Below are 56,981 nucleotides of genomic sequence, written 5' to 3'. Positions count from 1 at the left end.
CACTGCGCCAAGGTTCGACATGCCCAATCCGCGCATAGTTTCGATTGCGCGGCCATGGGCCAGCAATACATGATGCATCGCGCGCGCGGTTGCCCGGATGTCGCGCAAGCCGGGGGCATGTTGGCCTTCGAAATGGCTCAGCCAGCTTACACACCAAGGCTCGTTGACAGGTGCGACGCTGAACATCCGATCGCCTATGCGGCCCATGATGATCTCGGTGAAGTCTGCAAACCAATTCGCGATATCCCGGTTTCGCCAACCGCCCAGATCGGCGAGCGGTGACGGGAGTTCCCAGTGATACAGCGTTGCGCAGGGTTTGATGCCGCGTTCAAGCAGCGCATCGGTCAGGCGATCATAGAAATCCAAGCCTTGCTGATTGATCGGTCCGCGCCCTTCGGGCAGCACGCGCGCCCAACTGGTTGAAAAACGGTAACAGTCGAAGCCTGCGCCCCGGATCAGATCCAGATCCTGTTCGAACCGGTTATAGTGATCGCAGGCCAAATCTCCGTTTTCCGCATTGGCGACGTTACCTGGAGTTGCGGCGAAACTGTCCCAATGGGTCTTGCCTGCGCCCCCATTGGCGTGTCCCTCGATCTGATAGGCCGACGTCGCCACGCCAAACTGAAAATCTGGCGGGAAATCTGCGCGTTTGTACTTCATATCACATCCTTTGTGGGGCTGGCCCCGTCGAGCTGCCGACGACAAGTTCAGCCTCCAGCAAGCGCGTTTTGGGTGGGTCATCCGGAGCGTTGATCCGCTCGATCAGCATTTCGGCAGCCACCTCGCCCGCGTGTCTGACCGACGAGCGCGTTGCGGTGAAAATTGGAACATCCATACCATTGCGCATGTATGACAACTCGTCATCATGAGCGATCACCGAGATATCGCGCCCCATTTTCAGGCCGCTTTCTTCCAGTGCGCGCCGGACTCCAACCGCAGAGATAATCGAAGAGGCCAAAATTGCTGTTGGCGGGTCGTCGAGCTTCAGCATGTCGCAGGCTGTCTGATGCCCATAAATCTCGGTCATCTCAGCGCTGCGCAGTAGGTTTGGATCAGGCGCGATCCCGGCTTCTTTGAGCGCCGACAGATAGCCGTTCCTCCGCCGACGAGCGAAATCCATTTCCTCGAGCCCGTTGATCAAGGCGATGCGCCGATGGCCCAGATCGATCAAAAACCGAGTAGCGCGTTCGAATGAACGCTGGTTGTTCACATCGATCCAATCATAGGGCTCTTTGGCGTAGGTCGACCGGCCATGAACAATGAAGGGCACGCCGAGGCGCGATAATACCGAGATGCGCGGCTCTCGTACCTTGGGGCCTTGCAGGACCACGCCGTCTACGACGCCCCGATTGAACAGGCTGCGATAGGATTCTTCAATTGATGTGTCCGGCGCGTGCGTGAACATCATGTCATAATTGTTCGCCGCATAGGTTTTGGCTGCGCCTGCCACAAAATCTCCGAAAATCGGATTGACCATTTCGTGCCGGGACGAGGTGGGAATCACATGGCCGATGACCATAGACCGCCCTGTCGCCAGCCCCTTGGCGCGGCTGTTGGGGCGGTAACCATGCTTGTTCGCAGCAGCCTGAACCCGGATGCGCGTCCCTTCGCTGACCTCCGGGTAACCGTTCAGCGCGCGGCTGACGGTTGTTTGTGAAAGGCCGAGGATCTCAGAGAGTTGCTTTAGGTTCATTTTACTCAAAGCGCCTTCAAATTGATGCCCATTTGTTTTGTTGTGAAAACCTAGCTCAGTCAACATGTTTCGAGAGAATGTCTTAGAATGGCAGTTTTTTAGGTGTTAGTAGGCGAGATATTGACAGGGTCTGAATGTTAGCGGATAAAGTACGGCATCCAAAGCGCTTTGAAAACGAATCTCGTTTGCGCCGAAAATATTGGGAGGAGAACTCATGAGACACGCACTTTATTCGGGTGCGGCGGCGATCGCTCTGCTGGCCGGGTCGGTACAAGCACAAGATTTGGTCTTCGCGCCGGGCGAGGGGCCGTTCAACTGGGACAGCTACAATGCCTGGGCCGAAAGCGCCCCGGATCTGAGCGGTCAGACGGTCACGATTTTTGGTCCGTGGCTGACCCCGGAAGACGGTTACTTCAACAACATGATTGCCTATTTCGAAGAGGCGACTGGCGCAGATGTGATCTATACCGGTTCCGACAGTTTCGAGCAGCAGATCGTTATCGATGCCGAGGCAGGATCAGCCCCCAATATCGCGGTCTTCCCGCAGCCAGGACTGGCGGCGATCATGGCATCCAAAGGGCAGCTGACACCGCTGGGTGAAGATATGGCGGCCTGGGTTGGTGACAATTATGCGGCTGGCGATTCCTGGGTTGATCTTGGCACTTACAAAGACGCCGACGGCAATGACCAGATGTATGGCTTCTTCTACAATGTGAACGTCAAGTCTCTGGTCTGGTATAACCCGGAAAACTTCGAGGATGCCGGATACGAAGTGCCGACGAGCATGGAAGAACTGAAGGCCCTGACCGAGCAGATCGTCGCCGATGGCGAAACCCCGTGGTGCATTGGCCTGGGATCGGGTGCCGCCACCGGTTGGCCCGCGACCGACTGGGTTGAAGACATGATGCTGCGGACTCAGCCGCCCGAGGTTTACGACCAGTGGGTGACAAACGAGATTCCGTTTGATGATCCGCGCGTTATCGCCGCAATCGAAGAGTTTGGCTGGTTCGCGCGTGATGACGCCAAGGTCTCGGGTGGGTCAGATGCTGTCGCCTCGACTGACTTCCGCGACAGCCCCAAAGGCATGTTCTCATCGCCGCCCCAGTGCTACATGCACCGTCAGGCGTCCTTTGTTCCGGCCTTCTTCCCCGAAGATGTCGAGTTCGGCCTGGATGCAGATTTCTTTTACATGCCGTCTTTCGCAGACAAGGACTTGGGTAACCCGGTTCTGGGTGGCGGTACTCTGATGGCGGTAAGCAATCCATCGGATGCGACCAGCGCGTTCATGGAGTTCCTCAAGCAACCGATTGCACATGAAGTCATGATGGCACAAACCGGATTCCTGACTCCGCATAAGGGCGTGAACACCGAAGCCTATAAGGATGATACTCTGCGCGGTCTGGGTGACATTCTACTGGGCGCGACCACCTTCCGCTTCGACGGCTCGGACCTAATGCCGGGCGCCGTGGGTGCGGGTACGTTCTGGACCGGCATGGTTGACTATACTGGCGGGAAATCCGCCGAAGAAGTCACCGGCGAAATCCAGTCATCTTGGGACGCAATCAAGTAATCCGCTGAACCTTCGGGCAACCTTTCAATCAGGTTGCCCGAAACCCTAGCAAGGGAGAGGACGCCATGAATCCGGCAATTCAGGGCCTGCTGACAATCGTAATCGGTGTGTCGGGATGCGTGGGCTATTTCTACCTGTCCAACCAATTTCTGGATAAAGTCCTGTTCCCTGCGCGTGGACCGAACGCGGGTCGCAATATCAACCGCGCGAATATGATCCGGCCCTGGCTGTTTCTGCTTCCCGCGATCCTCGCCCTTGGGGTCTATCTTGCCTATCCGGTGTTTGAGACGCTGCGCCTATCGCTGACTGATCGGGTCGCCGGTGGTGGATATGAATGGGCGGGTTTTGACAACTATACCCAGATGGTAGCCGAGCCGAAATTCTGGGAGGCAATGCGCAACAACATGCTTTGGCTGATTGTTGTACCTGCCATGTCCACCGCATTTGGCCTGCTCGTGGCGCAGCTGACGGATCGCATCCGCTGGGGTAACGTCGCCAAGTCGCTGATCTTTATGCCGATGGCGATTTCTTTCGTTGGCGCCTCGGTAATCTGGAAACTGGTCTATGATGCACGTCCGGCCGATCAGGATCAGATCGGCGTCCTGAACGCGATCTACATCTTCTTTGGTGGAACCGAAACGCACACCTGGTTGACCCTGCCTTTCTGGAACAATTTCTTCCTGATGATCGTGCTGGTCTGGATACAAACCGGCTTTGCCATGGTCATTCTGTCCGCCGCGCTGCGCGGCATCCCGGAAGAGACCATCGAGGCCGCCATTCTGGACGGGGCCAATCCGTTCCAGATTTTCTTCAAGATCAAAGTGCCGCAGATCAAAACCACGATCATGGTGGTCTGGACCACCATCACCATCGTGGTCCTCAAGGTCTTTGACATCGTTTTTGCGATGACCAACGGCCAGTGGGAGACCCAGGTTCTGGCCAATTACATGTACGACAAGATGTTCCGCGCCAATGACTGGGGCGTGGGATCGGCATCCGCCATGGTGATCATGTTGCTGGTGACGCCGATCCTGATCTGGAACGTGCGCAATGCGCGCAAAGAAATGCAGTAGGAGGACGGGGTTATGAGCGATATTGCAGGAACCCGCCCAGCCCTAAGATGGGTCGTTCACGCCTCGGTTGTGCTGCTTGTGGTGCTTTGGGTTTTCCCAACACTCGGTTTGTTGATCTCGTCATTCAGAACGGCGGACCAGATTTCCAGCAGCGGCTGGTGGCGGGCGCTCTTCCCGTCGGAACAGAACCTGACTCTGCGCGCGGCTGCGCCGGAAACGCAGGTTCTGCAGGATGGTCTCTATGTGATCGAAGGCAATATCTTCGATGGTGATCGGGCCTCGGACATTTCGCGATGGGGTGTGAATTCCCGTGCGATTGATGCCTTTGCTCCGGGCGAAACGGCTGAGCTTCGTCGTGGCGGGACGATCACGGTTCAGGCCAACGGTGACTATCGGATGGAAAACGCCGAAGAGTTTTCGGGCAAGCGCGGCCCTCGCGTGTTTGTGACGACTACTCTGCCGCCTGAATTCACCTTGGAAAACTATGCCCATGTTCTGTTCAACGAAAGCAGTTCCGACAGTATGGGCAAGGCGTTCTTCAATACCCTGACGGTGACGATCCCGGCGACGATTATCCCGATTCTTGTCGCAGCATTTGCGGCTTACGCGCTGGCATGGATGGATTTCCCGGGGCGTGCCCTGCTGATCGCTGCGGTGGTTGGCCTATTGGTGGTGCCATTGCAGCTGGCGCTGATCCCGTTGCTGAAACTGCATCTCAATATCGGGATCGGCAAAGGATACCTGGGGGTCTGGATGGCCCATACCGGGTTCGGGATGCCATTGGCGATCTACCTATTGCGTAACTACATGGCCGGGCTGCCTCGTGACCTGATTGAGAACGCCCGGGTAGATGGCGCAACCGAGTTTCAGATTTTTACTAAACTGATCCTGCCGCTTAGCTTTCCGGCACTGGCATCCTTTGCGATCTTCCAGTTCCTTTGGACATGGAACGATCTGCTGGTTGCCAAAGTCTTCCTGATCGATGCCAGCGGTCAGACAACGGTAATGACCAACCGTATCGTCGAGCTGCTGGGTACGCGGGGCGGTAACTGGGAAATCTTGGCCACGGCGGCGTTTGTCTCAATCGCGGTGCCGTTGGCAGTCTTCTTTGCAATGCAGAAATATCTGGTTCGCGGCTTGCTGGCCGGTTCCGTAAAATAAGGGCGTGTGATGAACGTGCAGACCAACGCGACAGCATTCGAAAAAACCAAGTCGGCGTCAGATTGGTGGCGGGGCGGGGTGATCTATCAGATCTATCCGCGCAGCTTTCAGGACAGCAACGGCGACGGGATCGGAGATCTGAAGGGCATCACCCAGCGGCTTGGCTATATCGCCTCGCTGGGGGTTGATGCGATCTGGATTTCGCCGTTCTTCAAATCTCCGATGAAGGATTTCGGTTATGACGTCAGCGACTACCGCGATGTCGATCCGATGTTCGGTACTATGGCGGACTTCAAAGAGTTGCTAGATGAGGCCCATGCACACGGGCTGAAGGTGATGATCGATCTTGTGTTATCCCACACCTCAGATCAGCATCCGTGGTTTGGTGAAAGCCGCACCAGCCGAGATAATCCGAAATCCGATTGGTATGTCTGGGCCGATCCCAAGCCTGACGGGACACCTCCGAATAACTGGTTATCGATTTTTGGTGGTTCGGCTTGGCAGTGGGATGCGCGGCGTTTGCAGTATTATCTGCACAACTTCCTGACTTCGCAGCCAGATTTGAACTTCCATTGCAAGGATGTCCAGGATGCCCTGCTGGATGTGGCGCGCTTCTGGCTGGAAATGGGGGTCGACGGCTTCCGTCTGGACACCATCAATTTCTATTTCCACGACGCCCAGCTACGTGACAATCCTGGCCTGCCGATGGATCAGAGGAACTCATCAATTGCGCCGATGGTGAACCCGTATAACCATCAGGATCACCTCTATTCCAAAAGTCAGCCCGAGAATATCGCCTTCCTGGAAAGGCTGCGCGCCCTGACTGACGAATACGAGGGCCGCGCCTGTCTGGGTGAGGTCGGCGACGCGCAGCGCGGGCTTGAGATTATGGGCGAATACACCAGCGGCGATAAACGGATGCACATGTGTTATGCTTTCGAGTTCCTCGAAAAGCGGGCTTTGACTGCAGCTTACGCAAAGCAGGTTTTTGACCAGCTTGAGGACAAGGCGGGTGATGCATGGCCATGCTGGGCCTTCTCAAACCACGACGTGCAACGCCATGCTTCGCGTTGGGGTTTGGACGATGCAGCTGTCCGGCAGCACGCCGTTCTCATGATGTGCCTGCGTGGCTCAGCCTGTCTTTATCAGGGTGAGGAACTGGGCCTGCCCGAGGCAGATGTTGCGTTCGAAGATTTGCAAGACCCCTATGGCATTGAATTCTGGCCTGAATTCAAAGGTCGCGATGGCTGCCGTACTCCGATGGTCTGGACCGCACAGGACGAACAATCCGGGTTCAGCACGAGCCGTCCCTGGTTGCCAGTCAGCGCTGCGCAGGCCGAGCGGGCGGTGGATCGGTTGGAGAAAGATCCAGCGTCGATGCTGCACCACTACCGCCATGCGATTGCATTGCGTCATGCGCACTCAGCGCTGATGTCCGGCGCGCAGACAGGGATGTCACAAATCGGTTCGGTATTGACCTTCACCCGAGAGGATGAAGCCGAGCAGGTCTTCTGCGCCTTCAATCTGGGTGACTGTCCGGTTGGCGTGACCCTGCCAGAAGGTGACTGGCAAGTGATCGGGGAGGAGTTGGGCGGCGTTCGCGGGGAAAGCAACGTGACGCTGGATGCCGCTCAATTCTGTCTATTGGCTCGGGAAAAGAGGTAAACCATGTCGGAACTCAAGCTTACGGATGTGGCCAAATCCTATGGTCCTGTCGATGTTCTGAAACATATCGATCTCGAGATCGAGCAAGGCGAACTGATTGTCTTTGTCGGTCCGTCAGGTTGCGGAAAATCCACTTTGCTGAGGATGATCGCGGGCCTTGAAAAGATCACTGGCGGTACGCTTGAGATCGAAGGGCAGGTGGTGAACGATGTGCCACCTGCGCAACGCGGCATCGCGATGGTGTTCCAGTCCTATGCGCTTTACCCGCATATGACGGTGCGCGAAAACATGGCCTTCGCGCTCAAGATCGCGAAGATGCCGAGCGCTGAGGTTGATGCCGCCGTGGAGCGCGCGGCCCAGATTCTACAGCTTGAACCCCTGCTGGATCGCCTGCCCAAGGCATTGTCTGGTGGACAACGCCAGCGCGTTGCCATCGGTCGTGCCATCGTGCGCGACCCCAAAGTATATTTGTTCGACGAGCCGCTTTCGAACCTCGACGCTGCCCTGCGCGTGGCGACGCGGATCGAGATTGCACGCCTGAAAGAGGCGATGCCCGACAGCACGATGATTTACGTCACCCACGATCAGGTCGAGGCGATGACACTCGCCAGCCGCATTGTGGTTTTGGCCAATAAGGGAGTTGCGCAGGTTGGCACGCCGCTGGAACTCTATGAGACGCCAGATAACGAGTTTGTCGCGCAGTTCATCGGCTCACCAGCAATGAACCTGCTGCCCGGGACTATTACCGCGACAGGAGAGACAACAACCGTCACGCTGGATGATGGCGGCGTGGCAATCTCATCGATCCCGACGGATGCCGCTGACGAAGGCAAAAAGGTCAATATCGGTGTCCGGCCTGAGGACTTAAACATCACTGATGGAACACCAATTTATTCCGGCTTGGTGGATTTCACCGAAGCTTTGGGTGAGGTCACGCTGCTTTACTTTGCAGTCCCGGATGGACGGGAAGCCATGATTGCAAAACTACCTGGTGTTCAGCGCAATCTGCGAGGAAAAACCGTCTCGGTCACGGCGGCACCCGAAAAGGTGCATCTGTTCCACAACGGCCAGTCGATGAGGCGCTAGTCGAGCTTCGCAAGGAAGGTAGAAACTTTTTCCAGCCCTTCGCGAATGATCGACGGAGTATTGGCGTAACCGATTCGAACACAGCCTTCGAGACCCAAGGCAGAGCCCGGCGTGAACATTACGCCGGTTTCCCGCAGCAGTTTCACACAGAACTCGCGCGAGGGCATGTCGACATCGTAATGCAAAAGTGCAGTTGTTCCTGCTTTGGGTTTGACCCAGCTGATTTTGGGCTCGCTTTCGACCCATTCTTCCAGCATGGCGAGGTTGCCGCGCGTAATGGCGTGGCTGCGCGCCAGAACCTTGTCGTGGTTTTCCAGCGCAAGCGCGGCGAAATGGTCGTCGATCATGCCGACCGAGATCGTGTCATAGTCCCGATGGATCGAAACCGCTTCGATCAGTTCTGGGTTGGCCGCAATCCAACCCAGTCGCAGCCCTGCCAGCGAAAACGCCTTGGACATGCCCGCGGTTGAAATGCCTTTCTCATAAAGATCTGCAACCGCATCCGTCATGCCCGAACCTTCTTGCCCGGTACCGCGATAGACTTCATCACACAGCAACCATGCTTCAGCGGAGCGTGCGATTTCGACGATCTCAAGCAGGAACGCGCGATCCATCACCGCACCGGTTGGGTTGTTGGGGTTGTTGATGGCAATCAGTTTGGTGCCCGGAGTTACGGCGGCGCGCAGCTCCTCAAGATCGGGCAAATAAGCGTTCTCGGCCCGTAAATGGATCTGCGTCACCTCCGCGCCGATGCTGGCCGGGATGGAATAGTGTTGCTGATAGGTGGGCACGACGGCCACCACCTTGTCGCCGCGCTTGACCAGCGTTTTGTGGACCAGCATGTTGGCACCGATCGTGCCATGGGTGACGATGACATTCTCACGCTTTTGCTGGTCATATAGGTTACAAATCGCATCGCGCAGCCGGTCCGAGCCCCGGATCGCGCCATAGGTCATCTTCATCCCAAGCAATTCAGACAGATCATCCGAGTTTTTGCCGGAAAGCTTCAAAAGCTCGGCGATACTCAGGCTCTCGACGCAAGTCTCTGCAAGGTTATAGGCGCAGCGGGTTTCCCATTCATCCATCCAAATTTCGACGCCAAAGGGTTCGATCTTCATCGCGCTATCCTGTTCGACTAAGCCATCGCGCATCGTTCCCATGGCGAAGCGGCAAGGTCAACCTCGGCAGATGACCGTCATCGAACTTGCACAAGAGGCGTGTATCGTTACCGGTAGATCGCCACAGGATCACCCAACGCATCTTCATCTGGGTGAACGCCAAGGCCGGGTGTTTCGGGAAGATGCAGGTGGCCGTCCACGTTTCTCGGCCCACGCCCACCGGCGATATCGACGGTGATCATGTCCTGACAGGCCCAGACAGCATGACAATTCGCATCCGGAATTGTCGCCGCCAGATGCAGCGCTTCGGTATCCGCCAGCACAGAACCACCGGTTGCCATTACAAACATGTCAATCCCATGCGCCAGCGCGACATCGCGCATTCGGGCCGCTTTGGTAAGCCCGCCGACCCGATTGAGCTTGATGCCGAATATTTCGGCAATGCCATCGCGGGCTATGCGCGTCGCGTCCTGAAGGGTAACAAGGCTTTCATCAACCGAAACAGGCGAAGCATGTTTGCCTGAGATCGCGGCAATGTCATCCAGTGTTTCGCAAGGCTGTTCGATCATGACATTGAGGTCTTCGACCGCACTCATCACGCGTAATGCTTGCTGCCGCGACCAGCCGCGATTGACGTCATAGAGGACGATGTCTTCGGGATTGCGCAGGCTTTCCATGTCACGGATTCGGGCGATATCACGGGCCACATCGCCGCCGATTTTGACGGAATGGGCGATATAGCCGCGCTGCCGGTATCGTTCGATGACGGCGCGGGTTTCTTCGATTGTCTTGGCTCCTACGGAGGATGCGATTGGGCGCGGCGTACGCGACCCTCCCCCCATCAGATCAGCAATCGGAAGACCAGCAACCTGACCGGCTATGTCCCAGCACGCCATGTCAATCGGGCTTTTGGCGTAGAAATGTCCGGGTAGGGCCTGATCCATCGCGCGTTCAACATCCAGAACTCGCCGCGGGTCGAGGCCAAGAACAAACGGTGCCATCGTCTCGATCCCGGCCCGTATGCCGGGGCCGTGGGCGGGTACATAGGTATGCCCCCAAGGCGTGCCTTCGCCCCAACCAACAAGCCCTTTGTCGGTTTCAATCTTGACCAGCGTCGCATCCAGCTCCTCAAACTTCAATCGCCCGCCTGACAGCCAGTATGGATGCTCCAATGGCAGGTCGATTTGAAAGACAGAAATCCCGGTAATTTTCATTTTGGTTTCACCTCGACGCAGTATGTCATGCGGCATCCATCCGAGGCAGTTCATCCATTCCATCGCCCCGCCACAAGACAAAGGTCAGGATTGAATGATCGCTTGTCGTCATGGCGTGGCTTTGCCAACTTTCATGCTGGCGGGTCTGGCCCGGTCCGACAAGCTGTGCATTCCCTTCAACCTTAAAACAGGCTTTTCCAGCGAGCGTCAGGTATAGCTCTTCAGCCTGATGGCTGTGCCAGTCATACTGCAGACCTGCGCCCCAATAGGCGACATAACCGCGTAATTGGGTCGAATGGAAATGCCCGCTGGGTCCGAACAGTTCGTAATACCCGTATCGAGACAAGAAATCCGCACCGACTTCGGATTCGGAATAGGTCAGTTTCCAGTGCGCTTGCTCAGCAGTTGCTGCAATAGCCGTAACCAATGCCTGTGTTTCGGGCGTACCGTTCAGACCAAATTTGCTGACAAGCCGGGTTGCCGGAATCTGTGCGGGCTGTAAGTCCGTTCTGGATAAATCTGTTGGCCAACCCCCAAAACCCGCCAAATCCGGGTGGTTCTGATGCAATCGCCTGGCGGCCATTAAAACATCATCCAACGTCATGGGATCACCACGATGTTTCCGGTGTGTTTCTTCGCGATGAAGGCGGTTTGTGCCTCATGCAATTGGCTTAGAGGGTAGGTTGCGGCCAGGGCCGGTTTTACTTCGCCCGCTTCGATATAACGTACAAGATTTTGCATTACTTCGGGGTCGATGACGGTCGAGCCTGTAAAGGTCAGATCGCGCAAGTAGAACGTCCGCAAATCGAACTCGACCATAGGGCCCGCGATGGCGCCCGAGCAGGTATAGCGTCCGCCGCGTTCAAGAATGCTGATAAGCTGCGGCCAGTATGACCCGCCCACCACGTCGGCAACGACCGTGATCTTTTCGTCTCCCAACGATTTGCGCAAATCATCGGGGGCGCGGGACAGGATGACATCTGGACCCAACAGGGCCACGTCGTCGTGCTTAGCCTCCGACGCCATCGCGATGACCCGCGCATTTCGGCGCTTGGCCAGTTGAACCAGAGCGCCACCGACGCCGCCAGATGCGCCCGGAACAAGAACAGTGTCAGCCGCGGTGACCTTGGCGCGGGTCAGCATGCCTTCGGCGGTTGAGTAGGAACAGGAGAAGGTTGCCAGCTCAGCATCCGAAAGTGTTGATTGGATGGCTATCGCATTGACAGCCGGGATCGTTGTGTATTCGGCAAAGCCGCCATCTCGCTCTGATCCGAAGTAGCCGGTTTTGTCCTTGTTTACCGGATCGGTCGGATCGCGCAACCAGCAATCGGTTATCACACGCTCGCCCAAGCGGTTTGGATCCACGCCGTCTCCAACTCCAACGATCTGCCCACAGACATCCGCCCCTTGAATGCGCGGAAAGGCCAGTGGCGCTCCGCCCCAGGTTGGGTCATCAGTGCCGACCTCTTCAAACGCGCCACCGGTGGTCGCATCGCTGACGGTTTTAGAATACCAGCCGGACCTAGTGTTTACGTCGGTATTGTTCAGGCCACAGGCACCGACCTTGATCAGAACTTCGCCCGGTTTGGGAGTAGGACACGGCCAGTTTTCGTGCCAGACCATCTGATCAAGATCACCGTGCCCCATGGTGACCATCGCCTTCATTGTCTCGGATTGGGCCATGCGGCAAACTCCGTCGATGCATTTACGGTGACCTCAATCAAGCGCGGGAGTGAACTGAAAGACATCGGTCCGCCCCCCCCTGAGTCGATTTGGTCTCGACACCGTATGCAAACAAAAATACCATCGTCAATCATGAATGGGACAGATGTATCAAATTTAGTTTTGGAACGGCTGGCGGAAGAACTGTCTCAGTTGACACCCGAGGCACGCAAGGCTGCGACCTATGTGCTTGAGAACCCGCGCGACGTGGGCGTATCGACTGTACGCGAAATTGCTGAAGCCGCCAATGTGAAACCCAATACCATTGTCCGAATGGCGCGGCAGGTGGGGTTCGAAGGCTACGAAGATTTCCGGGTTCCCTTCCGCGAGGCGATCCGGCGCGGGCAGGCCGATTTCCCGGAACGCGCGCGTTGGCTGCAGGATATTCGTAAGTCCGGCAATATGGGCGGGCTTTATGCGGATATGGTTCAGGACGCCCTGCGCAATGTCGAGGAGACGTTTGCCAATATCTCGTCCGAACAGCTGAAAGCCGCCGCTGAAGATATCTGGAATTCGCGTAACGTGTTCGTGCTGGGCGTTGGCGTGAACAATTCGAATGCGCGAAACTTTGTTTATCTGGCCTCGACGGGCATGGTGCAGTTTCATGCTATCCCGCGCGCTGGATCAAATCCGATTGACGATCTGGCATGGGCGGACAAACGCGATGTGCTAATTGCGATGACCTGCAAACCTTATCGGAATGAAGTGGTCGAGGCGGTGCAAGTTGCCCGAGAGCAGGGCATGACGGTGGTCGGTCTTTCTGACAGCCCAGCCAGCCCTGTTCTGCGCAATGCACAACACGGGTTCGTCATCTCGGCGGATACGCCGCAATTCTTCCCGTCATCAGTAAGTACTATCGCATTGCTCGAAACGCTTTTGTCGTTCGTCATTGCAGTGGCCAGCGACGAGATCGTCGAAAGAGTGGCGACCTTTCACAAGCGTCGCCATCAGCTAGGCCTATATCACGCGGAAGAGCCCTGATTGGATCAGGCCAATCCGCATTGGCCTTTCAGCCACGCACTAGGTGACCACCATCCACATCCAGCACAGCGCCCGTGAGATAGCCATTTGTCATTGCCATTATCACGGCTTGGGCGATGTCCTCTGCCTCACCAATACGTCCGACGGGCAGGCTGTTACCAACCTGAGCGAACATGGCCTCGCGAGCCTCATTGGACATTGCCGCGTAAGCCTCGGTCGCAACCATTCCTGGGCTAATGCAGTTCACGCGCACACGACCTGATAGCTCCAATGCCAACCCCTTGGACAGGGCTTCGACCGCCGCGTTCACGGCCCCAAGACCCGTTGCACCGGCAGAGGGTCGGCGGCTGAGGACGCCAGAAAAGAAGGTGATGGAGCCGCCTTCAGTCAAGACAGGCAAGACTTCACGAGCCGCCACATAGGGCCCGATAAATTTAGCCTCGAACATCGCGCGCAGGTCAGTGGTTGGCAATTCGGCGAAGGCCCCACGCGCTGCGCTTGAGGCAGAGATGACCAGATGATCTACTTTTTCAAGGCCGCTGGCCCAGGACTTCATGCCAGTTTCGTTGGTGGTATCGACCGGTGCGATCTGAACTCCGCCTCCGATGTCTGCCGCTGCTGCCTCCAGCGTGGCGAGACTCCGGCTGGCGATGGTAACTTTCGCACCGAGCGCCACCGCCAGCTTTGCGGTGGCCTTACCCATGCCGCTGCTGCCGCCAATGATAACAACGTGTTTGCCGATGAGGGCCGTTTCGAAAACCGAGTTCATTGCTTTGGTTCCTTGCATGTCGTGTCTGTTAAATGAGTCAATCGATGCTGAGCACCAACTTGCCGGTGGTTTCGCCCGCCTCTAGGCGGCGATGCGCTTCCGTAGCCTTGGCGATTGGGTATGTGGTGATCTGAGGACGCAGAATGCCAGTTTCCAACAGCTTGAATACCTTGGTCATGTCCGCGCCGAATGCAGTTGGTCGGTTGGAAAAATACGTGTAAATATCGCTGACCCGCACTGAGACAGATTTCTGGAATTGTTTCGCCAGATCCTCGGCAAAATCGCCAGCTGGCGGCCCGGCAAGGAATCCGAAGAGCACAGCCGTTCCAAGGGGAGCCAGCGCATCAAGGTCTGATTTCAAGGAGTCACCGGAAACCGGATTCAACGTCAGATCAACACCGCGCCCACTTGTGATCTCTGGCACCAGCGTGGCCACGTCCTGAGTACGATAGTCGATGACAAAATCTGCTCCTTGCGCCTGGGCGTATCCGACCTTTTCAGTGCTGACCGAAGCGATCACAGTCATGCCCAGATGCTTGGCGATGTGGAGGGCCATCGTGCCCACTCCGCCTGCAGCCGCATGCACCAGTACGGATCTTCCGGCCGCCGCACCGCCCAGATTGACCAGCATGTGATAGGCCGTCATTGCGTTTACAGGGATTGCTGCTGCGGTTTCAAAGGCGATGGTATCGGCAATTTTGGTTACATAAGGTGCACTTATTACGGAATGCGTACCATAGCCGCCCGCACCAATCGGGCCCATCCATGCGACGCGATCACCCACGGCGAAACCAACGGCATCTTTGCCCGTCGCTTCGACGATTCCGGCACCTTCAACGCCGGGTACATGGGGCAGGACTGGCATCATGCCCTCTGGCATTTCGCCACGGCGAATAATCGTATCGATAAAATTCACCGCCCCGGCATGATTACGGATCAGGATTTCTCTGGCACCGGGGTGTGAGACAGCTTGGTCAACGCTTCGCAGAACTTCGGGCCCGCCAGTTTGGGTGATTTCTATCGCATACGGCATCATGCATCTCCTATTGTTTCGCAGAAGATAGCGGTGACGCAATTTCGTGATAATAGTTGAATTTAGAAAGCATTATCTCATAAATAGAATTATGATCTACAACGACCTTGGCCTGTTTACTGTTGTCGCCCACCACCTCAGCTTTTCCAAAGCTGCAGATCGGCTGGGTATTCCGCTTAGCAGGATTAGCCGCAGGATTGCCAAGTTAGAGGATCATCTGGGCGCTAAGCTATTCGAGCGCACGACAAGGCAGGTGCGCCTGACCGAAGAGGGGCGCCGTCTTCTGGATCGTTGCCAGGATCCGATTGAAGCGCTTCAGCGTGTTGCGGGTTTTACCGATGACACGCGGCACCACACGATCCGCATTACGGCCCCACCCTTGGCAGCTCGTACAACGATTGGGCCAAAGCTGGTGGATTTCGCCGAACAAAATCCTCAGGTCCAGCTTGAACTGACGACGACTAACATCATGCTGGATTTTTTCGCGGACAATATCGACCTCGCCTTTCGGGTCGGTCCGCTTGCGGACTCCGGTCTTGTTGCCAAGCGGTTATGGTCAGTTCCATATTGTTTTTGCGCAGGGCAGGGCTTCATTCGAGAGCACGGGCTTTCGGGTCCTTTAACGCGACCGAAGTTCCAGACTCTTCCTGCGCTGATGGCGGGTCAACCTTGGGTACTGGAAACGGGAGAGACGGTGAATCCAGCCCACATAGCCCATAATATTGGCGACCTTGATGTCATAGCACAGGCCGCTCGTCGTAATCTGGGGATAGCGATGTTGCCGAAGGATATGGTGGAGGGCGATCTGCGACGACTGGAAGTTGAGAATACTGTCCCGCTGACTCGAGACATGTATGCGGTTTATCCCAGCCGTCGCCTGTTGCCCGAGCGTGTCAGGAAACTGATCGATTTCATGGCGCCGAGATAAATCCTACCAATCAATTTGCACCCCATCCCGAAAGAAACCACCTGTTGGACCGTTCACGGGGAGTGTTGCAGCCCACACGACGCCCTTGGCCCCTTCGGACACCGGGCGACCACCCCCGCCCATGTCAGTGGCGACCCAGCCGGGGCACACTGCGTTGACAAGGATGCCTTCGGGTTTCAAATCAGCCGCAGTCTTGATGGTCAGTGCATTGAGCGCCGTTTTCGAGATGCCATATCCAGGAGTGCTGGATGACATGCCTGTCAGCGCTCCTGAGCCGGAAGACACGTTTACAATCCGGGCATCATGACCATTTTGAAGCAAAGGAACGGCCGAAATGGTTGTTGCCCAGGCTCCGAAGAAGTTGGTCTCGAAAGCACGGCGCACGCGCACCAGGTCGGCGCTGAGCGCGTGCTGATCCGTGTCGTAGTCAACGCCTGCATTGTTTACCAGTATGTCGAGATATCCGTATTCGGAGTTGATCTTATCAAAGGCAGCGTTGACCGAGCTCTGATCGGACACGTCCAGTTGCAAGGCCTTAGCTCCATGCCCAATCTCTTCGGCCGTGGCTTGTCCTTTTTGCGGGTCGCGCGATGCTACCAAAACAAATAATCCATGATCGCGGGCCAGTTGTAGGGCGACTTCTTTGCCGATGCCTCGATTGGCTCCGGTCACAAGTGCGATACGTTGTTCGGTCATGAGGTTTCCTTTGAATTTTCGTCAGTTAACCGAAAGCAAAGCCTAATAGTGAGATTGCCAACATCGCTCTGGCAAGGCAACCGGCGCGCAACGATTCGGCGTTAACTGATGTCAGTTGGCCCCGGCCCCGCGTTCACCGGCGAGGGCGACGAGACCACGGTCGCCGGTTTCCCAAAGAGCGGTCATTGTCATCGCTGTTACAACCCAGCGGTCACCTGTTTTTTCCAGCACATAGTCATAACGGCCGCCCAAAACCCATAGGCCATCGTCAAGACGGTGGGTGGCGGTGAAATCAGCCTGCGCTGTCGCGGCGATTTCTGAAACTGAGGTGATTGCGTGGTTGGTCACCATGTGATGCGTGCTGTCGAACCCGGGCAGGAAGGCGGCCCAGCCCGCAACAAGTTCGTCAGCGGGTTGGGTTGCCGGGTCTCCACCCCAAAGGCTGGTGTAGTCAATGGTGACGTGATCGGCGAAGGCATCCCTTACACGGGTCCAATCATGCCGGTCTGCGCCTGCAGCGATATCCGTTAGGGTGCGGGTGATGTCGGTTTGATCGGCCAATGCAGGGCCTCCAATCATTGTTATGGCGGTGAGCATGGCGATGAGGGATCGTTTCATATCCGGGTCCTTTGTCAGAGTTGGACAAAGCAACGTACGTTGCTGCGCCTGCTTCATTCATTAGCCAAGCGTTCAGGCACGGGCGCTAAGGTGTATTGCGACCAAAAAAACGTATTCGCCGCATCCTGATCGGCACTGAGATTGGTGGCCTCGACGATCTTGCCGTTCTCGATCCGGTAAACCAGAGCCCAGATGGTATCGACATTCGGCTTACCTTCGGCGTTGGACCAGCCTCGGTGAATATCTACAACATGGGTTTCATCCGCGCCAAAGTAGATCGGGTCAGCCTGAAACCCAGCTGCGCCCAACTGGGCGAAGAAGGCCAAAACTTCATCCCGACCGTTTTTGGTGCCGCTCAGCGGATGGCGGCCGGGAATGTGCCATTGTACGTCCTCGTCCATGACTGCGGCGATTCCATCAAGGTCGTTCGAGCCGTAAGCCGCAAAAAAGTTCTGAACCACTTTCATATTGTCTTCGGGGGTATCGGCCATTGCGTTGCCTCCCATAACGGTCGCGACCGCGAGTGCTAGTTGAAGTTTTCGGGTCATTAGGGTCTCCAAGGGAATGAGGCGTCGGATAGCGAGGTCCGACGCCTGATCAGCAGGATCAATTATCCAATCCGGCGCGGAAGTGGTCGGCAACGGCGTCGGCCGCCCGTGTCACGTCCTCGGGGTTGTCGTAGAAATCGAACTGCGTGACATCCTCGAGCCACTGCGCAGTCGCGTCACCGGCAAATCCGGCAAGGAAGGTCTGCACGCCCTGCGGGATCGCTGCGCTTTCAGAGTGAACAATGGTCAGCGGTTTATCCAGACGCTGTGGGTTGTCGGCGGGATGGTAGGTCAGCCAGCCTTCCCAGCCTGCATTGTTCCATTTGTCATCATATTCCGGGATCGCCCCACGGTCCGCCTCATAGTAGTAGCCACCGATCGGCATCAGCACGCCTTCGGCACCTTCTGGACCCGCGGCAGGAATGATCTGGCCCCCGGCGGCTTCGGCAGCCCGAGAGACTTGAAGCAAGCCGGCAACACCTTCTGCGCCGCCGTAGACGGCCTCAACAATTTCGGCGTTCTGCAGCCAGGGAGCAACCAAACCAAGTCGCTGAACCAGCGGGTTGCCCGAGACGGCATCGACCATATAACCCGCTGAGGCGCAGATACCCAGCCCATTGATGTGCTCGGCGTCCACTTCTGGCAGGGTCGCTATGAATTCGATCGCTGCCTTGATGTCCGAGGTCTTGGCTTCGGGGCTTTCGACAAAGCGCGCTTGGTTCGGCAGATCGCCGGATTTACCCCAGCCCCGGAAATCGAAGGTGAAGGCGGCAAATCCGCGTTCGGCCATTTCCCGGGCATAGTTCGCCGGCATCTGTTCTTGTACCGAGGTCCAGGCCCCTGTGACCACGACCGTTGGCAAAGGTGCATCGCCGCGTTCTTCGGGTAGGTACAGTGTGCCGGATAGGGTGGCACCTTCATTCTCAAAGGTGACAATGCGGGTTTCGACCTGTGCGACGGCAGCTGTCGAGGCCATTAAAGCCGCAGCGGTATTCAGAGCGAGGGTTTTCATCGCGATATCTCCCAAAGTCTGTCTGGATGGGCGCAAGCCCGATGACGAAAGAGATACGTTGCCGGAGGTTCACTTGATTGCACCGGACTGCTGTGTTTTTGAATGATCCTGCATCAAGCCATGTTGGCCGCGCGATAAGCCTTGGGGGTTTGTCCCACCACCTGTTTAAAGCTGCGCGTGAAATGAGCCTGATCGGAAAAGCCACATTCCAAAGCGATATCACCCAGAGGACGCTGCTGGTCTTGCATCATCTTCATCGCCTGTTCAATTCGGTAGGCCATGACATATTGCATCGGGGTCGTGCCCAACGTCTCTTTGAACATGCGTGCGAAGTGCGAAGGGCTCATTCCCGCCTCGGTCGCGAGCTGCTCAACGGTTATGGTCTGATCCAGCCGGTTCTGTACAAAGGCCAAAACGCGCTGGTAATGCCGGGATGTGAAGCGGGATGACAGCTGAACATCTTCGATCCGGCGTTTTCCATATTTCTGGAGCAGTTTCACTAGGAATACGCGGCTCATGGCTTCGAACATCACGACCGAAGACATGTCGGTCGATTCCAATGCGTCACGCAGTATAACGCCAGCCGTGCACAGATCAGGGTCCGAGAACTGCGGCAAATCCCGAAATTGCTGCGGGTCAAGCAGCATGCCCAGCTCGGACTGAGCAAAGCGTTCAACCTTAGCCGGGTCCAGCGTGATAACGATGACATCAGACGTCGCGTACCATTGCCAACCCGATCGCATACCAGCCGGAGTGACGATGATTTCATCCTTGTGAAACATGAAATCCCGCAACTCACCATCCCTCCAGTTCCGAACTCTGTGCGGAATGGTCTGGAGATTGAGAAGCACGTGATGCTCTTTGAAAACATCCTCGGGCATCTGATCCGGCTCAGCCCGGAAATACCGAACGGACATCAACCCTGCAGCCGAAGGCCGCTCGATCGCATCGCTGTTTAGTAAAGGTTCCGAGGGGTAAATGTCCGCATATCTCGAAGGCAATCGTCGGCTCCCATAGTGTACCTGGGCAATTCTCGCTGGCGTCGATCGCACACGGTTGAAAACATCCAACAGGGGTGCGAACCCATGGAGTGGTTCCGTGGCCACCTGCTTCTCGCAACGCAGCCGTAGCGTTCGGGTCGACGCTTAGAGAATTTTCAAGATTGCGGTCGCTGAATCAAGACGGAACACGATGCCCGACGAGAAACACGCGCTGCCGTTGATCCGAGAAAATAGTCCATTGCCGATGGGTGATGCGCTCCGACAACAATCAAATCAGCGCCGATTTCACGTGCGAACTCGGTAATGCGCAGCCCTGGCTTTCCCGTTTCTACCTGGCAGTTTATATCGGTCGCTTCTCCGGCGATCGACTTTAGGGTTCCCATGATTTTGTTGGTCAGATGGTTCTCGGATTTCACTGTCACGAATTCCGCTGTAAAACCCGGGATCTGTTCCAGAACTGTAAGTAGTGTGATCTTTCCGTCAGCTGCCAAAAGCTTGCGGGCAGTGGTGATTTTCTCGGCAACCAACTCTTCATGATCAATGGCAACGGGGATCAATATGGATTTATACATGTAAAGCACTCCCAGTGAGTTTCGGCGATGTCAACGAGCAGGGCTTGGTGCATCATAACTTGATAAGTACTTTCAGAATTAAAGGTTCTGATCTGTTGCCCAGGACCCCGCCCTGCCTTAGTGGCCAAACACCTCGAGCCGCGCCCATTCTGGACCTCGGTTCAAGAGAAAGACGGCCACCGCATATGCAATGGCCGCCTTGAGGTTACTATGCGCTGCGATACAGTTTTGTCATCGAGAATTCCCGATGTCCCAGCGCCTCTGCCGCGGTGTTACGGCCGTTTGCTGTCCTGCGGATCATATCGATCAGAGCATCACCAGCCTGATCGATGGTTTGTTCGCGCCGCAAGATGCCTGAAACATCAACATCCACATGCTCGCCCATGGTGCGCACTGTACGCGGGTTCGCGGTGATCTTGATGACCGGAACGATCGGGTTGCCCACCACGTTGCCCTGACCTGTCGGGAAGGTATGGATCACAGCACCGCCCGCCGCCATCAGCGTCACACATTCCGCCGCAGCTGATGAACTGTCCATGAAGTAGAGGCCTTTGCCCGAGTTAGGTTGCTCGGCAGGTTCCAGAATGTCGATATACTGCGAAGTCCGGCCGATCTTTTCGAGGTTGCCAAGCGCCTTTTCCTCAATGGTGGTCAGGCCACCTTCGATGTTGCCCTTGGTTGGCTGACTGTCGCTGAGGTCATCGGTCTGATGGGCAAAGATTACATCGTCCTGATAGGCTTTCCACATCTTGTACCAGCGTTCGCCCACTTCTTCATTGATGGCGCGTTTCTGGCAGATATGTTCCGCCCCGGTGATTTCCGAGGTTTCACCAAAGAACCCGGTGATCCCTTCGGGCAGCAACTTGTCATACATGTTGCCAACGGTTGGGCAGGACCCCAGACCCGTTGTCGTGTCGCTTTCACCGCATTTGGTCGAAATCCAAAGCTCGTTGATCGAGCATTCCTCGCGCTGGACCTCGGTGGCCTTGTGAACAAAATCCTTGGCGGCCCATGAAGCGCGCCGGATGGTCTCGAAGTCACCGTTCTGTTCGATTGAGAACTCTGCCACGTCCTTGCCGGTCTCGCGGATGCCGTCGGCAATGCGTTTGGTCCAACCCGGCTCGATGCCGATCACCACCACCGAGTGGACATTCGGGTTGGCCCCTGTGCCAATCATGGTGCGGAAATGCAGCTCGAGGTCCTCGCCGAACTGAAGGCGGCCATAAGCGTGTGGGATTGCCAGCGTGCCCTTGACGTTGTTGGCGACTGCCTCGCAGGCGGCGTTGGAAATGTCATCGACGGGCAGGATCAGCACGTGGTTGCGCACACCAACCCGGCCGTTTTCGCGCCGGTAGCCCATGACAGTCATGTTTGAATATTTGCTCATGGTATTAACCCCTTACCAGCGCTTGGTCTTGCAGTTTTGCGTGTGGACATGCCCGCCGCGTGGGATGTCAGCGATGATCTTGCCGATATCCTCACCATACTTGATCGCCGTATCGCCGTTCTTGAGGTCCGTGAGCGCAATCTTGTGGCCAATCGGAACATCCGCACCTGCGGTCAGGCGAAAGGTCGAGTTGTCATGTGTAATACAGCACAGCATGTCGGTGCCTGCAGTCAGGCCTTCGACGACCACGACACCGACATTGTCTTCCTCTTCATGCACCAAAAGGTGCGGTATTTCATTTGGGGCTGGATTTGACATGAAGGTCTCCGGTTTTTGCTATGGTTTAAGGATGGTTTTCGGCGCAAGCGTCTTGCCAGCGCGAATGTCTGTAAAGGCCGAGGCCCCGTCGGACAGGTCGCGGGTTTCAACCCAGTCAAGCGTCCCGAGGCGGCCCTTGAACATGGCATTGCATGTGTCGCGGAAGTCCTGTGCGGTATAGGTGTAGGTGCCGATTAGCGTGATTTCCTGCAGCGTGATGCGTCGGATATCCAATCCACCTTCGGAACTGCCTAGGCCGATGTGCAAAATCACCCCGCCCGGGCTGACGAGAGCCGAGGCAACCGCACGGGTAGACGCAAACCCCACTGCGTCGATCACCAATGGAATGTCCTGTTCCGGTGTGTCCACAACAGCGATTCCACAGGTGTCGCGAAGATAGGTCGCACGGGCTGCGTTGGGTTCGGATAAGGTCACCTGCTCGACCCCCATCGCAGTGAGCGCGAGAGCTGCCGCTAGCCCGATTGCCCCGCCGCCAATCACATGGGCACGCCGTTCGTCTGCCGGGTGCAGGGACGCAAGCCCCAGCCGCACCGCATGCCAGCTGACTGCAATCGGTTCCGCGAGTGCGGCCTGCTCCAGCGTGATATGCGAGGGCACTTCAATCAAATTGCGCTCTGGGATAGCGACGTATTCCGCAAAAGCGCCTTCGCGCGGCGGCATTGAGATGATCTGTCGCGAGGGGCAAAGGTTCTCACGTCCGGACCGGCTGGCCGCGCTGTTGGGGTCGTTTACCAGCGGATTGATGGTTACGCGGCGACCATCAGCAGTCACACCGGCCCCCTCATGGCCCAGGATCAGCGGTGCCGGGCGGCGATCATCATGGCCCAGATAGGCGTGCATGTCGGACCCGCAAATACCGACGCTATCGATGCGGACGAGAACCTCATCGGGGCCGGGCTCCGGGTCCGCGAAATAGCGGTATTCCAGTGTTTCGACATCAGTGTAAACCAAAGCTTTCATTTCGCTGTAAACCCTCCATCGACCATCAAAACTTGCCCGGTCACGTAGGCACAGGCATCAGAGCAAAAGAACAGCAACGGGCCGTCGAGGTCTTTGGGCTCACCGTTGCGACCGATACAGGTCTGCGCAGCATTACGGTTCGCGCGTTCAGGATCATTGAACACTGCAGCCGTCAGCTCGGTTCGAAAGAACCCAGGGCCAATCGCGTTTACGCATATTCCGCTCGATGACCAGGCCTCGGCCATTGCTCGGGTCAGCTGTGCCACGCCGCCCTTTGACGCCCCATAGCTAAGCCCACCTGGAAAAGCTCGGCTGGACTGGAGCGATGCGAAATTTACGATCCGTCCCCAGCCTTTGGCCTTCATATCGGGCACTAGGTGCTGCGACAGAAAGAAGGGAACGGCAAGGTTCAATCCCAGTGTGATGTCCCACCCCTCAGGCGATACATCATCCGCAGCCTCGCGCGTGTTGATCCCGGCGGCATGCACCAGAATATCCGGTGCCCCAAACGGCTGCGACGCGGCAACGGCCAGCTCCGCCAACCGATCACGATCCGAAAGATCCCAGGGCAGGGGATGGACCTGATCCAGCTCGGCCAACGCTTCTGCACGTCGCGCCACGCCCACGACCTTAGCGCCGGCATGCGACAGTACCTCTGCCGCTCTGCGACCAAGGCCGGAGCTGGCCCCGGTCACAAGAGCGGTATGTCCAGTGAGATCAGGATGATAGGTCACGGGTTGGGTCAGTCTTCGGCTGTCAGGTCAAAGTTTTCATCGGGGAAGAACTTGGCCAATCGAATATCCGCGGTACGCGCGTGCCCCTCCATACCTTCAAGGCGTGAGATACGGGCCGTCGCCTGCGCAATCGGCTTCATCGCATCAGCGGTCGAGCGCTGCCAGGTCACGATCTTCATGTATTTATGGACGCTGAGGCCACCGGTGTAAGTGGCCGCCCGGCTCGTGGGCAGCACGTGATTGGTGCCCGAGGCTTTGTCGCCAAAGGCAACCGTGGTCTCTTCGCCCAAGAAAAGCGACCCATAGCACGTCAGCCGATCCAGCCACCAATCAAGATCATCGGCCATGACTGTCAGGTGTTCCGGGGCGTATTGATCCGATGTCGCCGCCATTTCTTCGCGATCCGCGCACAGGATGACCTCGGCATAATCGCGCCACGCAGCCGTAGCGTTTTCGCGGTTCACTTCGGGCAGGTCCTCGATCAGCACTGGCACCAAGCGCATAACCTCTTCGGCGAGGTCGCGATTGTCTGTCACCAGCCAAACCGGTGAGTTGTATCCGTGCTCGGCCTGCCCAACGAGGTCAGTTGCAACAACCATCGGATCAGCAGTGACATCCGCAAGGACCAGACTGTCCGTCGGGCCCGCGATCATGTCGATGCCGACACGCCCGAACAGGATACGCTTTGCTTCGGCCACAAACTGATTGCCGGGGCCCACAAGGATGTTAGCCTTGGGAAGCCCGAACAACCCGAAGGTCATCGCCGCAACCCCCTGCACGCCGCCCATGGCCATGATCTTGTCGGCGCCACAGATATGCGCGGCGTAGACGATCGCAGGCGCGATACCGACATCCGGGCGCGGCGGTGAGCACGCGACAATGTGCTTACATCCCGCCACCTTCGCCGTCGTCACGGTCATGATCGCGCTGGCGATATGGCTGTAGCGCCCGCCTGGGACGTAGCAACCGGCTGCATCCACCGGGATCATCTTCTGGCCAGCGGTCAGGCCCGGCACAACCTCGACTGCGATGTCGGTCATGGACGCTTTCTGTGCCTCGGCAAAGCGTTTGACGTTGCTGTGGCTGAACTCGATGTCGCGCTTCAGCTTTTCTGGCACGGCATCCATCGCGGCCTGGATTTCGGCATCGCTGAGAATGACGTTACCTTCGTAGTTGTCGAATTTGGCTGCGTATTCCAACGCCTTGGCATCGCCACCTGTCTCAATGTCGGTCAGGATTCCCTGCACAATTTCACTGACATCTGACGCTCCGCTGCGCGCGGTCAGCGTGGCTTTCTTCAGGTATTCACGGGTCATGAATTAGGTCCTTTTCTTACCGCGTCTTTCGGCGGCTTATCGATAGACATCAGGCAACAGCGAGGTAGAGAACGCCGGGATATAGGCGATCATCAACGTCACGATCAGCATGAAGAAAACAAACGGGATGGCGCGGTAGGCGATCTTGAGGATCGACTCGCCCGTAATCCCCGACACCACGAACAAGTTCAGCCCCAAGGGTGGAGTAATAAACCCGACCCCCAGCGCGGTGATCATCATGATGCAGAACTGAATCTGGTTCATCTCAATCTCTTGCGCCAACGGGTAGAGGATCGGTGCCAGGATCACGATGTTGGGCGTCGTTTCCATAACGCAGCCCGCAATGATCAGGATAAGGACCATCATGGCGATCAGTACGAATTCGTTACTGCTGACTGAGGTCAAAGCTCCGACAAATCCTTGCGGCACTCCAATGATCGCCAGAGCTTCGGCCAGAGGGATCGAGAAGGCGATGATCGGAAGGATCACACCGTTGACCTTGGCCGAACTGACCAGCATGGCCGGGAAGTCGGACAATTTCAGTGTGCCCAGGATAAACCCGATGAATATGGTCACGACGACCGCCACGGCACCTGCCTCGGTCGGGGTCAGTTTCCCCGAGAAGATGCCGTAGAAAATGATGCCGGGGACAAGGAAAGCGTACCAGCCGGACTTGACCGTCTTCCACAGGTTCGCGCGCCATTCAGCTGCGGTCATCATGCCGCCGCCTTCCCAAAGGTTCAGCCGGTTCATCACGACGTTGGTGATCAGGATGGCCGTCAGGATCAAGAGGCCGGGGATCAGCGCAGCAAGGAACAAGGTCGAGACCGCTATACCCAGCACGAGGCCGATGATGATATAGGCGATAGAGGGCGGGATGAGGATGCCGGTGCAGGCTCCTGCTGCGACCAAAGCACAGGCGTAGGGGCGGGGATAACCGCTCTCGACCAGCCGGTCGATAGTCATGCGCCCTACCGCTGCCGCACCTGCTGCGTCCGACCCGGAGATCGCCGCGAACATGCCACAGACCAGGACGGTGGCCGAACCGAAGCCACCCTTGGCCCAACAGGTCAGGGCTTCGGCGACGTCCAGAAACTTTCGACTGAGCCCGGTTCGGACAAGCACGTCTCCGGTCAGGATAAACAGCGGCACAGCTGTCAGCGCGAAGGCATCGATGCCCGAGAACAGCTTTTCGCCGACAAGGCTCAGCGGCAATGCGCCGGACATGATCAGCATTGTGATCGATGCTGCGCCGATCGCGGCCCAGACCGGAACGGCGAGCGCGACAAGAGCGACGAAGAGAATGACGGAGGCGTAGAAATCCCACCCAAGTTCAAGCGTTTGACCGCCGAGTTGTTGCCACATCATGGCTCAGGCCCTCCCTTAATCAAACAGCTTGTCGCCTTCGTAGACGGGACGGCCCGTTCGAAGGTCGGCAATGTCGCGGACGAAGGACTGCACCAGTCGAAAGATGACCAGCGCGAAGCCAAACGGCACCGCCATGAGGAAAAAGACCTGGCTGATCCGCAGGCCGTGTGTGACAGACCCGAATTTCCAGGACACGTGGACTGTCTCCCACGACCAATAGATCGCGACGAGCGCCACGATGAACATCACGATGTCGCCGAAGATATAGAGCAGCGTTTTGACCGTGCGCGGGACGTAGTGCATCAGAACATCAATGCGGATATGCCCGCGTTCCTTGACCGCGGCGGCAGCACCGATCCATGCGAGATAGATAAACGCATACCGGACGATTTCTTCGCCCCAGATGGACGAGTAGGCAAAGACCTCGCGCCGGACCACTTCGATGAACATCGTGCCGACGAGCATGACGTAGAAGACTAAAAGCAGCCAACGTTCGGCATTTTTATCAATCGCTCGAAAGAGCTGAGACATAGCATCCTCACTACCGTCACGCGGCGGCGACGTGTTCTAGTGGGTTTTTAATGGGCAAACATCGGATGAGCCGACGCTGGACGCGCCGGCCCGAAGACGCGATCAGGCGTCGTGCACGTAGTATTTCGCACGCGTGTCTGCGGCTTCTTCCAGCTTGGCGAACGCATCCATCGATCCGGCCAGCTCGGTCTTGAAGCTGTCCCATTCGCTGCGCTGATAGCCACCGGCCTCTTTCCATTCGCCCAACTGATCTTCGCTGAGCGAGTGGAACTCGACGCCGTTCGCGATCAATTGAGACATGGCGTAGGCACGTGCCGAAGGCACTTTGGACAGGTTCTGCTGCTGGGTGACTTCGCCCGCAAATTCGATACCTTCCTTGACGTCCATCGGCAGGCTGTCGAACCATTCAAGGTTGATCGAATAGACCTGACTGTCCGGCACCGCCTGAGTGAAGGTCACATGGCTGAGGATCTCACCAAAGCCGAAGACATGCAGCGCGCCCACCGAGGGATCAAGCGCATCTGCGACGCCTTGCCGGATCGCTGACGGAGTCTCACCCCACGCAACAGGCGTCGGGTTTGCACCCACCATCCCGTAATACTGTTGCAGCATTTTCGAGCCAGGCACGCGGAATTTGACACCGGACATATCGCCGGGGGTGATAATTGCGTTGCCTCCCTGGCGAACAGCGACGACGCGCGGATCGATAACGATATACATCAGCGCTTTAAAGCCGGATGCCGCGATCTTGGGGTCTACTTCCGCCTTCCAAGCTTCGGAGGAAGTCAGGTTCGTGAACCGCTGGTTGGACCCGCAGAAATATGGAAGGTTGATCAGATCAACCACACTCGCAAAGGGCGCGAAATTCGATAGCGAGTGTTGCGCCGCTTGTATTGTCCCGCCCTGAACCGCCTGCGCCAGTGCTCCGCCCGCGCCAAGCTGACCACCGGGCGCCAGTTTCACATAGACCTTGCCATTCGTCATGTTCTGGATGTTTTCTTTCAGGTCCAGCTGCATGATCGGATAGCTGCGAGACGCGCCCAGTACATAAGCCGTTGCCAGCGTCATCTTGAATTCAGCCGCGTTTTCGCGATCGCGTTCCTCGGCGGCGGTCTGTGCTGCCGCTTCGCTGGACCACAATGTCCCAGCCGCGCCGGCGACCATGGCCGCCGTGAACGAGCCGGTGCCCGCGAGTTTCAAAAAATTCCGACGCTCGGCCGAAGCCAGCTCCTGTTTAGTCTTGTCCATGTGTTCTCCTCCCGTTGGACTTTTTTTCGGATTTATTCCTTTGATTTTTTCTCCGAAATTTCTTTTGCTTCGCTCCGCAGAATGCCGATCGAAAAGGCGATGGCCGCAGCAAACAAGATCAACATTTCCCAGATATTGTTGACCAAGGGCGCATTCGAGACTGCTCCGATCACTACGTTCGCTACAAACGCGAGCAGCAATATTCCAGCTATCAAGTATGGCATGCGTCCTCCCCAACCCATCCAATGTCTCGCACTGAGTCGCCTGCAATGTAAGCGCTTACATTTTGTTATGCAAGCGCTTACATTGCATATGTGCTGTAGGTTCCCGACAAATCGTGCTTTTGATAGAATTCGTCTTGAGCTAGTTGCCCATCCAGAATGACAAGAAAAACCATGCCTCAAAGCGGTCACGAAAACACAGTCCCAACCCTTGCAGATGTTGCCCGACATGCGAACGTGTCCACCGCAACCGTCTCGCGGTGCCTGAACTCGCCAGAGCGGGTAGGGCAAAGCACAAGGGAACGAGTTCTGGCAGCTGTACGAGAACTTGGGTACGCGCCAAATTTCGGAGCCCAAGCCCTTGCAGCAAGGCAGACAAATACGATTGCTGCCGTGATACCGACTATGGAGAACGCTGTTTTTGCACGCGGACTACAGGCGTTTCAGGAAGAACTGGTGCGGCATGGTAAAACGCTTCTGGTTGCTTCGTCCGCCTATGATTCAGAGCTGGAAGAACAACAGGTGCGTGCGTTGGTAGCGCGGGGTGCAGATGGGTTGCTGCTGATTGGGTACGATCGCGAACCGGAGATCTATGCGTTTCTGGAAAAGCAGCGTGTACCAACTCTGATCGCCTGGTCATTTGATCCTGACCAATCCCCGCCGGCCATCGGCTTTGACAATCGGGCTGCGATGTTTGCCCTTGCCCGGCAGGTCATTGGATATGGGCATCGGCATATCGCGTGTATCTCTGCTCCAACCGCTTCGAATGATCGGGCAAGGGAACGCGTTCAAGGCATTCGGGATGCCAAACAAGAGGCCGGTCAAGACCCGAATACAATGTTTCTTGTCGAGACCGCTTACGGCGTTGAAACTGGTGAAGTTGCTTTGCGCGAGGTCATGACAGCCGCACCAGAAACGACTGCCGTGATGTGCGTCAATGATGTTTTGGCGGTCGGAGCCTTACGTGCGGCTCGGGAAATGGGGCTTGAGGTGCCTAGAGACCTCTCAATTACCGGTTTTGACGATATCGAAATTGCAATGCTCGCCGAACCCGCTCTTACGACGGTACATGTCCCACATCGCGAGATGGGTCGTCGCGCCGCTGGGATGCTGATCCAGATACTCCGTGATGCGCACAGCGGTCAAAGTGTTGAGTTGCCGACAGAAATAAGACTACGTCAATCACTCGGTCCTGCCCGCACTGTCGAGTGATCCTGTCCTTTAAGGCTATCTCTGGAAATCTACTCGCTCGAATCAACCAACGATGTACGGTCCGGATTCGGCATGCGCGGCCAATCCAACTTGAATTACTGGTGTGAATAATTCTTAGACTCAGAGTTTATGGCTAGCAGACCAAGAGAGCTGTGAGAGTGATTGCTGAGAGGAAGGCCTTTGTGCGCGGCTCATCCGTTGCGATGCAGAATGCCCTGAACCGGACGATGCCTGCCGTGGCAATCGGGCAAAAATTATTATGTCGCGGCTGTCTTTCAGGTTCTGGTCACGTGGTTAACAGAGCCGAAAGTTCATTTGCCCCCTTTTTCAGGATACCCAGAAACGACATCAGGCTGTTGACGTTGTGACGTTGTGTCGGTGCATGAACCGAAAGTGTGCCCACCAATCGGCCTTGCCCATCTTGAACGGGTACTGCTAGGGCTGCCATTCCACTCATGAACTCTTCATCATCGGTGGAATAACCGTTCTCAGCGATATGCTGGATTTCCGTGCGCAATGACTGCGGATCGGTCAGGGAACTTTCAGTCTGTGGCTGTAGATTTCCTGCTGAAAGAAATCCATCCAGCGTTTTCTGCCGGAGCGTGGACAAGTACATCTTGCCGCTGGCGGTGCAATGAAAGGGAACCTGTGTCCCGACCGGTAATTGAATGCGCAAAGGCCACTTCGTCTCAACCCGGTCAAGATAGATCATGCCCTCTCGGTCAGGGATGGCGAGATTGCAGGTCTCACCAACCTGTTCGGCGACACTGCGTAAGATCGCCAAACGCGCTGTGCGCAGATGCTCGGACGACATGGTGTTGACTGAAAGCAACCGCAGACGGTGCCCAGGACCGTATGAGCGGCCATCCAGATCGCGCTGCAGGAAACCTTCGGCCTCTGCTGTTTGCAACAAACGGTGGATTGTTGGTTTCGCCAGACCGAGTGTCTCGATCAGGTCCGATGGTTTGACGGCTACCCCGCGTCGCGCCACCTCCTCAAGGATGAGGAGAAGGCGCAAGTTAGTTGGGATCTGAGTTTCTTTGTCTTGTGTTTCCGTCTCGGCCATCCCGGAACAGTCTAGTTATTCGGCAGCAGGATCAAGGCCAGATCGGGCACAAGCGACACCAAAATCCAAACCGACAGCAGAGACACCAGATAAGGCACCGTATACCTCAGCAGTCTGAAGTAGGGTACTCCGGTCACGCCCGAGGCTACGTAAAGGTTCAGCCCATACGGCGGGGTAATGAATCCGATCGACGCCCCAACAAGGAAGATCACCGAGAAATGGATCGGATCAATCCCGACCGAGGCTGCAATCGGCGCCAGGATCGGGGCCAGGATAATCGTGACAGGCAGGCTTTCCAGCACCATGCCCGAGAAGAAAACGATCACCATCGAAGTAAACAGAACCGCATGGTAGCCACCCATCGAGGTTACGAAATCCCCAATGGTTTGCTGAGCGCCAAGCAAAGACAGGATCTGCTGCATCACCACAGAAATTGCGATCAGCGGTGCGAGGATACCTGTGATCTGGGCCGAGCGGATCACGATTGAGGGGATCTCGGGGATCGTGAAGCCTTCGACGACAAACATCTCGGCATAGCTTTTTTCGGTGGGTGAGATGTCGTTCCGCGCGCCCATGATCCGATTGATCGGATAGCTGACCAACCCTGCAATAACGCAGAAGCCGACCGTCACTCCGGCTGCCTCAGTTGGTGAGAATTTGCCTGTGTATATACCCCACAGCACCAGCCCGATGGCAAAGAATCCAAGCCAGGCACCGAATGCAGTTTTCAGCACCCGGTTCAGTTGCAGCGGAATCAGATGTCCCCAGCCGTTCATGCGGCAAATGATCCAGCAGGCGAACTGCATGCCAAAGACCATCAGCGCGCCCGGAAGGATACCCGCCACGAATAGCTCGGAAATCGGCAGGTTCATCAGGAAGCCATAGACGATGAAGATGATCGAGGGAGGAATGATGATCCCCACCGTGCCGCCTGCCGCCGCCGTGGCCGCGCTGAACCGTTCGTCATAACCCCCTTTGACCATCTCGGGGTGCAGCATCGAGCCAATGGTGGCTGTCGTTGCCGAGTTCGACCCCGAGATCGCAGCAAACAGCCCACAAGCGCCGAGTGACGCCATCGCTAATCCACCGCGTATCCAGCCCAGACAGGCATAGGCGAAATCGCTGAGCCGCCGCGCGATGCCCGATTTATTGATCAGGTCGCCGGTCAGGATGAAAAGCGGCATCGCCAGCAGGGCGAAACCCTTGTTGAACACGTTCAGAAGTTCAGCACCCATGTTGTCCAGCGTCAGGCCAAGAACAAACGAACAGCCGATGACCCAATAGCCGATTACCAGCAAAACCGGCACGCCCAGCATGAACAGAAAGGTGACCGCAAGAGAGATCAGTGTGACCATAGTTCCGTCTGTCATCAGTCTGCTCCGATCACGGCCTGCTTGATCAGCGGCTCGCCTGTTTTCCAGTTGTTCAGATCATCGGCAAGGTTCTGAAACACGCGCCCGACCATCAGAAAGAACGACAGCGGTGCGGCCAGAAGGAACCACCACTGCATGATATTATCTGTACCCAGAACGATCTGAAAGTTTGATGCCGACAATGCCACCAGCCGTGTTGTGGTCACGATGACGATCACCGCAAAGATGAACCACAATATTGCGTCGAGTATCAGGCAAGCCAATTGCCCAGCCCTCGGCATTGCAGTGCGGAATTCGCTGAAGCTCAAATGTGTGCGCAGGCGGACATTGTACGACGCCCCAAACCACGCCATGACCATGAACAGCAGCGGGGGAATGGTGGTCGACCAGGGCTCCTGATCGTTGAACACAAACCGGTCGATCACGCCCCAGAAGATGATTAATGCGATCGCAAGGTAGGAATACACCATCACCGACCGTTCCAGATGACGTTCAACAAAGGGCACCGCCCGATAGATCAACATGATCACGATTCCGCCAATCGCCGAGACAATCGCGCCCAACACCCAGGCGGCGTCGGATTCCAGTGCGGATTGAATCTCGAACGAATCCTGGCTGAGAAAGGCGCTGAAAATCGCGCCGATGTCTGCCCAAAACGACATGAACCCCGTCCTCCCAGTCGGTATAAAGTTGAACCGGCCCGCTCAGGGCCGGTTCGTAACAGTCTATCAGGCTTCGCCTTTCCACCAACGGCGCGGTTCGACATTTTCCGGCAGGGTGTCGGCCGGAATCTCGCGCGCGATGTCGTAGATTTCCTGATAGGTATCAATGCCGCCTGCCCATTTATTCAGACGTTCGCGCCACTGGGCCCAAGGCTCTGGGTTGTAGTTCGGGGCGCACATCTCTTCGGCCAGCTTGATCTGATCGTCAGCCAGGAATGCCGGGCGCACGCCATTTTCGGCGAAGATCGTGTCCGGCAATTGCGGCTCCGAGAAACCCACCGTATTCAGCAATGCGGCTTCATTCGCACCCTGGATCAACGCTTGAGTGAAGTAGGAAGATTCCATAACTGCGTCCTGCAATTCTCCACTCAGACCGTCAAAGACCTCGGCCGACATGGACGTATGTTCAGTGCCGCAGAAAAATTTCAGATTGACCGACTGCGAAACCACCGGCGCCATGTTGGCGTAAGCCACGGCCGAGGCCCAGGTTTCCGCCCCATCGATCAGACCTGTCTTAAGCGCATCCAGCGTCTCTTCCCAAGCCACCGGGACTGGGTTCAGATTCAGCAATTGCATTGCAATCCGGCCCAACTGCGTACCCGTCACGCGGTTCTTGGTACCAAACAACTCTTCCAGTTTGGTGACGGTCGGCTTGTCGGCAAAGGTCGAACCCATTTGCAGGCCGCGTAGCTCACAATGGGTAAACAGGAACTTCAACCCGTGCCGTTTTTCCAGCGGATCACGCAGGATGCGCTGGCTCGCCGGGCTATAGAAGAAGTGATACTGCGCCGCGCGGCTGGGGAACATATAGGCATAGTCCAGCACGTTCAGATAAGGTGCGCCTCCGGCCGAGTTTTGAGTTGAGGCGGCATAAATATCGACGATCCCCTGTTGGGTCTTTTCGACACAGCTCAGCTGGCCGCAGATCTGGTTGTCGCCGATGAATTCGATGCGAATCTCGCCGTCCGTGCGTTCTTCCAGGTCGCGCGCGAACTCGATTGCGCCGGCGCGCTCAATCAACAGGTTGCGGGTGTTGAAACCCGACGCGCCGAATTTCAGCGTGTGCTTCGGCTCTTTCGAAAAGCGCTTCTCATAGGTGGATTCGGCGGCCTGCGCCAGATTCGCCAGACTCATCGCGCCGCCGAACCCGCCTGCCGCCAGCAGTGTCGAACTCATGCCGTAACGCCCGGCCACGCGGAAGAAATCTCGCCGTGAAATACCACTTAGTTTCCGTCCGATCTCCATTGCTTACCTCCCTGATCGCAATTATTGAGACGTTTTGTATCAAAAAAGGCTAGTATAATTCTTGCATCTTGCATAGAGTTTTTTTCAGCGAGTTTGGAAGGAGGCGGTCATGGAGGTGGATTATGCAGTTGTTGGCGCAGGATCGTCGGGCTGTGTCATTGCCAATCGGTTGAGCGCAGACCCCAACACAACTGTTGCGCTGCTCGAAGCAGGTGGCCGCGATACCAACCCGTGGATTCACATCCCCGTCGGCTATTTCAAAACGATGCATAACCCCTCGGTTGACTGGTGCTATCGCACTGAGCCAGACCCCGGCCTTAACGGTCGATCCATCGACTGGCCACGGGGCAAGGTACTGGGTGGCTCATCTTCGCTGAACGGGTTGCTCTATGTGCGTGGCCAGAAGGAAGATTACGACCGCTGGCGGCAAATGGGCAACGAGGGTTGGGGCTGGGACGATGTGCTACCCCTGTTCAAACGCTGTGAGGATCAAGAACGCGGCGAGGATGAATATCATGGCGTCGATGGCCCCTTGTCAGTGTCCAACATGCGCATTCAGCGCCCGATCTGCGATGCCTGGGTCGCAGCAGCACAGGCCGCCGGTTACCCGTTCAACCCAGATTATAACGGGGCCGAGCAAGAAGGCGTGGGTTACTTCCAACTGACCACGCGCAATGGGCGCCGCTGTAGCGCCGCCGTCGCCTATCTCAAGCCCATTCGCGGTCGTCAGAACCTCAACATCATCACCAAAGCGCTTGTGTCGCGTGTGGTTCTGGATGGGAAAAAAGTAACCGGGCTGGTCTACCGGGATCGTTCTGGTAACGAGCAGACACTGACTGTTCGGCGCGAGGTCATCCTGTCCGGCGGGGCGATCAACTCTCCCCAAATCCTGATGTTGTCAGGGATCGGAGAGCCGGATCATCTAAAGGAAAATGGTATCAAACCGCTGCACGCCCTGCCGGGTGTTGGCAAAGGTCTTCAGGATCACTTGCAGGCGCGGCTGGTGTTCAAATGCAATGAGCCCACACTGAATGACGAAGTTCGCAGCCTGTTCAATCAGGCGCGAATCGCGCTGAAATACGCACTATTTCGTGCAGGTCCGATGACAATGGCCGCCAGCCTTGCGACTGGTTTCATGAAAACCCGGCCCGATGTTGAGACGCCCGACATTCAGTTCCACGTGCAACCCTGGTCCGCCGACAGCCCAGGCGAAGGTGTGCATCCGTTTTCGGCCTTCACGATGTCGGTCTGCCAACTGCGTCCGGAAAGTCGGGGAGAGCTGCGCCTGAACGGACCGGACCCATCCGAACATGTCAAGATCATCCCGAACTATCTGTCCACTGAAACGGACTGCCGAACCATTGTCGACGGCGTGAACATCGCGCGCGGGATTGCCAAACAGAACCCTCTGGCCTCGAAGATTTCAGAAGAGTTTCGACCAACGGCAGAGCTGAGCTGCGAAGATTATGAAGGCACTCTGGATTGGGCCAGATCGAACAGCGTGTCGATCTACCACCCAACCGGCACCTGCGCGATGGGGAACGCCGAGACGTCTGTTGTCGACGCAAGACTAAAGGTACACGGTATTTCGAACCTGCGGGTGGCTGATTGTTCGATCATGCCGGAAATCGTCAGCGGCAACACCAACGCACCAGCGATCATGATTGGCGAAAAGGCAAGCGACCTGATAAAGGCGGATGCTTGAGAAATCTGCCATCGTATCTGATCGCCTGATCCCTACAGTATCAATAGATCAGTGCGTCAATCGCATCAAAAACGATCTGGCGCTGTGCCGGTGGTTGGAATCTGCATTCGCTTTGCGACCTCTTCGTCTTGTGACTAAACGAAGTCTGGTAACAGAACCTCGGATTATATTGCGTTAGCCAATAGTCCTAACCGCAACTCCAGCTTTCCTTTGACCTCCCCCGCGTTTCGGCCGGCTCAAAGTCGATCTTTGCTGCCTACATTAATGTCTCAGGCAGCTCCCTTTGGCTGACATTCACGAATTCCAAAACGACACGCCACCTACGTACTAATGACGTGCCAGCAGGGAACTCATAATAAAGTCTTCAGCGCACACAATGATCCCGGTCATGGGCATTTCTGACAGCACACTACGATATGCACTGCCTTCCAGAACTTCGATCACCAGTTGTGACGCCTGAAGGGGATCCGGAACGGTGCGCAATTCACCGCCGGTAATTCCTCGCTTCACTACAGCTTCCAGGGCCTCAGTCAAACTCGACCGGTTCTCGACGAACAGCTGCGCGATGTCCGGTTGACGAACTGCTTCGCTCGAAATTTCCAATGTTAAAATAACGTTTTCCGGCGCAGCAAGGTATTTTGCGTAGGCCTTGATGAACTTTCTTATGACTTTGGGCGCGGGCGCATCTGAGTTCAGGATTTTCAGAAACGGCTCCATCTCGTGGCGTTCAAGTATTGCGATTTCTACAAGCACATCATGTTTGCCGCGAAAATGATTATAGAGATTTCCAAGGCTGACGCCCGCCCGCGCAGCGATATCGCGGACGCCTGTCTGATGATAGCCGCGCTCAAGGAAACACATAACTGCGGCCTCCAAAATCTGGTTGCGACGCTTGGCTGTTGCCTTTTCCCGGATTGATTCCGGCTTCCTGGTGTCTTCGGACATTTTTTCAACTTAATATTGAACGAACGATCGTTCATAGTATATGACACTCTATCGAATGCCACAAGGTGCAATGGATTCGGCGGCACAGGAAAGACTGGTCTATGACAGACAAAACTTTGGTAACTCGGCAAAGACCGACCCGGCGGTGGCTTTGGATTGGACCATCGTTGGCACTGTTTGTAGCGATCGCCATCCTCCTGTTTGATACAGAAGATACAATTGATGTTCAGGCAACAACGACCTCACCTCCGCCGCCGACCGTCTCGGTCGTCACAGTTGCTTCAGCAACCGTACAAGCGCGGGTTTCGGCGTTTGCCGAAGTTCGGCCTCGGTGGGATGCCAAGCTGCGATCTGCTGTGTCCGGGCGCATCATTGCAGTGCACAACGCCGCTTTGGCAGGGACTAAGGTGGAACGGGGTGCCCCTTTGTTTTCAATCGAAAATGCACCTTATCAAAGCGCCGTTGCAGCCGCTGAGATGGAGCTTGAGCAAGCGGAACTGGCGTTATTGCGCGCGCAGAACAAAGTGACAGTCGCGCAACGACAGTTTGACCGGGATGAAACAGAACCGCCAAACGAACTGGCTGTGAATCTACCGCAATTGCGCATTGCCGAGAAATCCGTTGCAGCTGCGCAGGCACGGCTGAATGCGGCGCGAAATGAACTGAAGGACGCGGAGGTTGTCGCCCCTTTTTCGGGATTTGTAACCCATCGCTTTGCCAGCCTGGGCCAGACGGTCAACCCAGGCGATGCCCTGATACACCTTTCGGACGACCAGCAATTCGAACTGGTCGCCGAGTTTAGTCAGGCGGACTGGGCGTTGTTGGATCATCCGATCTCTGGCGCCACTGCTGATCTGACACAGCGCTCGGGCGGAGCGTTGGGGCGGGCTCAAGTCCGGCGTGGAGGAGGGTTTCTGGATCAAGACACACGGCAGGTGCGGGTCTTTCTGGATGTCACAAAGCCCGATGAACGCATACTCGCCGGAGACTTCCTGCAGGTTCACATTCCCGGACGCCGGATCTCGGACACATTAACCCTACCCGAAAGCGTCCTGACCCGTGCGGGATACATTTGGCTTGTAGACGATAAGGACCAATTGCAGAGGCTTAGCCCGAACATCCTGTTCCGCAGCGAAAGTACAGTGACGGTATCGGCTCCCGAAGGGACCGGCCCGTGGCGCGTGGCCAAAACACCTTTGGCCTCGTTTCTACCGGGTCAGCGGGTGACGCCGCAATCAGATGGGGGCTGAGCCATGCATGCTCTGACATCCTGGTTTATCCGAAATCCGGTCGCTGCCAATCTGATGATGGCACTGATCCTATTTCTTGGGGTGCAAACGCTGCTGAACATTCGGATCGAAGGCTTCCCCCGCATTCCGCCGGAAAGTGTTACAATCGCGATCGAGTTTCCGGACGCTACAGCCGAACAGGTTGATGAATCGGTGACCCAGAAAGTTGAGCAGGCCCTCGAAGGTTTGGAGGGCGTGCGTAGTGTGACATCACGATCCCAAAATGACCTAAGTGTCGTGACTGTCCGCCGCGCAGGTGGCCAGAAACTACAAGCCGTCCTGGATCGTGTCCGTATTCGGATCGACGGCTTGACTGATCTGCCTGATACTGCGCGCCGACCCGTGATCGAAGCCTCGGGTTTCGATTTCCCGGCGCTGTATCTGAACTTGTTCGGAGAAACAGACCCCGCCACATTGCAGAGCTTGGCGCAACGCCTGAAAGAAGAGTTGCTGGCGCAACCGGAATTGTCGCGGTTGCAAATCTGGGGCCTGATACCGCGTGAATTACGCATCGAAATCGACCCGGCGTTGCTGCGCCACTATGGGTTGACGGTTTCGGATGTGACCCGCGCCATCGAAGGGAATTCGCTGGCCTTTCAGGCAGGTCGTCTGAGGACTGATGGCGGTACGATTTATCTGCGGGCCGATGACAGGGCGAAATACGTGCCGGAATACGCAGCTCTGCCGATCATCGAACGTGACGACGGGTCCTATGTGCCTTTGGGCGATATTGCCAAAATCGAAGACGGGTTTCAGGACGGCGAGTATTTGTTTCGCCTGAACGGCAAACCAACCGTAGGGATGGAGGTTCTGGTCGGGCAGAAGGAAAACCTGCTGGAGATCAGTGATGTCGTGCGCAGCACGATTGACGAGTTCAGCCGACAGCTGCCGTCGCAGGTTCAGGTCGAGGTTTGGGGTGATAGCGCTGGCTACATCTCGGACCGTCTGGCGCTGTTGCGCTCAAACGGGGTGCAGGGTTTGATCCTTGTGACCCTGATGCTGTCGATTTTCCTGAACGTGCGTTTGGCCTTCTGGGTTGCCATGGGCATTCCCGTTTCGGTCATGGGGGCGCTTGCTGTCTCGGGCTCGAAATGGGTGGACTATTCGCTGAACGATGTCACGACTTTTGGTCTGATCATTGCCTTGGGAGTTCTGGTCGATGATGCCGTTGTAGTCGGCGAAAGCGTTTTTGAAGAACGCCGCAAGGGGAAGGACCCGATTAGGGACACGGAACGCGGCGTGCATCGCGTGGCTCTTGCGACCGTCTTTGGCGTGCTGACCACAATCGCAGCCTTTTTCCCGATGCTGTTGATCGACAATCCGCTGGGCAAGGTACTTGCCGGGTTCGCGGGCATCGTGATCCTGACGCTGATCTTTTCGCTTATCGAAAGCAAATTCATCCTGCCCGCCCATCTGGCGCAGGTTTCGATGCGGCAAGAGCGTCGATACTTGCCGACCCGCTTGTGGGGGCGGGTACAGGATTCTGCGCAGGGCGGGTTGTACTGGGTGCGGGATTGCATCTACCAGCCTTTGCTCGTCGCGGCGGTGCGTCAGCGCTACGCTGTGCTGATCTTGTTCATTGCCGCCGCAACGCTGGGGCTTGGCCTGATGTACAAGGGCAAGGTCAGGACGGTGTTCTTTCCCGAGGTGCCCGGTCAGGTCATCACGATGAACCTGGAAATGGATGCCCGCTCCCCCTTTGCACTGACCCGCACGAACGTGAATCGGATCGAAGCCGTGTTGAACGAGCTGAACGTCGAGCTTGCAGAAGAGGCGAGTATGTCTGCTCCACCCGTTCAGACAGTATTCACCATCATCAACAGCGCTGGAAATGCCCAAATTTTCGCTGAAATGATCCCGGTAGCTGAGCGTCCGAATGTCCCGATCCTTTCCGTGGTCCGCGAATGGCGCGACCGGGTCGGTGCGGTCGAGGGCGCCACCGAGTTGGAGTTCACCGGATCGGAAACGCTTGCCGGAGGGTTCCGAATCCGGTTGGCGTCAAAAGACGAAGACCTTCTGCAGCAAGCCAGCGCCGAAATGAAAGGTTTCCTGTCGAACATCGAGGGCGTGGCAAATGTAAGGGATGGGTTGGTGGGCGGCCAACCTGAACTGAAACTCCGCCTGCGCCCGGACGCGCGGCACCTTGGTTTTAACGCCGAGGCTCTGGCCAGACAGATTGGCTATGGGTTCGGCGGGGCCGAGGTGACCAAGGTCAGACGCGATGGGTCCGAAGTCCGCGTAGTCGTACAGAACGCGCGTGAAAACCGCGATACGTTGGCGGATCTGGTGCAGACCCGGTTGCGCAGCGCATCCGGCGCCTGGGTGCCGCTTGAGACCGTCGCCGAAATCGAGGGCACCTATGCCTCTGGCACTATCGATCGCCGTGACGGCAAGCGCATGAACATCGTAGCCGCGTCCATCGACCGCGACCTTGTTGCTCCCGAAGAGGTGGGGCAGGCGGTGTTTGAGCAGCTGGTCCCGAAACTCCGTGCCAAATATCCCAGCGTAACCGTCCTGCCGGCCGGTGAACTGGAAGAGATGGCCGATATAAGCGATGGCCTGAAGCGCGCGCTGTTGCTGGCAGCCGTTCTGATCTATGTGCTGATGGCCGTGCCGTTAAAAAGCTATTCGCAGCCTTTCGTCATTCTGGCCATCGTGCCATTCGGCTTTATCGCAGCCGCCGTCGGGCACCTGATCATGGATGTCTCGCTGTCGCTGTTTTCGTTCTTCGGCATGCTTGCTCTGACCGGTGTGATTGTGAACGACAGTCTGGTCATGATCACCCGCTACAATCAGGCGCGAGAGGAAGGTCAGCCCGTGAATCTGGCGCTGAGAAGCGCAGGCATTGGACGTTTCAAGGCGATCTTTCTGACCACCGCAACCACAGTGATTGGTCTGCTGCCTTTGCTGACCGAAACCTCTGAGCAAGCGCAGTATCTGATCCCTGCGGCAATCTCTTTAGCTTTTGGAGAACTCTTCGGCACAGCCCTCATGCTGCTGTTGGTGCCGGTACTGATCGCCATCACCGAGGATGTCATTGCCATTTTCAAGTCACCCCTTCCGCAGCCTTCTGAAGAAAGGACAAAGCCATGATACGGAACCTTCTAGCCCCTGCATTCGCCGTGGTAACGCTTGCGACACCGGCCTCCGCCGAGGGTCTGAATGTGACTGTGGACGGCATCCGCAACGCCAACGGCAACATCGTGATCCTTGTATTCGATAACGCGCGCGCCTTTGACAGTTTGGATGTCTGGAGCGCCATTGACTACGCCCAGATTCCGTCACGTAAAGGCAGCGTCAGCCATGAGTTTTCTGACCTGAACGCGGGCCCATACGCTGTGCTGTTGTTTCATGACGAAAACAAGGACGATGACCTGAACATGACTGAGACAAAACTGTTGGAGGGGCTGGGTTCAACAGGTGCCTCAGACCCTCAGGACGAGCCGGATTTCAAGGCTGCCTCGGTCTGGCCGGGCGATGTGCGTGTTCGCATTCACTATGATCAGTAATTCGCCATGCTGACAGATCGAAAACTGACAATCGGCACGCTTCTGAGTGTGTTCCGCTGGCGCGTAGGGCTTACGTGGTTCCTGATCCTGGCTGAAACTGCCCTGACAGTTTTGATTCCGCTGTTCGTCGGCTTCGCCATAGATGGATTGCTGAGCGAAGATTTTGAGCCCTTTGTGCAGTTAGGTGCGCTCATGGTTGCCCTCACTATGATCAGCGTGATCCGGCGGATTTACGATACACGTGTCTACGGTATGATCCGTGTCGAATTGGGCAAGGCGCTTGCCGCGCGGTTTTCAAATCTTCCAATTTCGTCGCTGAACGCCCGGATCGGCATGGGGCGCGAACTGGCCGACTTTCTTGAAGAGATCCTGCCTTCGGCAATCGCGGGGGTGGTGCAGTTCGTCGTATCAGCAATTTTGCTGTTTTACTTCTCGCCAGTTCTGGCCCTGTCTGCCTGTGGGGTTCTTGTCGGAATGATATCTGTATACGCTCTGTTTCATTCGACGTTTTGGCAATGGAACCGTGCGCTGAATGAGCAAATGGAGCATCAGGTCAGTGTTCTGGAACAACGACGTGACCGTCCGGTTTTCGTCCACCTGAGTAAACTGCGCCGGTTCGAAGTAAAGCTCTCGGATACCGAAGCCGTTCTGTATGGCGTAATCTTCATTCTGTTAATAGGTCTGCTCCTATTCAACCTGTGGTTCGCGACCCAAAACCTGGATGCGACACCGGGCATGATATTTTCGATTATCAGCTATTCGTGGGAGTTTGCGGAAGCCGCACTTGCTTTGCCCGTCACCTTACAATCCTGGTCTCGCCTGTCAGAAATTACGACCAGGTTGCAGAGCGATTGATCAGGCTTGCATACCATAAATGGCGTGATACGGGATTTGTAATCAGGAAGTAACCAGTCCATTCCGGTCGTGCGCAGCCTAGCTAAAGGAGGGGTAAGAAGAGCTGATAAACTAGAGCTTTGTGAATTCAGACAAAGCCTGCAACGGGCGCATTATGACTGAAGATCGGGCGTCGCGCTGTAATCGTTCGATGAGCTTCTTGAATATGGCCGGATTTCAATAGCAGATTCAGGTAAGTCAGCTCCAAAAGGTCACGCTGTGCGCGGCTGCCACCCAGACGAGCGTGATCTGCCATGACCGGAGTCAGCTGTTGCAGCGCATCCGTCCAATCTTGTCGCGCAATCGCGCCCCACGCACGGGCCACCGGGCGAACAAGATCTGCCGCAAAACCCAAGCTTGTTTCGGTCAGAACCGCAAGGCGTTCTCCTTCCCCTGCCATTGCATGTGCCAGCGCGCCATGTATGTCCGCAAAACTCATGCCTGGGTTTGGAAAAAACCGTGATGCGTATTCGCTCAGGTCGCGCCAAAGTTTGGGCGCAACTGTTAGACCCGCAATTTCAGTGCGGTGCAAAAGTGCAGCAGCATCGGTTAGAACATTTATCGGCAACGAATAGGACGCTGCGGGTGCGATAGCTCCCTCGTAAATCGTCCATAGCTCAGCCTCATCCCCTTGCTCCAAGGCCCACAGAGCGCGATGCCAACTTAAGTGGCCGTGCAATACCGAGCGCACATCATAATCCGCGATCCAGTCGGCAAGGTATGCGCGACCGGCCTCTCCATAACCTTGCTCGTAGAGTGTGTGCGCTTTGAAGTGTGACGCGTTTGCATTGGCGTTGTTCAAAGCGAGCGAGCCGTCCATCATGGACATGGCCTCATCAAGCCGCCCAACTTCGCACAGCGCCTGACCGTGTACGCTCATAACCCACCAGTCTTCGCCCAAGGCATCAAATAATTTGGTCGTGTAGGCAAGTTGCGTGCTTTCCCGACCAGGCTCACCCGATGTTCCAATCAAACCGAAAATGTTGGTACAGATCTGCGCGACAAGGACATCGTGGGGGTGATGAGCAGCGTGCTTCAGAACTGCGCTTCGTGCCTGTGAAACACGTCCCTGAAGCAAGAGATCGAATACCGCAAGATGACCCTCCTCGCGCTCAGTCAACCCAGATGCGCAGGCGCGGGCCGACGCCATTGCCTCTTGAGCGCCAGACATATCGTTTTCATACATTCGAGCTCGAGCAAGCCCAACGTGACCGAGGGCGAAGCCGGGATCGGCCGTGATGGCGGCGAAAAAAGCTTCGCTTGCACCAAACGTTGCTGCAAGGATGTGATCAAGCCCCGCGACATAGGCGTCCCGCGCCTCTGGCAGGCCGGTCGTCAGCGTCAGTCCATATCGGTCAACCAGCATCTCCACACTCCCACTTTCGTCAGCATACTCAAACGCGCGTGCTCGCAACTGCCCAACGCTAGCACAAAAAGCGAAACCATAAGCACAATTGTGGATAATCGATTGCTATAAGGATCGAACCATCGGTTAACGGGCTGGCCTTCTGGCCTTCACTACTGATTGAAAAGATATTGATTGAACCAAGCGTGCCTCATAGCCTTTCTTTGCCAATAGGGTTGTCCTAAGGAGGCACAGTGATGAGGTGCACATTGCCTACCAAGTATATGGCGATGGCTTTCTCGCTACGTTTGACGGACCCGGCCAGGCGATCCATCGTGGCAAGGCGATTGGCGATGCCATTTCCAAGCTGAATCTGGAAGTTCGCATAGGGGTTCACACAGGCGAAGTCGAAGTTTCTTTGCATTATGTGCGCGGAATTGCCGTTAACATTGCAGCGCGTATCTCTGAATTGGGCAGAGGCGGCGACATCGTCGTTTCCAGAACAGTAAAAGATCTGGTGGCCGGGTCCGGTTTGGACTTCGAAAGTACTGGAACAAAAGAACTGAAGGGCTTATCCGAAGACTGGCAAGTTTTTAGAGCGGTCCAAAGGCATCTCTAGCCATTCCACCAAACAGCTTTTGGAAGTCACAAATTAAACATCAAATGATGACGGCGGGAGGGGCCGAGCAGACCTTCATTAGCCTTAAATTTTGGTTTTCACCCAATCAATGTGAACGGCGGATTTGGCCTCAAAGTCGCCGAATAGCAGCGTGCTAGCCACCTCGGCACGAATGCTTCGGAGCTGGGCATCGCCTAATGTGTAACCGCTCTTTGAACGTCCGACATCGTTGATCCATTTGCCAAACGCATACTTTTTAGCCAATTTGCGACAATGGAGTTTCTCGACGTCAGCCACAACAGTTTCCTCGTCGCCATGTCCTGCATTGTTGCCTTCGTGGCAGGGTTTACAGGATTGTCGATGACGCGAGATCTTTCGACGAAGCCGGTCTTTGAAAAGAAGGCCTCGGTGGCTCTTGCAGCTGTTTCGCTTGGCGGTGGAATCTGGGCCATGCACTTCGTGGCCATGCTCGGGCTTCAGATGCCGATCCTGTTCTATTACGACGCTGCAATCACACTTGTGTCTGCGCTTGTCGCGATCCTGCTCGTCGGAGCTGCGCTTATTCTGTTGCATTTCACCGAACGCAACCGCGCCACGATTGCGATGGCAGGAGGCGTTGTTGGGTTGGGCATCTTGGCGATGCACTATATTGGCATGGCTGGCTTGGAGCTTTGCCGGGCAGTGTATACGCCCAGTGGCGTCATCTTGTCCTCGATTGCTGCAATAGCGCTTTGTATGCTGGCTTTCGCGATTGCCTACGGGCAGCGAACAAACAGAAACATTTTGCTGGGCACTTTGTGTTTTGCAGCGGCGGTTTGCACCGTTCATTTTCTTGCTCTGGCGAGCACCCGTTTCGTCGCGGTGCCAAGTGGGGTTGAGTTTGGCCCGTTGATGAGCAATGAGACGCTGGCCATTGGCGTAATCCTGTTCAGTTTCATCATATTTGGTGCTTGCTTGTGGGTCAGCGTGACCTACCTGCCAGGACCTTCGAGGAAAGACCCGGAGCCAACAGAAGCGACCGCGGATGTAAAACCATTGCTGCAAATTCCTTGCGAACGGGATGGAGGAAAGGTCTTCATCTCTGCCGAAGATGTTCTGTTTTTGCGCGCGGATGGGCACTACACCCAAGTTTACACCGAAACGGATCGGTTGTTTTGTGTCTGGCCAGTGACCGAGGCCGCCAAGCGATTGGTGCCCACCGGATTTCTCCAGACCCACCGCAGCTACCTTGTCAATCCTCAGCGCGTGGCGCGGTTTGAGCGTACCAAGGATAAGGGCCGATGCCTGTTCGACGGGGATGGTTTGCCACCCGCGCCGGTCAGTCGATCCAAACTCAAGACGGTTCAGGATGCGCTTGCATCGCAGGTGGGCGCAATTCGTGCGACCTAGGGCGCATTTCGTGCAAAATACCTGTTTTTTGTTGATTTACTGAAGCGTCGCCATCCAAGCGCATGCAGTGATCCTTTCAGCCAGAACATTTGCTTGAAGGGAGGAGAGCCGATGATTCCAGCGGCATTCGAATACTACAGACCCAAGGACATGGCCGGTGTGCTGTCGATCCTGGAAGAGCATGGCGATGATGCCCGCGTCATGGCCGGTGGGCACAGCCTGATTCCGATGATGAAGCTGCGGATGGCGGATGTGCCGCATCTGATCGATCTTCAGGATGTTGGCGGCATGTCTGATATCGAGATCGGAGGTGACAGTATTCGCATCGGTGCGATGGTCACCCAGCACGCGATTATTGATCACGACGCACTGGCTGACGCCGCTCCAATTCTGCGCGAAGCTGCCCTTCAGATCGCCGACCCGCAAGTCCGATACATGGGGACAGTTGGTGGTAACGTGGCCAATGGCGACCCCGGCAATGACATGCCCGGCCTGATGCAGTGCCTGAATGCGCGTTTCACTGTCGAGGGTCCTGACGGGGAACGCGACATCGCTGCCCGCGAGTTTTACGAAGCCGCCTACATGACCGCCCGGGAAGACGAAGAAGTGTTGACAGCAGTCACCATCCCAACGCCGCATGGCGGTTACGCCTATGAAAAACAAAAGCGCAAGATTGGCGATTATGCTACCGCTGCTGCTGCAGTCCAGATCGTGAAAGAAGGTGGCACCTGTGCCTCCGCCTCGATTGCAATGACCAATCTGAGCGACACACCGGTCTTTTCCGAGGCGGCTGGGGCCGCTCTGATTGACACCGGCGTCGATGCAAATGCCATTAAGACCGCTGTGGCCGCCATGCTCGGTGATATTGACCCCACCGAGGACAACCGCGGCCCCGTCGCTTTCAAAAAACACGTGGCAGGTATCATTCTGACCCGCGCCATTGAGCGCGCCTGGTCGCGTGCGTGAGGAGATCGTCCGATGTCAAAGAAACAACACTACAAGATCACGGTGAACGGCAAGGAAGAGGAATTCCTTGCCGAGCCACGCGAACTTCTCATCTACACGCTGCGCGAGCGGCTCAACATCACCGGCCCGCATATTGGCTGCGAGACTTCCCATTGTGGCGCTTGCACCGTCACCATTGATGGCAAATCAGTCAAGTCCTGCACCATGTTCGTGGCGCAGGCCGATGGCAAGGATATCACAACCATCGAAGGCATCGGTGGGCCTGACGCGCTGCACCCGCTGCAAGAGGCGTTTAAGGAACATCACGGGCTGCAATGCGGTTACTGCACACCGGGCATGATCACACGCGCGGCAAAGTTGCTCGAAGAGAACCCGAACCCGTCCGAGGAAGAGATCCGTTTTGGCATGGCAGGTAATATCTGCCGCTGTACCGGGTATCAGAACATCGTGAAGTCCATCAAAGCCGCAGCGGCCGAAATGAATGCAGCCAAGGAGGCGGCCCAATGAATGACATGACACCAGATCGTGAGGAACGCACCGCGAACCTCAAGGGCATGGGCTGTTCGCGCAAAAGGGTCGAAGATGCCCGCTTTACTCAAGGCAAGGGCAACTACGTCGATGACGTGAAGCTTGACGGGATGCTCTTTGGAGATTTCGTCCGCTCTCCCTACGCTCACGCACGGATCACCAACATCGATACGGCGGCAGCGCTTGAAGTGCCCGGCGTTCTCGCTGTGCTGACCGCCAAGGACCTTGAACCGCTCGGCCTCCATTGGATGCCGACGCTGGCCGGCGACAAGCAAATGGTTCTGGCCGATGGCAAGGTTCTGTTTCAAGGCCAGGAAGTGGCGTTTGTGGTGGCCGAAGACCGCTATGCGGCGGCGGATGGAATCGAGGCCGTCGAAGTCGAATACGAAGAGCTTGAGGTTCTGGTCGATCCGTTCAAGGCGATGGAATCAGAGATAGTTCTGCGTGAAGACACCGTGGGCGAGGATGGCAAACCAATCGATGGAGCACATGGTCCTCGAAAGCATCACAACCACATCTTCACGTGGGAAGCGGGCGACAAGGATCCAACATTCGAGACAATCGACAATGCCGAGGTCGTTGCCGAAGAGACCATGTATTACCACCGTACGCACCCATGCCCACTGGAAACCTGCGGCTGCGTCGCCTCAATGGACAAGGTCAATGGCAAGCTGACTCTTTGGGGCACGTTCCAAGCGCCTCATGCTATCCGCACTGTGGTCAGCCTGATTTCCGGGATCGAGGAACACAATATCCGTGTGATCTCTCCCGATATTGGCGGTGGGTTTGGAAATAAGGTTGGGGCCTATCCGGGCTATGTGTGTTCGGTCGTCGCCTCCATCGTCACCGGCAAACCGGTAAAGTGGATCGAAGACCGGATGGACAATCTGATGACCACCGCCTTTGCCCGCGACTATTGGATGAAGGGCCGCATTTCTGCCACCAGGGACGGCAAGATCACCGGGTTGCATTGCCATGTGACAGCGGACCATGGTGGATTTGACGCCTGCGCCGACCCAACCAAATTCCCGGCGGGTTTCATGAATATCTGCACCGGATCTTACGACATCCCGACTGCATTCCTTGAGGTTGATGGCGTCTACACCAACAAAGCGCCGGGCGGGGTCAGCTACCGTTGTTCCTTCCGCGTGACAGAGGCGGTTTATTTCATCGAACGGATGATCGAGGTGCTGGCGATCGAGTTGAACATGGACGCGGCAGATTTGCGCCGGATCAACTTCATCAAGAAAGAGCAATTCCCCTATCAGGCTGCGCTTGGCTGGGAATATGACTCTGGCGATTATCACACTGCCTGGGACAAAGCGCTCAGCACCGTCGACTACGAGGGATTGCGCAAGGAACAGGCCGAGCGTGTAGAGGCGTTCAAACGGGGCGAAACGCGCAAGCTTATGGGAATCGGTCTCAGTTTCTTCACTGAGATAGTGGGTGCTGGCCCAGTGAAGAATTGCGATATCCTGGGTCTCGGCATGTTCGATAGCTGCGAAATTCGCATCCATCCCACGGGCTCTGCAATTGCACGGCTTGGAACGATTTCGCAGGGGCAAGGCCACGCGACGACATTCGCACAGATACTGGCCTCCGAGATCGGATTACCTGCCGATAGCATCACCATCGAAGAGGGCGACACCGATACCGCGCCCTATGGTCTGGGCACCTACGGCTCGCGCTCGACCCCGGTTGCCGGGGCGGCTACGGCCATGGCTGGCCGCAAGATCCGCGCCAAGGCGCAGATGATCGCGGCCTATCTGTTGGAAGTGCATGACGATGACGTCGAGTTCGACGTCGACCGTTTCGTGGTCAAAGGAGCACCCGAGCGGTTCAAGACTATGAAAGAAATCGCGTTCGCCGCCTACAATCAGGCCATTCCAGGGATTGAGCCAGGGCTTGAAGCGGTTAGCTACTATGACCCGCCGAACATGACTTATCCGTTCGGTGCCTATGTCTGCGTGATGGATATTGATGTGGATACAGGCGTGCCAGACATCCGCCGCTTCTACGCGCTGGACGATTGCGGTACCCGGATCAACCCGATGATCATCGAAGGACAGGTGCATGGCGGCCTGACCGAAGCACTCGCCGTCGCTTTGGGCCAGGAAATCGCCTATGACGACCAGGGCAACGTGAAGACGGGCACGCTGATGGATTTCTTCCTGCCGACCGCATGGGAGGTTCCGAACTACGAGACCGACTACACCGTCACGCCGTCGCCACATCATCCCATCGGCGCGAAGGGCGTGGGCGAAAGTCCGCATGTGGGCGGGGTGCCATGCTTCTCCAACGCGGTGCAGGATGCGTTCCGGGCCTTTGGTCTGCGGCATACCAACATGCCACATGATCACTGGCGGATCTGGAAGACCGCCAATGAGCTTGGCCTGCACGGCTAAAGGCGAAAGGCAGGGCGGAGACGTTCCGCTCTGCCCGGAGACACACATGACCTGGACCGATTTACAATCCGCTCTTGAAGGGCAGGGCTATGTCGCATCCGACGACCTAGCAGTTGCTCTCCATTTGGCGCTGACGTTGGAGCGGCCTCTTCTTCTGGAGGGCGCCGCAGGCGTAGGTAAGACAGAGGTTGCGCGCACCCTGAGCGATGCGCGCGACACCAAGTTGCTCCGACTGCAATGCTATGAGGGGCTCGACGCCGCGCAGGCCATCTACGAATGGAACTACCAGCGGCAATTGCTGACGATCCGCGCCGCCGCCGAAGATGGTGAGACGGGCAAAAGCGTTGAGGAGCGTATTTTTTCCCGTGATTTCCTGTTGGAACGCCCTCTATTGGCCGCCATTACCCAGGACACGCCGCCTGTTTTGTTGATTGACGAAATTGACCGTGCTGATGTGGAATTCGAAGCCTACTTGCTGGAAGTTCTGGCCGACTATCAAGTGACTGTGCCAGAACTCGGCACCATCACGGCCTCTAGTAAGCCGATCGTGATCCTGACATCAAACGGCACACGCGATCTATCCGATGCACTGCGTCGTCGCTGCCTTTACACCTATGTCGATTATCCGGACCGACAGACAGAACTTGCAATCCTCAAAGCCCGCTGCCCTGCGATTGAGGCGCGTCTTGGCGCGCAAGTCGTAGGCTTTGTACAAAAGCTTCGCGAGGAGGAACTGGAAAAGACACCCGGCATCGCTGAGATGCTCGATTTTGCTGCCGCCTTGATGGGACTTGGGATTGCGGATCTGACCGACGATCCAACCGTGTTGCACTCCACCTTAACCACGCTGCTGAAAACTCAAAGCGATCAGGCACAGATCACCGCCGAAGTCGCGGCCCGTATCGCGGGGAAGGCCGCATGAGCCGGGTTTCCAAATTTGCGGCGCGTGATCCGGGGCCAGCGGCCCGTGTCGCCGGGTTCATTGCGCATTTGCGCCAGAACGGCCTGCGCCTAGGTGTGGCAGAGGCAGAGCTTGCCTTGCTTGCCCTCGGCGAGGTCAATGCCGCTGTCCCGAATGAAAGCCGTCGCGCGTTACGGGCCATCTGCACAGGATGCAAGGATGAGGCCGAACGGTTCGACAGCCTCTTCGATAGTTTTTGGATGGATTCCGGTCGGGTGAAGCAAAGGGCCGTGCCCAAAGCGCAGTCTGCGCTCAGCGATGACGTGCATTCCTCTCGTCAAGCCAAGGGTCAGGATATGGGCGCATCGGGCAGCGCCATCGCTCCTGATTCCGGTGACGGCGAGGCCGACAGCGACGGCACCGGTAAACTTATCGCAACTCAGCAACGCAATCTCAGCCGCCGCGATCTGCGTGATCTGGTCCGCGCGGATGATATCGCAGAGGCCGAAGCAGTTGCGCGTCGCATCGGTGCCGCTTTGCGCGACCGACGTTCGCGCCGTCGGATCGCCGCCCGCAAAGGCGACCGCCTGCATTTTCGCAAGACCATTCGCCTGAGCCTTGCGACAGGAGGGGAACCTATGCAGCTCTTGCGCAAGTCTCGCCCAGATCGCAGCCGCAAAATCGTAGCGCTTTGCGATGTATCGGGATCGATGAGCGTCTATGCACAAGTTTTCCTTGCTTTTCTCGCTGGGCTGATGCGCGCTGACAAAGATGCCGACGCTTATCTTTTTCACACACGGCTGGTTCGCATCACTGAAGCATTGCGCGACAAAGACGCACTGCGTGCAATTGGTCGGATGTCGCTGATGGCAGATGGCTTCGGCGGTGGATCAAAGATCGGGCCATCGTTGCAACGCTTTGCCGATACCTATGCGCGGCGCTTTGTAGATGGCCGGTCTGTCGTAGTGATCCTGTCGGACGGCTATGATACCGAGCCACCCGCAATCCTGGCAGCAGCGCTTGAGAAGCTGAGAAAACGCGGCTGTAAGATCATCTGGCTCAATCCACTGAAGGGCTGGAGCGAATACGCGCCCATAGCTGGCGGAATGGCTGCGGCCTTGCCTTATCTCGACCTTTTTCAACCGGCCAACACCCTTGCCGATCTTGCCGCCCTGGAACCAAAATTGGTGACGCTATGAGTCCGGCAGAGATCCTAGACACGGACCTTGCCGATGCGGCACAAGACCTGCGTGACCGGCAAGAACCTTTCGCCTTCGCGACAATCGTGCGCACTGCGGGGGCGACGGCGGCCAAGCCGGGTGCTAAAGCGCTGCTCAGCGCGGACGGGACAATCCTGCATGGATGGCTTGGTGGCGGATGCACGCGTGGCGCGGTCAAACGCGCTGCGGTAGAGGCTTTGCGCGCCGGTCAGCCGCAACTGGTTTCTGTCGCGCCCGAGGAACTCCTGGAAGAAATGGGCGTGATAGCGGGGGATGAGATCGACGGGACGCGCTTTGCGCGCAATGGTTGCCCGTCAAAAGGCACCGTCGACATTTTTATCGAGCCCTGTTTGCCAATGCCCGAACTTGTCGTGCTTGGCGCATCCCCTGTGGCCCAAGCGCTTAGTTCCCTGGCACCGCAATTCCACTGGTCGGTTTCTGGCACCACGTCGGCTGATACGACGTGCAATCGACGACGCTTCGTTGTCATTGCGACGCAAGGCCAAGGAGATCTGGACGCGCTCAAATCCGTACTGACAGATTTGCCCGACTATGTTGCCTTCGTCGGAAGCGCTCGGAAATTCGCGACACTGGCTGAAAAACTAAAGACCGCCGGCATAACGCCCGAGGCCATCAACACCGTCCACGCCCCGGCGGGTCTGGACCTGGGGGCGGTCACGCCCGAGGAAATAGCGCTGTCGATCCTTGCGCAGTTAGTCCGTGTCAGACGGCAGACTGTGGGGCTTGCCGATGGCTGATGTTGCCGCGATCCTTCTGGCCGCCGGTCTTTCCCGTCGCATGGGGGCGCAAAACAAGCTGCTGTTTCCAATAGACGGCGTACCGATGATCCGCCGTGTAGCCATGGCTTACTTAGGCGCCATTGATACTGACCTGACGGTGGTAACAGGACATGAGGCGAGCGCCGTGCGCCGGGCATTATCAGGGCTAGCTGTTTCTTTGGTTCACAATGCAAACTTCACCAGCGGCGAGCAGAGCTCGGTTGCCACGGGATTGCATTGTGCACCTGACGCCCATCTGCTTCTGATCGGCTTGGGTGATCAGCCGCTATTGACCACTCAGGATCTGCAAGATCTGATTGCCGCTCACATTGCAGGTGATGCGACTAAAGTGACGATACCTGTCCATAACGGCGCACGAGGCAATCCAATTACTATCCCGCAGCTATTGCGCCGGCGATTGCTGGAAAACCCCGTACGCCCCGGCTGCTTGGGCTTTACGCGCGATCATCCCGAACATGTACAAGCCGCTACGCTGCCATCGCCAGGGTTCTACACCGATGTCGATACCCCGGATGACTATGCGACCCATTTGGAAACCGCGAACGAGCCGATCTCATGAGCCGACTTCTGATCTGGATGCGCGGGCGTCTTAAATCGCTCGAAATGACCACTGAACAAGCAGACAACATAAGATTTCCCTGTTGCTAAGAAGGACTAGACTATGGAACTGAAGGACGAAATCATCATCAACGCCCCGAAAGATCGCGTCTATGCGGCACTGAATGATCCCGAGGTGTTGAAACAATGCATTCCGGGTTGTGAAGAACTAATCAAGCATTCTGATACTGAACTGGAGGCCAAGGTCTTGCTTAAAGTAGGGCCCGTCAAGGCGCGGTTCGGAGGCAATGTCACCCTGGACCAGACCGGCGCCCCTGATGCATTCTCGCTGTCTGGTCAGGGCAATGGTGGTACCGCTGGTCATGCAAAGGGTGGCGCAGATGTGACGCTGAGTGCAGACGGCGACAAAACGATCCTGCGCTATGAAGCAAAGGCCGAGATTGGCGGAAAACTGGCTCAGCTCGGCAGTCGTTTGATCCAGAGCACAGCCAAGAAGCTCGCAGGAAAATTCTTCAAGTCCTTCGCTGATGTAGTGAATGAAGACGCGATGATTTGATCTTAATGGGTGGAGATGAAGCAGTTCTTTGAGCTTGCTCCACCTGCTAACGATCCGAATTGAAATTTGCACCGTTCCAGCAACAACAAATGTACCGAATATGCGAGCGGAAGCTGCAGGAGCAAGGATCAAGTATTAAGATTCTGGTAAGTCCACTCATCCATCATTAGCTACTTGGTTCTAAACGCTTGATCTGAACAATTGCCGTCGGTTGCCATAGATTCACAGTTTTTCTTTTGCGCTCATCTGCCTATTGCAACTCGGACATGAACGTCTGGTTTTCGCTCTAGTGCCCCGATCTTACCGGCGTGGCCTGTAGAAGATTTTTCTATCTATAACCCGCGTACTGCTCATAATTCTGGAATAAGTATAGAAAAATTCTTACCACTATTTGCCTAGGCACCAAGCGTAAGTGCGCCAGAAACTAACGGTCAACGTAGTATAGCTTACCTAAATGCACTCTGGTTAGTATTTCTGTCCTCGAAAAAAGCGACGCTTGGAATTTTTCTCCTTGAGGGAGAACTGGGGGGCAATTTCGACCGAGATACGGAATGTGATAATTCAACCAATCGATAGTGACTTAATATTCAGATATTTAAGTGAAATATGGCTGGGATGGAAGAATGTCAAACTAAGTCATTGACATGTTATTTATACACGTAAAATGGAGGGGCAGGGGGCAAGTTAAAGTTCTTGTTGCCTGGTTTGTATCCGCAACAGAATAATCGCCTTGGTAACTTGACCAACGTTGTAAAAAGGGGAGTATTTGGCGGTTTTTCTTGACTAAAAGATGGGCCGATCCCGATTTAGCTCAGGCCGACCTCTTGCCCAACACTCCGGGCGACGATCAGACTGGGTCGCCTCCGAATGCGTGGCCCATGCGCCGCAAGCGACGACTTACTTGTCGTCGCCACGGCTTAGAAACTTGGAAAAGTAACCAAGATCTTTCCTACACAGAAGCAAACACGTGTAGCCTGAGCGGGTACTCACGCTTGGTTCGGCACGTCTCTTTCTGCGACAGTAAAGCGTTGATTTTTGAAACAAGCCCTAAGGTAACATCCGGGATAATCTAAGATTGTTTCGGCCTTAGCACCGATTACCGACATTCGGAACTATGCTCCAAAAGTCTCATATTTGATCTGATCGCTCATGACGCCTGCAGCCTCCAATCCAGTTTTCAAACCGGTCATAAACTCCAGAGGGCCGCAGATCATATAGTGCGCGTCCGGCCCCGCCCTGATCGCCAACAAGTCCTTAGCAGTGATCCGGCCATGGACGTCAAACGTCTCGCCCAGAAGATCGGTCCTTTCCGGTGAACTGAAGAATATCAATCGAGTTGCATTCGGGTTTCCCGCAATCAGTTTATCAACCTCACGGCCAAACGCATAGGCGCGCCCACTTCGAGCTCCATGGACATACCACACTGGCCGATGGTTTTCTTCTGCTGAGGCTTCGTAAAGCATTGCAAGCATTGGTGTCAGGCCGACACCAGCGCTGATCAGAACTAATGGATTGTCATCTTTGGGGAGTACAAAGTTACCAGCGGGCGGCTTTGCCTCGATCACATCGCCCACGTGCACCTCGTCATGTAGGAATTGCGACCCGATACCGCCTGCCTCGCGTTTTACGCTTATCCTGTAGTTCTGAATCGCGACCGAGCCAGATAGTGTGTATGTCCGACGTACCTTCGCCCCATGACCCGGGATGTCCAAGGCAATCGGCAAATGCTGTCCTGCAAGAAAAGGTGTCACCGCCTCGCCGTTCGTGGGTGCCAGATGGAAAGAGGTGATGTGCTCTGCTTCTAAGACCTTGTCGATCACGGTCAGTTTTGTCATCGTCGCAGGGTCTGCAGACCACCTCAGAGAAAGCGCGGCTGGTCTGTCGATGACAGATTCTATCTCTACATCAATCACACGAAGGATGCTTGGATCGCGCGCTTCCTCCGGGTCCCACTCGACCGAAGCCCGACCCGTCAAATGCAAAAGCCCGCCAGTTGAGAAGTCGACAAAGAGCAACCCAACACGCGGATCTTCGAGCAGGTTCCCGATCGTGTTGAAGAAGTTATTGCCGGTATAGTCGGGGATGCGCAGGCGCTTCGGCCCAACTACCCGGACGAATCCAGGGTCACCGCCACGATGGGAAGCGTCATAGCCGTCGGAGTGCGCTTCGTTAGAGCTTTGTCGCCCCGATCCGATGAATAGAGTGTCAGCGGCGCCTATGTGTTTGATTTGTTCGGAGCTGAGTTGAGTAGACGTCGTCGCTTCAATCGTCATCGCCCTATCGGCTCGCCACCAATTTCGCTCGTTGATATACTTCGGACAATTCCCAAAGGTCTGATGGATATCGACTGCAAAGCCATCCTTGGTTGGACGCGACTTACCGCTGAAGCGGTTGCGGCGGCGCGTAGCGAGTTCGATGCCAACCACGCCGATATCGGTGCCAGCCATAATCGATTCGCTCAGCGGATCTTGTGGATCAATCCGTGTTGCAAGCGTCAGCGTCTGAGAGTCTGGTGACCCAATGAATCCTTCCTCGCCTTCGATGATCGTCGCCCACACTCGTCCCTGGTTATCGCTGGAGGCAGCAACCAAAAACGGTTGTGCTTGATAAAAAGCGCGGTGTTGATCTGGCATGTGATTTCGGATGAAGGGCGCCACGCGTTTGGAAAGCCCCCTAACACCCGCGCGTTCTTGTGCAGCCAGTTCGCCCGGATGAAATGGGGTTTCTTCGTCCAACATCGTTTTGTCCTTCTTTCTCAATCTTGTCATCAAAGACGCTGTACACTCAGGTCCGGGTTATCGTCCGCAAGCAACCCCATGACCCAACAGAACAAGCGACTTTCGGGGTGCTCTGCACGGTTGCGTCAGTTGCCGCCTCGCGTTTATGCGGGCGCGACCTTAGCTACGTTGCGTCCGTTCATGCCGACTTAGTCAAGGCGCGCGTTTTCAATCACGGTTTCCCGAGTCGATGATGAGACGGCGCTTCGTTCGCCTTCGCAAATGTCCATTGAACTACTCGGCAGCAAGACCAACGGCGGTGGCTGGCATCGCTTGAAAACCGGCCAGCGCTTCGAACCTTGCAATCCAGGCACGGACATTCGGGTACGGCGCGAGCGAAATATTCCCTTCTGGCGCATGGGCTGTGTAGGAATAGGCCGCAACATCAGCGAT

The 56,981-nt window shown here is 56.3% G+C and carries 54 protein-coding genes (2 of these 54 running past the window's edge); 23 read left to right on the top strand and 31 right to left on the bottom strand.

Translation table 11 applies throughout. The features are described 5' to 3' along the window. On the bottom strand, window positions 1-660 hold the 5' end (the start) of the coding sequence (locus tag ACR0I1_RS14210) for a GH1 family beta-glucosidase (RefSeq protein ID WP_480706950.1). The gene continues 660 nt to the left of window position 1, outside the view; only the first 660 of its 1,320 coding nucleotides appear in the window; its start codon is at window positions 658-660; its stop codon lies beyond the left edge, outside the window. Window position 661: 1 nt separating this feature from the next. Beyond that, window positions 662-1,693 carry a substrate-binding domain-containing protein gene (locus tag ACR0I1_RS14205; protein WP_170402179.1) on the bottom strand — a complete coding sequence of 344 codons (1,032 nt, stop codon included), beginning with the start codon at window positions 1,691-1,693 and terminating at the stop codon, window positions 662-664. Window positions 1,694-1,907: 214 nt separating this feature from the next. Here ACR0I1_RS14205 and ACR0I1_RS14200 point away from each other — a divergent pair, with 214 nt between their 5' ends. The 5 genes from ACR0I1_RS14200 to ACR0I1_RS14180 all read left to right on the top strand — a co-directional run bounded on the left by ACR0I1_RS14200 (window position 1,908) and on the right by ACR0I1_RS14180 (window position 8,248). Beyond that, a complete protein-coding gene (locus ACR0I1_RS14200) occupies window positions 1,908-3,263 on the top strand; it encodes an ABC transporter substrate-binding protein (protein WP_170512843.1) in 1,356 nt (451 codons plus the stop codon). A gap of 65 nt (window positions 3,264-3,328) precedes the next feature. Then, complete coding sequence (locus ACR0I1_RS14195) at window positions 3,329-4,336, top strand: carbohydrate ABC transporter permease (protein ID WP_170402173.1); 1,008 nt, start codon at window positions 3,329-3,331, stop codon at window positions 4,334-4,336. 12 nt (window positions 4,337-4,348) lie between these two features. Further along, window positions 4,349-5,497, top strand: a complete 1,149-nt coding sequence (locus tag ACR0I1_RS14190) for a carbohydrate ABC transporter permease (protein WP_170392558.1) — start codon at window positions 4,349-4,351, stop codon at window positions 5,495-5,497. A gap of 9 nt (window positions 5,498-5,506) precedes the next feature. Then, entirely contained in the window at window positions 5,507-7,162 is a 1,656-nt protein-coding gene (locus ACR0I1_RS14185; RefSeq protein ID WP_480706949.1) for an alpha-glucosidase, read from the top strand. Between the two features lie 3 nt (window positions 7,163-7,165). Further along, the gene (locus ACR0I1_RS14180; RefSeq protein WP_480706948.1) at window positions 7,166-8,248 is read left to right on the top strand and encodes an ABC transporter ATP-binding protein; all 1,083 of its coding nucleotides are present in this window, start codon (window positions 7,166-7,168) and stop codon (window positions 8,246-8,248) included. Here the strand turns inward: ACR0I1_RS14180 and ACR0I1_RS14175 are convergent. The 4 genes from ACR0I1_RS14175 to ACR0I1_RS14160 form a co-directional block, all read right to left on the bottom strand. After that, on the bottom strand, window positions 8,245-9,366 hold the full coding sequence (locus ACR0I1_RS14175) for an aminotransferase (protein ID WP_480706989.1): 1,122 nt from the start codon (window positions 9,364-9,366) through the stop codon (window positions 8,245-8,247). The genes ACR0I1_RS14180 and ACR0I1_RS14175 overlap by 4 nt on opposite strands. 107 nt (window positions 9,367-9,473) lie before the next feature. Then, window positions 9,474-10,580, bottom strand: coding sequence for a mandelate racemase/muconate lactonizing enzyme family protein (locus ACR0I1_RS14170; RefSeq protein WP_480706947.1), 1,107 nt, complete (start codon window positions 10,578-10,580; stop codon window positions 9,474-9,476). 25 nt (window positions 10,581-10,605) lie between these two features. After that, window positions 10,606-11,163, bottom strand: a complete 558-nt coding sequence (locus ACR0I1_RS14165) for a dimethylsulfonioproprionate lyase family protein (RefSeq protein ID WP_480563556.1) — start codon at window positions 11,161-11,163, stop codon at window positions 10,606-10,608. 17 nt (window positions 11,164-11,180) lie between these two features. Then, window positions 11,181-12,263, bottom strand: coding sequence for an alcohol dehydrogenase family protein (locus tag ACR0I1_RS14160; protein WP_255611785.1), 1,083 nt, complete (start codon window positions 12,261-12,263; stop codon window positions 11,181-11,183). A gap of 132 nt (window positions 12,264-12,395) precedes the next feature. Between ACR0I1_RS14160 and ACR0I1_RS14155 the strand changes: the two genes are divergently transcribed. After that, window positions 12,396-13,283, top strand: coding sequence for a MurR/RpiR family transcriptional regulator (locus ACR0I1_RS14155; protein ID WP_170392553.1), 888 nt, complete (start codon window positions 12,396-12,398; stop codon window positions 13,281-13,283). Window positions 13,284-13,311: 28 nt separating this feature from the next. Here the strand turns inward: ACR0I1_RS14155 and ACR0I1_RS14150 are convergent, their stop codons facing one another. Both ACR0I1_RS14150 and ACR0I1_RS14145 read right to left on the bottom strand, forming a co-directional pair. Beyond that, entirely contained in the window at window positions 13,312-14,070 is a 759-nt protein-coding gene (locus ACR0I1_RS14150) for an SDR family oxidoreductase (protein WP_480706946.1), read from the bottom strand. Between the two features lie 19 nt (window positions 14,071-14,089). Further along, a complete protein-coding gene (locus ACR0I1_RS14145; protein WP_480706945.1) occupies window positions 14,090-15,085 on the bottom strand; it encodes a quinone oxidoreductase family protein in 996 nt (331 codons plus the stop codon). A gap of 91 nt (window positions 15,086-15,176) precedes the next feature. Between ACR0I1_RS14145 and ACR0I1_RS14140 the strand changes: the two genes are divergently transcribed. After that, on the top strand, window positions 15,177-16,013 hold the full coding sequence (locus ACR0I1_RS14140; protein ID WP_480706944.1) for a LysR family transcriptional regulator: 837 nt from the start codon (window positions 15,177-15,179) through the stop codon (window positions 16,011-16,013). 3 nt (window positions 16,014-16,016) lie between these two features. On the opposite strand, the gene ACR0I1_RS14135 is transcribed toward ACR0I1_RS14140, so the two are convergent. The 15 genes from ACR0I1_RS14135 to ACR0I1_RS14065 form a co-directional block, all read right to left on the bottom strand. Continuing rightward, window positions 16,017-16,709: an SDR family NAD(P)-dependent oxidoreductase gene (locus ACR0I1_RS14135; protein ID WP_480706943.1), complete on the bottom strand. Its 693-nt coding sequence runs from the start codon at window positions 16,707-16,709 to the stop codon at window positions 16,017-16,019. 111 nt (window positions 16,710-16,820) lie between these two features. Continuing rightward, a complete protein-coding gene (locus ACR0I1_RS14130; RefSeq protein WP_480706942.1) occupies window positions 16,821-17,327 on the bottom strand; it encodes a nuclear transport factor 2 family protein in 507 nt (168 codons plus the stop codon). 53 nt (window positions 17,328-17,380) lie between these two features. Then, entirely contained in the window at window positions 17,381-17,875 is a 495-nt protein-coding gene (locus tag ACR0I1_RS14125) for a nuclear transport factor 2 family protein (RefSeq protein WP_480439098.1), read from the bottom strand. A 58-nt stretch (window positions 17,876-17,933) separates the two neighbouring features. Then, on the bottom strand, window positions 17,934-18,887 hold the full coding sequence (locus ACR0I1_RS14120; protein ID WP_170513551.1) for an alpha/beta hydrolase: 954 nt from the start codon (window positions 18,885-18,887) through the stop codon (window positions 17,934-17,936). Between the two features lie 113 nt (window positions 18,888-19,000). Further along, the gene (locus ACR0I1_RS14115; protein ID WP_170392546.1) at window positions 19,001-19,888 is read right to left on the bottom strand and encodes a helix-turn-helix domain-containing protein; all 888 of its coding nucleotides are present in this window, start codon (window positions 19,886-19,888) and stop codon (window positions 19,001-19,003) included. A 155-nt stretch (window positions 19,889-20,043) separates the two neighbouring features. Beyond that, the gene (locus ACR0I1_RS14110) at window positions 20,044-20,460 is read right to left on the bottom strand and encodes a universal stress protein (protein WP_170402133.1); all 417 of its coding nucleotides are present in this window, start codon (window positions 20,458-20,460) and stop codon (window positions 20,044-20,046) included. A 208-nt stretch (window positions 20,461-20,668) separates the two neighbouring features. Further along, window positions 20,669-21,847, bottom strand: coding sequence for a UxaA family hydrolase (locus ACR0I1_RS14105; RefSeq protein WP_170392544.1), 1,179 nt, complete (start codon window positions 21,845-21,847; stop codon window positions 20,669-20,671). A gap of 12 nt (window positions 21,848-21,859) precedes the next feature. Next, on the bottom strand, window positions 21,860-22,165 hold the full coding sequence (locus ACR0I1_RS14100) for a UxaA family hydrolase (RefSeq protein ID WP_170392543.1): 306 nt from the start codon (window positions 22,163-22,165) through the stop codon (window positions 21,860-21,862). A gap of 18 nt (window positions 22,166-22,183) precedes the next feature. Then, complete coding sequence (locus tag ACR0I1_RS14095; RefSeq protein WP_480706941.1) at window positions 22,184-23,146, bottom strand: alcohol dehydrogenase catalytic domain-containing protein; 963 nt, start codon at window positions 23,144-23,146, stop codon at window positions 22,184-22,186. Then, window positions 23,143-23,880, bottom strand: coding sequence for an SDR family oxidoreductase (locus ACR0I1_RS14090; RefSeq protein ID WP_170802058.1), 738 nt, complete (start codon window positions 23,878-23,880; stop codon window positions 23,143-23,145). The genes ACR0I1_RS14095 and ACR0I1_RS14090 overlap by 4 nt, the downstream gene beginning before the upstream one ends. Window positions 23,881-23,888: 8 nt before the next feature. Then, complete coding sequence (hisD, locus tag ACR0I1_RS14085; protein ID WP_170392540.1) at window positions 23,889-25,196, bottom strand: histidinol dehydrogenase; 1,308 nt, start codon at window positions 25,194-25,196, stop codon at window positions 23,889-23,891. A gap of 36 nt (window positions 25,197-25,232) precedes the next feature. Then, the gene (locus ACR0I1_RS14080; RefSeq protein WP_170392539.1) at window positions 25,233-26,564 is read right to left on the bottom strand and encodes a TRAP transporter large permease; all 1,332 of its coding nucleotides are present in this window, start codon (window positions 26,562-26,564) and stop codon (window positions 25,233-25,235) included. 15 nt (window positions 26,565-26,579) lie between these two features. Then, window positions 26,580-27,095 carry a TRAP transporter small permease gene (locus ACR0I1_RS14075; protein ID WP_170420467.1) on the bottom strand — a complete coding sequence of 172 codons (516 nt, stop codon included), beginning with the start codon at window positions 27,093-27,095 and terminating at the stop codon, window positions 26,580-26,582. A 102-nt stretch (window positions 27,096-27,197) separates the two neighbouring features. Further along, on the bottom strand, window positions 27,198-28,343 hold the full coding sequence (locus tag ACR0I1_RS14070) for a TRAP transporter substrate-binding protein (RefSeq protein ID WP_170392537.1): 1,146 nt from the start codon (window positions 28,341-28,343) through the stop codon (window positions 27,198-27,200). Window positions 28,344-28,375: 32 nt separating this feature from the next. Continuing rightward, a complete protein-coding gene (locus ACR0I1_RS14065) occupies window positions 28,376-28,567 on the bottom strand; it encodes a hypothetical protein (protein WP_170392536.1) in 192 nt (63 codons plus the stop codon). A 156-nt stretch (window positions 28,568-28,723) separates the two neighbouring features. Between ACR0I1_RS14065 and ACR0I1_RS14060 the strand changes: the two genes are divergently transcribed. Next, window positions 28,724-29,776, top strand: coding sequence for a LacI family DNA-binding transcriptional regulator (locus ACR0I1_RS14060; RefSeq protein WP_480615068.1), 1,053 nt, complete (start codon window positions 28,724-28,726; stop codon window positions 29,774-29,776). Between the two features lie 286 nt (window positions 29,777-30,062). Here ACR0I1_RS14060 and ACR0I1_RS14055 read toward each other — a convergent pair whose 3' ends face one another. The 4 genes from ACR0I1_RS14055 to ACR0I1_RS14040 form a co-directional block, all read right to left on the bottom strand. Next, the gene (locus tag ACR0I1_RS14055) at window positions 30,063-30,842 is read right to left on the bottom strand and encodes an IclR family transcriptional regulator (RefSeq protein ID WP_170512809.1); all 780 of its coding nucleotides are present in this window, start codon (window positions 30,840-30,842) and stop codon (window positions 30,063-30,065) included. 11 nt (window positions 30,843-30,853) lie between these two features. Beyond that, on the bottom strand, window positions 30,854-32,212 hold the full coding sequence (locus tag ACR0I1_RS14050; RefSeq protein WP_170402112.1) for a TRAP transporter large permease: 1,359 nt from the start codon (window positions 32,210-32,212) through the stop codon (window positions 30,854-30,856). Continuing rightward, entirely contained in the window at window positions 32,212-32,877 is a 666-nt protein-coding gene (locus ACR0I1_RS14045; protein ID WP_170392533.1) for a TRAP transporter small permease, read from the bottom strand. The genes ACR0I1_RS14050 and ACR0I1_RS14045 overlap by 1 nt, the downstream gene beginning before the upstream one ends. A 66-nt stretch (window positions 32,878-32,943) precedes the next feature. Then, window positions 32,944-34,182 (bottom strand): TRAP transporter substrate-binding protein, encoded by a 1,239-nt coding sequence (locus ACR0I1_RS14040; protein WP_170402109.1) that lies wholly within the window; start codon window positions 34,180-34,182, stop codon window positions 32,944-32,946. Window positions 34,183-34,291: 109 nt separating this feature from the next. Here ACR0I1_RS14040 and ACR0I1_RS14035 point away from each other — a divergent pair, with 109 nt between their 5' ends. Then, entirely contained in the window at window positions 34,292-35,887 is a 1,596-nt protein-coding gene (locus tag ACR0I1_RS14035) for a GMC family oxidoreductase N-terminal domain-containing protein (protein WP_170402106.1), read from the top strand. A gap of 327 nt (window positions 35,888-36,214) precedes the next feature. Here ACR0I1_RS14035 and ACR0I1_RS14030 read toward each other — a convergent pair whose 3' ends face one another. Beyond that, on the bottom strand, window positions 36,215-36,832 hold the full coding sequence (locus ACR0I1_RS14030; protein WP_480706940.1) for a TetR/AcrR family transcriptional regulator: 618 nt from the start codon (window positions 36,830-36,832) through the stop codon (window positions 36,215-36,217). 167 nt (window positions 36,833-36,999) lie between these two features. Here ACR0I1_RS14030 and ACR0I1_RS14025 point away from each other — a divergent pair, with 167 nt between their 5' ends. From ACR0I1_RS14025 to ACR0I1_RS14010, 4 genes are read left to right on the top strand one after another with little or no spacing between them, the layout of a single operon-like run. Next, window positions 37,000-38,082 (top strand): efflux RND transporter periplasmic adaptor subunit, encoded by a 1,083-nt coding sequence (locus tag ACR0I1_RS14025; RefSeq protein ID WP_480706939.1) that lies wholly within the window; start codon window positions 37,000-37,002, stop codon window positions 38,080-38,082. Between the two features lie 3 nt (window positions 38,083-38,085). Beyond that, window positions 38,086-41,214 (top strand): efflux RND transporter permease subunit, encoded by a 3,129-nt coding sequence (locus tag ACR0I1_RS14020; protein WP_480706938.1) that lies wholly within the window; start codon window positions 38,086-38,088, stop codon window positions 41,212-41,214. Continuing rightward, on the top strand, window positions 41,211-41,630 hold the full coding sequence (locus tag ACR0I1_RS14015; protein WP_480706937.1) for a DUF2141 domain-containing protein: 420 nt from the start codon (window positions 41,211-41,213) through the stop codon (window positions 41,628-41,630). Before ACR0I1_RS14020 ends, ACR0I1_RS14015 begins: the two co-directional genes overlap by 4 nt. A 6-nt stretch (window positions 41,631-41,636) precedes the next feature. Next, window positions 41,637-42,485, top strand: a complete 849-nt coding sequence (locus ACR0I1_RS14010; RefSeq protein ID WP_170512798.1) for an ABC transporter six-transmembrane domain-containing protein — start codon at window positions 41,637-41,639, stop codon at window positions 42,483-42,485. A 127-nt stretch (window positions 42,486-42,612) separates the two neighbouring features. Here the strand turns inward: ACR0I1_RS14010 and ACR0I1_RS14005 are convergent, their stop codons facing one another. Beyond that, window positions 42,613-43,890: a tetratricopeptide repeat protein gene (locus ACR0I1_RS14005; protein WP_480706936.1), complete on the bottom strand. Its 1,278-nt coding sequence runs from the start codon at window positions 43,888-43,890 to the stop codon at window positions 42,613-42,615. 241 nt (window positions 43,891-44,131) lie between these two features. Here ACR0I1_RS14005 and ACR0I1_RS14000 point away from each other — a divergent pair, with 241 nt between their 5' ends. From ACR0I1_RS14000 to ACR0I1_RS13955, 10 genes are all read left to right on the top strand, one after another. Beyond that, window positions 44,132-44,488: an adenylate/guanylate cyclase domain-containing protein gene (locus ACR0I1_RS14000; protein WP_480706935.1), complete on the top strand. Its 357-nt coding sequence runs from the start codon at window positions 44,132-44,134 to the stop codon at window positions 44,486-44,488. 273 nt (window positions 44,489-44,761) lie between these two features. Then, window positions 44,762-45,877, top strand: a complete 1,116-nt coding sequence (locus tag ACR0I1_RS13995; RefSeq protein WP_480567406.1) for an MHYT domain-containing protein — start codon at window positions 44,762-44,764, stop codon at window positions 45,875-45,877. 111 nt (window positions 45,878-45,988) lie between these two features. After that, a complete protein-coding gene (locus ACR0I1_RS13990; RefSeq protein WP_170564298.1) occupies window positions 45,989-46,843 on the top strand; it encodes an FAD binding domain-containing protein in 855 nt (284 codons plus the stop codon). Between the two features lie 12 nt (window positions 46,844-46,855). Continuing rightward, window positions 46,856-47,350, top strand: a complete 495-nt coding sequence (locus tag ACR0I1_RS13985) for a (2Fe-2S)-binding protein (protein WP_170392521.1) — start codon at window positions 46,856-46,858, stop codon at window positions 47,348-47,350. Continuing rightward, on the top strand, window positions 47,347-49,776 hold the full coding sequence (locus ACR0I1_RS13980) for an aerobic carbon-monoxide dehydrogenase large subunit (protein ID WP_480706934.1): 2,430 nt from the start codon (window positions 47,347-47,349) through the stop codon (window positions 49,774-49,776). Before ACR0I1_RS13985 ends, ACR0I1_RS13980 begins: the two co-directional genes overlap by 4 nt. A 46-nt stretch (window positions 49,777-49,822) precedes the next feature. After that, window positions 49,823-50,698 (top strand): AAA family ATPase, encoded by an 876-nt coding sequence (locus ACR0I1_RS13975; protein WP_170594367.1) that lies wholly within the window; start codon window positions 49,823-49,825, stop codon window positions 50,696-50,698. After that, window positions 50,695-51,876, top strand: a complete 1,182-nt coding sequence (locus ACR0I1_RS13970) for a vWA domain-containing protein (RefSeq protein ID WP_480706933.1) — start codon at window positions 50,695-50,697, stop codon at window positions 51,874-51,876. Before ACR0I1_RS13975 ends, ACR0I1_RS13970 begins: the two co-directional genes overlap by 4 nt. Beyond that, window positions 51,873-52,655: an XdhC family protein gene (locus ACR0I1_RS13965; protein WP_170564287.1), complete on the top strand. Its 783-nt coding sequence runs from the start codon at window positions 51,873-51,875 to the stop codon at window positions 52,653-52,655. The genes ACR0I1_RS13970 and ACR0I1_RS13965 overlap by 4 nt, the downstream gene beginning before the upstream one ends. Continuing rightward, window positions 52,648-53,256: a nucleotidyltransferase family protein gene (locus ACR0I1_RS13960; RefSeq protein WP_480706932.1), complete on the top strand. Its 609-nt coding sequence runs from the start codon at window positions 52,648-52,650 to the stop codon at window positions 53,254-53,256. Before ACR0I1_RS13965 ends, ACR0I1_RS13960 begins: the two co-directional genes overlap by 8 nt. Window positions 53,257-53,358: 102 nt before the next feature. Then, window positions 53,359-53,811 (top strand): SRPBCC family protein, encoded by a 453-nt coding sequence (locus ACR0I1_RS13955; RefSeq protein ID WP_170513592.1) that lies wholly within the window; start codon window positions 53,359-53,361, stop codon window positions 53,809-53,811. Between the two features lie 1,112 nt (window positions 53,812-54,923). On the opposite strand, the gene ACR0I1_RS13950 is transcribed toward ACR0I1_RS13955, so the two are convergent. Together ACR0I1_RS13950 and ACR0I1_RS13945 are read right to left on the bottom strand one after the other, a co-directional pair. Further along, window positions 54,924-56,549, bottom strand: a complete 1,626-nt coding sequence (locus ACR0I1_RS13950) for an FAD-binding oxidoreductase (protein WP_480706931.1) — start codon at window positions 56,547-56,549, stop codon at window positions 54,924-54,926. 273 nt (window positions 56,550-56,822) lie between these two features. Beyond that, window positions 56,823-56,981: the final stretch of a glutathione S-transferase family protein gene (locus ACR0I1_RS13945; RefSeq protein WP_480706930.1), read on the bottom strand. The gene runs 465 nt beyond the window's last position; only the last 159 of its 624 coding nucleotides appear in the window; its start codon lies beyond the right edge, outside the window; the stop codon is at window positions 56,823-56,825.

Source organism: Ruegeria sp. B11, assembly GCF_056539785.1.
The sequence above is the reverse complement of the archived record's forward strand: the minus strand, read 5'-3'. Positions and strand labels throughout refer to the sequence as shown.

Excerpts from the sequence above, each read along its gene's own strand:
- ACR0I1_RS14170 (WP_480706947.1), bottom strand. The coding sequence starts at position 10,580 with ATGAAAATTACCGGGATTTCTGTCTTTCAAATCGACCTGCCATTGGAG.
- ACR0I1_RS14110 (WP_170402133.1), bottom strand. The coding sequence starts at position 20,460 with ATGTATAAATCCATATTGATCCCCGTTGCCATTGATCATGAAGAGTTG.
- ACR0I1_RS14130 (WP_480706942.1), bottom strand. The coding sequence starts at position 17,327 with ATGAAACGATCCCTCATCGCCATGCTCACCGCCATAACAATGATTGGA.
- ACR0I1_RS14050 (WP_170402112.1), bottom strand. The coding sequence starts at position 32,212 with ATGACAGACGGAACTATGGTCACACTGATCTCTCTTGCGGTCACCTTT.
- ACR0I1_RS13960 (WP_480706932.1), top strand. The coding sequence starts at position 52,648 with ATGGCTGATGTTGCCGCGATCCTTCTGGCCGCCGGTCTTTCCCGTCGC.
- ACR0I1_RS14065 (WP_170392536.1), bottom strand. The coding sequence starts at position 28,567 with ATGCCATACTTGATAGCTGGAATATTGCTGCTCGCGTTTGTAGCGAAC.
- ACR0I1_RS14020 (WP_480706938.1), top strand. The coding sequence starts at position 38,086 with ATGCATGCTCTGACATCCTGGTTTATCCGAAATCCGGTCGCTGCCAAT.
- ACR0I1_RS14155 (WP_170392553.1), top strand. The coding sequence starts at position 12,396 with ATGAATGGGACAGATGTATCAAATTTAGTTTTGGAACGGCTGGCGGAA.
- ACR0I1_RS14180 (WP_480706948.1), top strand. The coding sequence starts at position 7,166 with ATGTCGGAACTCAAGCTTACGGATGTGGCCAAATCCTATGGTCCTGTC.
- ACR0I1_RS13965 (WP_170564287.1), top strand. The coding sequence starts at position 51,873 with ATGAGTCCGGCAGAGATCCTAGACACGGACCTTGCCGATGCGGCACAA.
- ACR0I1_RS14120 (WP_170513551.1), bottom strand. The coding sequence starts at position 18,887 with ATGAAAACCCTCGCTCTGAATACCGCTGCGGCTTTAATGGCCTCGACA.
- ACR0I1_RS14005 (WP_480706936.1), bottom strand. The coding sequence starts at position 43,890 with ATGCTGGTTGACCGATATGGACTGACGCTGACGACCGGCCTGCCAGAG.
- ACR0I1_RS14105 (WP_170392544.1), bottom strand. The coding sequence starts at position 21,847 with ATGAGCAAATATTCAAACATGACTGTCATGGGCTACCGGCGCGAAAAC.
- ACR0I1_RS14150 (WP_480706946.1), bottom strand. The coding sequence starts at position 14,070 with ATGCAAGGAACCAAAGCAATGAACTCGGTTTTCGAAACGGCCCTCATC.
- ACR0I1_RS14190 (WP_170392558.1), top strand. The coding sequence starts at position 4,349 with ATGAGCGATATTGCAGGAACCCGCCCAGCCCTAAGATGGGTCGTTCAC.
- ACR0I1_RS14100 (WP_170392543.1), bottom strand. The coding sequence starts at position 22,165 with ATGTCAAATCCAGCCCCAAATGAAATACCGCACCTTTTGGTGCATGAA.
- ACR0I1_RS14200 (WP_170512843.1), top strand. The coding sequence starts at position 1,908 with ATGAGACACGCACTTTATTCGGGTGCGGCGGCGATCGCTCTGCTGGCC.
- ACR0I1_RS13985 (WP_170392521.1), top strand. The coding sequence starts at position 46,856 with ATGTCAAAGAAACAACACTACAAGATCACGGTGAACGGCAAGGAAGAG.
- ACR0I1_RS14125 (WP_480439098.1), bottom strand. The coding sequence starts at position 17,875 with ATGACCCGAAAACTTCAACTAGCACTCGCGGTCGCGACCGTTATGGGA.
- ACR0I1_RS14205 (WP_170402179.1), bottom strand. The coding sequence starts at position 1,693 with ATGAACCTAAAGCAACTCTCTGAGATCCTCGGCCTTTCACAAACAACC.
- ACR0I1_RS13990 (WP_170564298.1), top strand. The coding sequence starts at position 45,989 with ATGATTCCAGCGGCATTCGAATACTACAGACCCAAGGACATGGCCGGT.
- ACR0I1_RS14035 (WP_170402106.1), top strand. The coding sequence starts at position 34,292 with ATGGAGGTGGATTATGCAGTTGTTGGCGCAGGATCGTCGGGCTGTGTC.
- ACR0I1_RS14015 (WP_480706937.1), top strand. The coding sequence starts at position 41,211 with ATGATACGGAACCTTCTAGCCCCTGCATTCGCCGTGGTAACGCTTGCG.
- ACR0I1_RS14145 (WP_480706945.1), bottom strand. The coding sequence starts at position 15,085 with ATGCCGTATGCGATAGAAATCACCCAAACTGGCGGGCCCGAAGTTCTG.
- ACR0I1_RS14060 (WP_480615068.1), top strand. The coding sequence starts at position 28,724 with ATGACAAGAAAAACCATGCCTCAAAGCGGTCACGAAAACACAGTCCCA.
- ACR0I1_RS13975 (WP_170594367.1), top strand. The coding sequence starts at position 49,823 with ATGACCTGGACCGATTTACAATCCGCTCTTGAAGGGCAGGGCTATGTC.
- ACR0I1_RS13980 (WP_480706934.1), top strand. The coding sequence starts at position 47,347 with ATGAATGACATGACACCAGATCGTGAGGAACGCACCGCGAACCTCAAG.
- ACR0I1_RS13955 (WP_170513592.1), top strand. The coding sequence starts at position 53,359 with ATGGAACTGAAGGACGAAATCATCATCAACGCCCCGAAAGATCGCGTC.
- ACR0I1_RS14185 (WP_480706949.1), top strand. The coding sequence starts at position 5,507 with ATGAACGTGCAGACCAACGCGACAGCATTCGAAAAAACCAAGTCGGCG.
- ACR0I1_RS14095 (WP_480706941.1), bottom strand. The coding sequence starts at position 23,146 with ATGAAAGCTTTGGTTTACACTGATGTCGAAACACTGGAATACCGCTAT.
- ACR0I1_RS14165 (WP_480563556.1), bottom strand. The coding sequence starts at position 11,163 with ATGGCCGCCAGGCGATTGCATCAGAACCACCCGGATTTGGCGGGTTTT.
- ACR0I1_RS14135 (WP_480706943.1), bottom strand. The coding sequence starts at position 16,709 with ATGACCGAACAACGTATCGCACTTGTGACCGGAGCCAATCGAGGCATC.
- ACR0I1_RS14030 (WP_480706940.1), bottom strand. The coding sequence starts at position 36,832 with ATGTCCGAAGACACCAGGAAGCCGGAATCAATCCGGGAAAAGGCAACA.
- ACR0I1_RS14040 (WP_170402109.1), bottom strand. The coding sequence starts at position 34,182 with ATGGAGATCGGACGGAAACTAAGTGGTATTTCACGGCGAGATTTCTTC.
- hisD (WP_170392540.1), bottom strand. The coding sequence starts at position 25,196 with ATGACCCGTGAATACCTGAAGAAAGCCACGCTGACCGCGCGCAGCGGA.
- ACR0I1_RS14055 (WP_170512809.1), bottom strand. The coding sequence starts at position 30,842 with ATGGCCGAGACGGAAACACAAGACAAAGAAACTCAGATCCCAACTAAC.
- ACR0I1_RS14195 (WP_170402173.1), top strand. The coding sequence starts at position 3,329 with ATGAATCCGGCAATTCAGGGCCTGCTGACAATCGTAATCGGTGTGTCG.
- ACR0I1_RS14080 (WP_170392539.1), bottom strand. The coding sequence starts at position 26,564 with ATGATGTGGCAACAACTCGGCGGTCAAACGCTTGAACTTGGGTGGGAT.
- ACR0I1_RS14070 (WP_170392537.1), bottom strand. The coding sequence starts at position 28,343 with ATGGACAAGACTAAACAGGAGCTGGCTTCGGCCGAGCGTCGGAATTTT.
- ACR0I1_RS14010 (WP_170512798.1), top strand. The coding sequence starts at position 41,637 with ATGCTGACAGATCGAAAACTGACAATCGGCACGCTTCTGAGTGTGTTC.
- ACR0I1_RS13995 (WP_480567406.1), top strand. The coding sequence starts at position 44,762 with ATGGAGTTTCTCGACGTCAGCCACAACAGTTTCCTCGTCGCCATGTCC.
- ACR0I1_RS14140 (WP_480706944.1), top strand. The coding sequence starts at position 15,177 with ATGATCTACAACGACCTTGGCCTGTTTACTGTTGTCGCCCACCACCTC.
- ACR0I1_RS14045 (WP_170392533.1), bottom strand. The coding sequence starts at position 32,877 with ATGTCGTTTTGGGCAGACATCGGCGCGATTTTCAGCGCCTTTCTCAGC.
- ACR0I1_RS13970 (WP_480706933.1), top strand. The coding sequence starts at position 50,695 with ATGAGCCGGGTTTCCAAATTTGCGGCGCGTGATCCGGGGCCAGCGGCC.
- ACR0I1_RS14160 (WP_255611785.1), bottom strand. The coding sequence starts at position 12,263 with ATGGCCCAATCCGAGACAATGAAGGCGATGGTCACCATGGGGCACGGT.
- ACR0I1_RS14175 (WP_480706989.1), bottom strand. The coding sequence starts at position 9,366 with ATGAAGATCGAACCCTTTGGCGTCGAAATTTGGATGGATGAATGGGAA.
- ACR0I1_RS14075 (WP_170420467.1), bottom strand. The coding sequence starts at position 27,095 with ATGTCTCAGCTCTTTCGAGCGATTGATAAAAATGCCGAACGTTGGCTG.
- ACR0I1_RS13950 (WP_480706931.1), bottom strand. The coding sequence starts at position 56,549 with ATGTTGGACGAAGAAACCCCATTTCATCCGGGCGAACTGGCTGCACAA.